The organism is Xenorhabdus sp. PR6a (genome assembly GCF_028599065.1).
GTDB lineage: Bacteria > Pseudomonadota > Gammaproteobacteria > Enterobacterales > Enterobacteriaceae > Xenorhabdus > Xenorhabdus doucetiae.
Map to the genome: position 1 here is coordinate 1 of NZ_JAQRFJ010000017.1, position 57,541 is coordinate 57,541.

The following is a 57,541-nucleotide window of genomic DNA, read 5'->3' on the forward strand; positions in this document are numbered from 1 at the left end:
AGCTATCGCGCTGACCACATAAAAAATGGCAACAACAAATAAACCTGAATTACCATAGCCCAATGTGAGGAATACTCCCCCTAATGCCGCACCAACAGTTTGTGAAATCTGGATATTTGATGCAGAGATTTGCAATATCTTACTACCATCTTCTGGGGTGAAATTATCCCGAACAATTCGACTGACTGATGTTTTATTGAACATTTTCACTAGGGACAAAATACATTGCACGGTCACAACTATCAACATCAACAGCGATGGTTTCATGGCTGAGAATAAAAAAAATAGAGACAGGCTGAACGCTGAAAGTGTGAGAATGCCATTACTGACAGTAAGTTGCCAGGCAGGATTTCTGGCATCGGCAAAAGAGAGAAGAAAAAATCCCATAATAGCGGAAGGAAGATAACCCGCTATGACAGTGAAGCTGACAGCCAACGGACTATGGGTTATTTGGAAAACCAGCCAAAGAATAATCACACTTTGCGTCCCTTCAGCTAAGGAAGAAAAAGCAGTATAGATTTGAAATCCTATGAAGTTCTTCTGCAACAACAGATTATTTTTCATGATTTATCTTTTGTGGCCTAGGTTAAAGGATAATTAGATAATTGTTTAATGAGTTCATGAAACTCAGCTAGACTCTGACATGAGGCAAACACTAGATAACGAAAGTCAGTGACACCAGGACGAGAAGTTTTTTGCGTAACTTGCTTAAGTTCAGATACAGCAACGACATTTGGCAAGTGTAATAAATCAGATGTCTTATACCCTCTAGGGTAAACCTTGATAATCCCTGAATAGCCGTTATATACCCGTGATGGTGTGTTATCTATCGGACGTGATAATTGACTGTTAACAAAGGCTTGCCATAAATTCATTCCTGTAAGACGCAGCAGTGATTCAGCATTGCCTGCACCAGGTGGCCGAAGACCAATTTCACCAAAAATTACTTGATCACCTTGCCTGTAAACTTCCATATGAAAAACGCCTTGTTGCAATTCAAGTTTCCTAATAGCCCGCTGTGCTAAAGAATGCGCAACTGAAAACATAGCATGTGATGAAGGTAAATGAATACTTGCACCAGTCTGGCCTCTAGCCCTAAGTAGAGGTTGATCATAGCAAGAGAGTTGAGCATTAATGATCTCAGATTGATCGACAATACCGTCAAAATGGAATTCTTCGTCTATCTTTATTGCTTCTTCAACCAACATCAACGTATCTAAGCACTCAAGTTTTCTGTGTAGTTGATCGATCGTTAAACATTCAACTCCCTGACTTGAAGAACCAGAAAGAGGCTTAATAATAAAATGTGTGGCTTCCCCTTGAGTGAGTTGAGCAAAGTTGTCACGAAAATGACCTGATAACCAACATTTCGGCATCGGTAAATCATTTGCGAGGCACTGCCGCATACGCCATTTATTAGTCGCACATAATGCCTGCTCGTAACCCAGTCCAGCTAGACCATACCGACTGCGAAGAAATCCGGCAAATTCCATATTACTTTCTGAACTGGCGACCACATACTGGAAAGGCGTTCTATCCATGATGTTATCTATTGCTGCCAACGTCTCTTCTTGTGGCATACAGCGTATTTCTGATGTTGAAATGCGAATATAATCAATATGTTGGTATTGCATTAGTGCTTGATCTAATTGTGTTTTATTTGTATCTAGAATAAGGGCTCGTTCACGCATTTTTATGCTCCGTAAATGCAATAAGCTTGTTGACGTTCTCCATTAGTGTCTGATGGTGCTCATGTTTTATGATGGCGTAACCGGCACGACCATAAATCCCCTTAGATTCAGCTTGTTCACCCTCTGTCCAATCGAGTTCAACCAAATCAAAGTTCTGATAAAAATCTTGCCTTGTCAGCGAAACTCCCCGAATAGCACGCAGTAAAACTATCGCAAAAAGCTGCGAAGGATAATGAGGTAAAGGTTGTTTATCAGGTTGTTCCAGGGAAAGCAGGGTGTGAGCAGCATAGAGATCGACACCATAACTTAGAGTTATTATTTCGGGCACCCATGCACCAGCTGGTCTTAATGCACATTCATTAAAGAATATACCTTCATCATTTTTAAAAAGTTCGAGGTGAAAGACCCCGTCAGGAGCCTGTAATTGTGTTAAGGCACATAAACAAAAGGCATTAATTTGTTCGTAAAACTCAGCAAAATCTTTGCGTGACATTATTTGTAAAGCCAGCGTTTTTCCTTCATTACATTGCATCGGAGGCGTGGTGTACTGGCAGATAGAAAGCCAACGTAATTTACCATCTGACCAAATCCCGTCAGCAATGAACTCAGATGCAGTAATTTTATTTTCAACAACATAAGCTACGCAGCTTAGATTCTCTTTATATTGTCGAAAATAAGTTTCGTAATCAAATTCTGAGCTAATAGCTGTTGTTGCGAAAGACCCCATACCATTAGCGGGTTTTATAATGAAAGGAGAACCCACGTCAACAACCAATTGTGAGTAATCAACGTCACGGGTTACATAACGGCAATGAGCATGGGGAACAACTTGTGCCAATCTCTGTTTCTGTAAACATTTATCACGAAAATATAAAGTACTGCGATAATCTTTAAAACCGGGTAATTGCAGCATATCGCGCAATACTGCTGCCGTAAATACGCCATCTTCGTTGCCAGTAACGATCCCTTTAATTGTCTGTATGGGCAGATTCAATAAGCACCGGAGAACTTCCTGTGCATCTTCTAAATCTTTAACCATATAGTATTCTGTACCACTGAGGGCAGGTTTAAATTTGGAAACGATATGAATAACTTGATATCCCTGACGAATTAACGCATTCGCAATACCTTCACGATACCCTAATACAATAACCGTGTTATTCATTGATTTTCTCCTGAACGTAAAATATAGAGATCGTGTTTGCTGGTATTAAAAGAACCTAAATATTCAAATCCTCTTTCGGTAAAAAAATGGATATTTGTTATTAATGAACGACGTAATGCGATAATGATAGGTAATTGCGCCTGTTTGCTTGCCTCTTTACAAATTATATTAAGTAATTCACTGGCAATACCTTGACATCTGAATTTCGGTAATACAGACAAATAACTGAACGTTAGATTTTCCTTTTCTTGTTCAAACAGCACAGCCGCAATAACCTGACTATCATATTTAGCAATTCTCCAACGTGTTAACTTTCCCATAATACTGGCAGAAGTTTCATACAGTGCTGAGGGTATAAAATCAGAGATAAATGGTGTATAGACTTCACGCAATACCATTAATATTCCATTAACATCTTCCGCAGTGGGTATGAAGAAATTAATCGCTGTTTTTGGCATTATTCTTTCTCTGCCCCATGCTTATTTTGTTTGACAACCATAAACAGTTGGCTTTCATATAAAATTGTCAATTTATCATCAGATTGATATTTTTCTACCAGATTTTTTAATCTTTCGATAAACTGTTCACCGTGGGCAGTTAAAGCACGTTGTACTTGAGTCGATGAACGACTCATACCGATAAATGCTTCTCCGGGAATCATCATATTCCAGTGAATATTGAGTGTAATGTGGAGAGCATATTCATGCTGGAATGCAACATTTAATTCTTGTACATAATCAAAATCCCGATAGTGGCGGCTATAATTGGGACTTAGCTCTTCCAATAAATTTTCATATTCATTAATAAATTCATTGTGTCGATAATCTCGGTTATTTTGCAAGATAGCCATAACCCCCTTATCCGTTAGGCTATTTCGCGCCAGATTTAATACTGTTGCCCTATCCATCCATTGAAAAGATTGTGCTGCTATGATCAGATCGGGGCTACCCACGCTGGAGAGATGCTGCTCTGCACTACCATGCAACCAATTGACCCACGGTAGCTTTTGTTTACCTACCTCGATCATATCTTGTGAAATATCAATGGCAGTGTAATGATGCTGCTGACCCAATAGATTTGTCAGCCCTTCAATGGCGATCCCCGTTCCTGCCCCAATATCAATAATGGACAACAATCTGTCTTTAGGTAGCCAGTGATAAATTTCACGAAAAAGTGCTTCTGGATATCTGGGACGGTAGAGATCATATCCTTTAGCTAAACCATCAAATTTTTCTTTCTGCTGTGTCATAAGATCCTCTGCTTCTTCTGCTCAGACAATTGGTTAAGGATGTAGTTGAGTCGTCCACCTGCGTGAATAACAGCCAACATTTGTTCCGATGGTGGATAGAAATTAGTTAATGGTATTTCAGAAACAAAATGACCTTCGTTGATTAAACATTCAACGGATAAACCTTCACGAAAACCTTCAATATCGGCTTCAATCGCTAGCAAACCAAGATTCCAGGCGTTACGGAAAAAAATCCGTCCAAAAGCGGGAGCAATAACCATAGATATACCTGCGGCTAATAATGTACTTACTGCTTGTTCCCTTGAACTACCAATACCAAAAATACCTTTACAAACAATAATATCTCTAGGTTGTAACGTGGAAAAAAACTCAGGAAACCGATTTTCAAACAGATGTGGCGCCAATCGGGCTGGGTCGGTGTACATGTGTTTATAACGTGCAGGAATAATGTCATCGGTAGAAATACCACCAGTAATCATCCTGACGTGATAATTTTGTTGTTCAATCATGCCATTCAAGCTCCGTAATCAACGGTACTCTGCCGTGCAATGCTACATTTGCTGCAACTAAAGGTGATGAGAGGTAAATATCCGCATCAGCATTACCCATGCGCCCTTGGAAATTTCGGTTCATCGTTGACAAAACCCGCTCTCCTTTGGCTGGGATTGTGCCTTGCGTTCCAACACACGCGCCGCATCCGGGCGGTGTCACCAAAGCACCCGCAGAAACAATTTTTTCGATATAGCCGCGTCGCATAGCTTCCAGATACACGTGTTTTGAACCCGGTGTCACAATACAATGAACATCTTGATGAACCCGCTGATTACCAAGAATTGCAGCTACCTCGGCAATATCTTCCAAACGGCTGTTGGTACAACTGCCAATAAAAACATAATCTATCTTTTGCCCTGAAAGGGTTTCTAATGGTACTGCCTGAGCAGGTGAATGTGGCAGGGAAATATGCGGTGTCAAATCAGATATCGAAAATATCAGTTGATAATCAGCTAACTCTGGATAGATGGGCCTCATATTGGCGGGCCTTTCTGGCCCATCCGGCATAAATACACACTTTGCACCCAGTTCAACGCCCATACTGGCGAAACTGGCTGCAGAATCTAAAGAAAGGCTATGACCCCATTCCCCGCTGAGTTCTACTGAACGATATAAAAATGGTGATTGCCCAAAGCGACGCAGTAAAGCGAGCATAATATCTTTCGTTCGGGTCGCTGGGTGTGGTTGACCCGAAATACTTAAACTAACCGTTTCTGGCACTTTCAACCAAGTCTGTCCTGTAAGCATCGTAGCCAATACATCAGAGGCTCCCATTCCTAAAGCTAATGATTGAACTGCTCCCCCCGTACAAGTATGAGAATCAGCACCAATAACAATATTACCCGGTTGAAACCACTGTTCTTCCAGTGCGATTAAATGGCTAATACCTTCTCCTCTGGCGAAAATATTAACGCCAATCGACTTAGCAAAATCCATTGCTTCATTAACACGTTCAGCCATGCGTTTATCGGGAACTATTACTGAATGATCGAAGAAAAAACCAATTCTTTCGGGGTGCAAAACCTGTTTTAAATTATGTTGGCGGAAAAGATTAGCGATAGTTGGTGAATTACCATCCTGAACATAAATTCTATCGACCTCTACTGTGATCAATTCCTTAGCCTCAACTTTAGTATCTTGGCTATGTTCAGCAATAATTTGATTAACAATTGGCTGATCATAAGTCGTCATACGATTGCTCCCTCTGCCTGACGATAGAGTTCACATAATGTATGAGCAGGTATTCCTCCTGGATGTTTTTCAGCCGCTTTTCGTACCAGAGATAGACAGTGTTCCAATGTTTGAGGCACTGTTTCTATACCTCTTTCTTCTAAAATATTTTGCAAGACCGCCCGACCGGAATGTTTACCGATCACCATGCGACGCTGACCACCAACCATGGTCGGTTCGAAGGGCTCAAAAGTTTTGCTATCTTTTAACATTCCATTAACATGGATGCCGGACTCGTGTGCAAAAACATTACTGCCAACAATAGGTTGCCAAGGGGAAATAGAATATCCGCTAGCCTGAGCCACTTTGTGAGAGAGACTGGTAAGCTGCTGGGTATCAACACCGGCATCTATTTGATAAAAATGTTGCAAAGCCATAACCATCTGAGACAGATCCGGCATTCCGGCTCGCTCCCCCATTGCGTTAATACAAACGTGAAAATAACGCGCTCCAGCTTCAAGACCCGCCAGCGTATTTGCCACAGCCAGCCCAAAATCATTATGGCAATGGCATTGTAGATTAATAGATGATACCTCACGAACGGCGTAGACTCGTTGTGCATATTGTTGACTGTTAAGAATACCGATGGTATCTGAAAGACGCAGACGGTCAGCGCCAGCTTCTGCAACATTGCCCGCATATTCTTGCAGGAAACTGATTTCCGTTCGGCCGACATCTTCCGCACTGATTGAAACGAAGATACCTTTATCTTTAGCAAATTTGATCATATCGCTGGACGTAGTTAACAACCAATTTCTGTCTTTGCTTACGCTGTGTTTAAGATGAATATTTGAAGTTGGCAAACCAATGTGTATCGCCTTAAATCCCAGAGAGAGTGAATATTTAATATCTTCAAATACACCACGGTTCCAACCGATGATATTCACTTCATCCTTGCGTTCCAGAATTTCTTGTAATGCAAGCACCTCATCGCCTTTCATCGCTGGAATACCGGCTTCTATCCATTTAACACCAGCTTCTACTAATGAATTAAAAATATTCACTTTAGTTTCTTTTGAAAATGCAACCCCCGGAGCTTGCTCACCATCACGTAAAGTCGTATCTTCCAGAATAATATTCTCTTTAATGGTCATAGCATTGTCACCTTATTTCTATTGATGAGAAATTAGTTAAATGTGAAATATGCTGGTAGGTTTAGGAATGTTTAATTTTTCTCTCAATGTTCCATCTTTATATTTAGTCTTAAATATATTAAGCCTTTGCAATTCAGGAACAACATAATTAATAAATTCATCTAAACATCCAGACATACTGGGAGGCATAATATTAAATCCATCACAGGCATTTTCATGAAACCATTGAGCTATTTGAGTGGCAACTTGCTGGTAAGAACCAACAAATACTAAATGCCCTCTGGAAATAATGATTTTCTCATACAATTGCTTAATCGTTAAAGATTCCGATTTAGACATTTTTTCAATAAGTTCTCGACGGCTCTGATTACCATTAGAAGCAGGAATGTCAGGCAGAGGTTGGTTGATATCATATGCTGACAAATCAATACCACCAAGCAAATCGGATAACATACTAAGACCAAATTTTGGATGAATAAGCTTGCGAAAATTATTGAATTTCTCTTTGGCGCTAGCCTCATCTGGCCCAATAAAAAAGCACAAACCCGGCATGATTAAAATATTGTTATAGTCTCTATCATATTTATTAAGCCGAGATTTCAAATCCCTATAAAATGCTTTTGCTGAGTCAATGTTTGGCTGTGCAGTAAAAACTAATTCAGCTGTTCTGGCGGCAAGTTCTTTACCGGATTCAGAGGAACCTGCTTGTACAATAATTGGGTGTCCTTGGGGAGGCCGAGAAATATTCAGGGGGCCTTTTACAGAAAAATATTTTCCTTGGAAATTTAGTTCATGGCATTTTGACGGCACATAAAAAATACCACTTTGTTTATCGCGAGGTAAGGCATCATCATCCCAACTATCCCATAACCCAGTAACAATTTCCCAGGATTCGGCGGCTTGACGATATCGTTCATCATGTTCAGGATGTTTAGCAAAACCAAAGTTTTTCGCTGCATGAGATTTAGAGGAAGTCACCAGATTCCAGCCAGCACGCCCATGGCTAATGTGATCCAACGAAGCGAATTCACGGGCAATATTAAATGGATGTTTGTAGGTGGTCGAAGCTGTGGCAACCAAGCCGATATGTTGAGTAAACATTGCTAATGCTGATAATAACGTCATAGGTTCAAATACCACGACCCTGCTCCCATAACCTAGATGGTCATCCTGAAAAACAGAGGGAGTATCAGAAAGAAAAATTAAATCTAGCAAGCCCTTTTCTGCTATACAGGCCATATCCAGATAATGATCTATATCTAGTGCAGCCTGGGCATTGACATCAGGATGACGCCATGCAGCTGGATGATGCCCTGTACCATAAGCAAGGTAAGCCCCAAGCACTAATTGTCGCTTATTACTTTCCATGATATTTTCCTTTATTTTTTCAAAAATAAAAATTTAGGATACATTAGGAATAAGATTTATCACTTTTTTTACACTAATGCAGTCTTTCTCAATTTCTGCTGTTCGTCCATGTTTCAATATCTCGTGGGATACATACTCCATTGCTTTGTAAGCAGCTCTGAGCATATGGTTAGCATAAATAATAATATTAAATCCGGCATCACTCAGTTCTTTATGATAAATCATTGAATAAGTAGTTGGCACACATATAAGTGGTAATTTTGGGTATTTCTTTCTAAAAACTTTACTGAACTCAATGATCTCATTAGGTGTGTCCATACAACTATGGATCATGATGCCATTAGCACCAGATTTAATATAGGAATTAGCTCTTTCAAATGCATCTTCAACTCCATAACCAGCAATTAAACTCTCCAGTCTTGCAAAAATCATTAATCTAGTATTTTTCTGTGCCGCTTTACCTCTAGCTATTTTATTACTAAATTCTTTAATGTCTGATAATTCTTGCTTGACGCTTGTACCAAATAGAGAATTTCTTTTATCTCCTGTTTTATCTTCAATAATGACCGCATCTAACCCTATTTGCTCCATTTTTCTGACATAATGCACAAAGTGTTCAACACGTCCTCCAGTATCTGCATCCATAATGACTGGCATCCCAGTCATTAATTTTATTTCATTAATATTTTGTAAACGGCTATTAATATCCAATATCTCATTATCAGGAATACCTTTCACAGCTGAATCAGTTAAAGAACTTGACCAGAGGCCATCGAATTTATGGATATAGCCATTATTATCTGTGTAATTTGCATTTTTGATAATAAGTGCTGATTTTTGATAATAAGTGCTGAAAGTGGATTATGTGCTTCAATAAAAGTCAGTGATTTTTTCTCTTTGAGTAACTTCTTTAGCATAAAAAATATCCTTTTAAAAATTAAATAGTTATATGACAAATTAGAACTCAAAAATATCATTGTTAATTATCTATTAAATTAATCTGTATCAGCAATGTATCACTACCTGAATTCAATGTTAATATATTGTTGCTTAAAAGTTAAACGGTAGCTAAACCAATTATGCTTATATTTGTGATTGATATCTCAAAAAAATGAATTAGCACTATAACTGTAATTACTCTGTGAACAAAAGACATTCCAGTCAACGAAAGTAGCATTGTTGCGCACGATACTGATATCGTCATTACCAGCAAATATGGGAGAAGTGATCCGTGTAATACAGTTTACACAATCACTTCTCCCATATTGATATTTCAAATAGTAATAATTATTACTTTTCTCTATATACTCGTCTTGCTTCCAGAAAGAATAATTATTTAAAATTCAATGTCATAAAGATATGTTCCGCGCCCTCTTCCAAACGGGCGACTACAAGATAATTTATTGAGGCCATGTAAAAATAAGGGTAATCATTGACAGATTACCCTCACGATATTAATCCACTTTATGCTGGCTGGATATCCGATAAATTAATTTTTCTCTTTTTTATCCTTATCATCGTTAAGATGATGACCTTTAAAACTGCTGATTAACTCATCCGTCTTTTTATCCGCCTCAGATTTTACGTCTTCCGTCTTCGATTTCATTGCCTCTGAAAGCTGGTCAATCTTGTCACTGGCTTGATGCTGAAGATCTCCCGTTTTCGCTTTCACATTTTCCATCACATCATTTGCGGCTTTCGTCGCTTGATCCTGCATATCAGCCAGCCTGGACTTCACTTGCTCAGTGACGTCATTGGCTGAATGCGTGATCTGATTTTGCACTTCCTTCGATTTATCAATCAGACTGTGGCCTTCACGCGCCACGTTTTCCTTTATTTCCTGTGAGTTCTCTTTTGTATGATCCTTTACATCCGTGATCGTTTTTTCTGCATCAGTTTTCATGTGTGTCGTGCTTTCTTCTGTTTGCTGTACGGTATCTTCCGCTTTTTTAGACGCATCATCACAGCCAGCAAGCAGTGCCACGATACCTGCCACGATCAGAGAACCAAGAATCGTTTTCTTCATTGATTAACCCCTTGTATTTAAGGATAGATAAAAATCTTATAATCCAATGGGATAAGTCTTATCACCTTATGGTATGCTTCATAAACCAATCGGTAAATAAAATTAATTCTCATTTTTATTTACCTCTTTTTACTTCCTCAGGTGACTTATTACATTGAAATATTTTACTTGGTTACATTTCGGGAAATTTATGGCAAATAATAGTCAAAAATTAGAAAAACGCCCAATCGCGGCCACAATTCAGAAAATTTTAACCGGCACACTTTCCGGGACATTCGTATTGAGCGCGGCACTCTCCAGCCCGGTTTATGCAACCGAAACGCCCGCAGAACAACAGCGTGAAAAGAAAAATGAGGTGATGAAATTACCCACACTTTCGGTTGTTGAAAGTTTAGACAATAGCAACAGTGCGGGAAGTTCCGTGCTCAAAAAAGCCGATATTGACCGGACTCAGGCAGATAACATTGCTCAATTACTCGACCAGCTTCCCGGTGTTTCAATGTCAGGTTCGCCGCGCCCCGGCGGGCAAACGCTGAATATCTGGGGGATGGGAGATCAAGAAGATACCAAAATTACGCTGGATGATGCGCCAAAAGGATTCGAGAAATATCGTCAGGGTTCTGTCTTTATTGAACCTGAATTAATCAAACGGGTAGAGGTCAATAAAGGGCCACACAATTTGCTCGATGGTAATGGTGGGTTTGGTGGATCTGTCAAGCTGGTGACAAAAGACGCAAGCGATTTGCTGCGCCCTGATGAGGATTGGGGCGGGTTTATCAAGCAAAGCTACCACACCAATGACAGGCAGTGGATCAGTAGTGGTGCAGTCTACGGCAGAGATCCCAACGGCTTTGCTGATGGATTACTCTATGTGAGTAAGCGGGATGGGCACAATATTAAACGCCCCGACGGGACACGTTTTGTGTTTTCACAAAACAATCAAATGTCCTATTTATTAAAAACCAACTTTTATCCCAGTGATACCCATACGGTAAGCCTGTCTGCCATGCGTTCTGAATCGGATGGCTGGCAGCCGTGGGCGGTGAAACGGGATAAAATGGATTTCCCTTCTGACTGGGATATTAAAAAATACGGTTTGGATGGCGCGTGGAAAAGAAAATTGATCTTTCGTGATCAGATTGACCAGAACTACTCTGCCAAATGGAATATTGCGCCAGAGGATAATCCATGGCTAAACCTGACAATGCTCTATGCGTATTCCAAAACGAAACAAGACGATAGTCGCCCGGACAATGCTTCTTCTTATTTTAGTGGATCAATGGGTAATAAAAGCTGGGTTGATTACACCGATAATCTGATTGATATCAACAATAAAAGTGTATTTTCAACCCGCGTTATTGAACACGAATTACTGCTAGGTGCCCGTTGGCATAAACTTCAGCGTAACGTTTTAATGTTCGATAAGAACAAGAAAAAAGAAGCTGATTATAATTACGGCTATTATCAGCCGGGTTATATGCCTGCCGGGGAGCAACAAACCTATAGTTTCTATCTGCAAGATTCCCTGAAAATAGGCAGTGTGACGGTAACCCCCGGCGTTCGCTACGATCACGTTGAAAATACCGGCAGAAAAAACAACGCGCGTATTTATAACGATATGTCTCCAGCAGTCAACCACGACTATCGTAGCGTTACTTATGCTGGCTGGTCTCCTCATTTGGGGATTATATGGCAGACAAATAAAAACCTTTCACTGTTTGCGGATATCAGCCATACATGGCGCGCCCCGGTGGTTGATGAACAATATGAAGTTCAGTCAGGAGAAACCAGCCTGCCGGGTTCCAGTCGTGATCTGAATGCTGAAAAAATGCTGGGCATACGCCTCGGGGCCATTCTCGATTTCGATAATCTGATGCTTGAGAATGACAGCCTGCAAATTCGTACTACCTTGTTCCGTAATCGTGGTAAAGACGAGATCTTTAAAAGACGTGGCGTTTATTGTAAAGCCCAAGCCGACGGTTTAGTGGACTACAAAGGGTGTGCAAAACCGCTGGGAAACAATCGTAATTTGCCGGGATATACCATCGAAGGATTGGAAATAGAAACTTTCTACGACAGCAACACGCTGTTCGGCAAATTCTCTTTTTCCACCATGCGCGGCCAACGTGATGCTTCGCCACGTGATCCGTGGATAGGACATAAAACTTGGCTCGCGGAAATACCGCCAACATCAGCACAGGCCTTGTTAGGTTTCAAAATACCCCAGTGGCAAATGACAATGGGCTGGAAAGGCGACTTTATCCGTAAACAAGATCGTTCACCTGTAGATGGTGATCCAGAAGCAGGTAATTGGGCATTCCCGGCAAGCAAAGGTTATGCCTTGCATGGTCTGTTTGCTAGCTGGCGTCCTTCTTATATCAAAGGATTTGAAGCACGCGTCACCATCGATAACCTATTTAACCGAGATTATGTGCCTTACTTAGGAGACGTCGGAGACGCCGTCTCAGGCGTTGGCCGCAATTATAAGTTCACTATTTCACAACAATTCTAACTGACAGTTAGCTGCTCCATCCCTAACCCTCTTAATTTTTAAGGGGGTTAGATCCAAAACACGGCGTTGACTTCGCCCCACCAAATACAAATAATAATTATTATCAGATTTATCTTCTCCCATCAGGCAGTCTCATTATGGCGGTGCAAAAAAGCACACTTGGGCACAATCAAATCACCCAGCAACTCTATTCCGATTACCATCACTGGTTATGCAACTGGATCAGACAAAACAGTGCCTGTCCAAATCATGCCGAAGATCTCGCCCATGAGATTTTTATCAAGCTGATGCAATCTTCGGATCTGGAAAATATTCGCCAGCCAAGGGCTTTTTTAATCACGCTAGCCCGCAGAACGCTTGCCAATTACTGGCGCCGGAAAAAACTGGAAGACCATTATCTGGAATCTCTCCGTGAACTCCCGATGATCTCATCACACTCTTCTGAGCAGCAACTTGTGCTGTTAGATCAGTTAGAAAAGATAGATAAGACTCTGGATAAATTGCCGGTAAAAGTCCGGCAGGCGTTTCTGCTTACCCAACTCCAAGGCCGGCGTTATAAAGAGGTCGCGGCAGATTTAGGGATTTCAATCAGCTCAGTGAAGAATTACTTACATCAAGCCTACCGGAAATGTCACCCTTTCAATCCCCTTTGAGACGCGTTAAACAGGCAATAAAAACCCGCTGTTTATCCGGCAGCGGGTCATTTTTTCACGATAAATTTGCCCATCAAAGAATACGGTGCTTCTCCCGTTGTGCCTGACGAACGGCTTCCCTTGCCATGCGTTTTTTGCGGGCATCGCAAGGTTCAGGGCAATCGCAAACTTTTTCTACACCAATGCTTCCCAACCCCCCACAGCTTCCCTGAATGCTTTTGCGTTTGACAATATAGCCCAACGCCATTCCCGCGAAAGCCAGCAGGAAAAAGATAAAAGTGATAACAAAGAGTTCCATCACCTTTCCCCCTTTCTTATTTCTTCTGTAAATAGGCTTTAAAGGCCGTATTATAGCGCTCTTCAAAACCGGTTTTGGTTTTGACAATCATAAAGACCGGAATATTCAGCTTCTCTGCCACTTCCATGCCTTTGTCTGGCCCCAATACATCCAATCCGGTGGAAAAGCCATCTGCACTCATGCAAGTCGGCGCTATCACGGTAATAGAAGCTAAATGATGGGTTATCGGTCTGCCGGTTTTAGGATCAATGGTATGCGAGTAGTGCACGCCGTTTTGTTCAAAATAGTTGCGGTAATCACCTGATGTGGCGACCGACATATTGCCCGGCGCAATGATCTCCTGAGCGCTCTGTTCCATGCCACTGTCCGAAGGTTTTTCAATCGCTATCCGCCACGGAGTTCCTTTGCCATTGTTACCCAAGGTACGAACTTCACCGCCAATATCCACCATGTAATTTTGGATATTCTGGGATGCCAGATACTCTGCAACCACATCAACGCCATAGCCTTTGGCGATGGAAGAGAGATCGACATACAGTTCAGGGATGGATTTAACCAAGTTATTGCCTTCAACCGACAAGTTACCGATCCCCGTCCAGGTACGGCGAACCGCTAATGCTTCATCCGTCGGTGCCTTGGTAATACGTCCCTCCGGCCCAAACCCCCACAGATTCACCAGTGGGCCAACCGTCACATCCAGTGCGCCGTCGGTCAGCTTATTGATGCGAATCGCTTCTTTAACCACTTTCGCGGTAGCAGCAGAGACCGGGAACGGTTTATTCACTTCACGACTTTGATTAAAACGACTTAATTCAGAATTCGGCCGATAAGTGGACATCTGATCGATCACTTCTTCCAGCAAGCGATCAATCTCTTTTTGCAGATTTTCCGGGGCAGGTGCAGACGAATCAGCCACATATTTGACGGAGTAATACGTCCCCATCGTCTTCCCATCCAGGTTTTGCTGTTCAGGGCCACCGCAGGCCGCCAGCGTTATTATCGCAAACAGCAATGCCCCCCAGTTGATCATTTTTTTATTCAGCATAACTTACTCTTTCTGACTTATTTGGGCTGTTTCTAAATCGCAGCGCCCACAAAATGTGGGCGCGTGTCGTTAAATCAAAGCATGATAGACCCTTTATCGAAATTGATTGGGCATACTATCAGCCGCCGAAATCATCCAGCATGATGTTTTCGTCTTCTACGCCAAGGTCTTTCAGCATCTTAATCACCGCAGCGTTCATGACCGGAGGCCCACACATATAGAATTCACAGTCTTCCGGTGCCGGATGATCTTTCAGGTAATTCTCATACAGGACATTATGGATAAATCCTGTATAACCGTCCCAGTTATCTTCCGGCAAGGCATCTGACAAGGCCACATGCCATGTGAAGTTCTCATTTTCTGCGGCCAGTTGGTCAAAATCTTCGGTATAGAACATTTCACGCTTAGAACGCGCACCATACCAGAAGGTGATCTTACGCTTGGAGCTTAAACGCTTGAGCTGATCAAAAATGTGAGAACGCATGGGTGCCATACCTGCCCCCCCACCGATGAAGATCATTTCTGCATCCGTGTCTTTCGCGAAAAATTCACCAAATGGGCCGGAGATCGTCACCTTATCACCCGCTTTCAGTGACCAGATATAAGAAGACATAATACCTGGCGCAACATCTGGGTTTCTTGGTGGTGGCGTGGCAATACGCACGTTCAGCATGATAATGCCATGCTCTTCCGGATAGTTCGCCATGGAATAAGCACGCACCGTCGGCTCTTTAACTTCAGAGACATAGCGGAACAGATTGAATTTATCCCAATCCTCGCGGTATTCCTGAGGTACATCATAATCCGCATAACGGGCAACGTGGGGAGGACACTCAATCTGAATGTAGCCGCCCGCGCGGAATGGAACCACTTCCCCGTCAGGAATTTTCAGTTTCAATTCTTTAATGAACGTGGCTTTGTTATCGTTGGAGATAACTTCACATTCCCATTTCTTAACGCCGAAAATTTCCTCCGGCAGTTCGATTTTCAGGTCTTGCTTAACATTGACCTGACAGGCCAAACGGCAACCTTCTTTGGCTTCACGCTTGTTGATGTGGGAAAGTTCCGTTGGCAGGATATCACCACCGCCTTCCTTGATTTTCACCCGGCACTGACCACAAGAACCACCGCCGCCACACGCAGAGGAGACGAAAATCCCCTGACCGGAAAGCATATTCAACAATTTGTCGCCAGCGGGGGCTGAGAAACTCTTATCCTCATCGCCATTGACTTCAACTTTAATATCCCCGGTGTTAACCAACTTAGATTTTGCGAACAAAATCATTGCCGTCAGTACCAACACAATCAGGGTAAACATGACTACGCCTAGAATGATTATATCCATGAATTCTTCTCGCCTTTAGAGCTGCACACCGGAGAAGGACATAAAGCCCAATGCCATCAAGCCAGTGGTGACAAAGGTGATCCCCAATCCTTTCAGACCTGCCGGAACATCCGCATATTTCAATTTTTCACGGATAGCCGCCATCAGAACAATGGCCAGCATCCAGCCCATGCCTGAACCGAAACCGTATACGATGGACTCGCTGAAGTTATAGTCACGCTGTGCCATAAATGAAACGCCACCGAAAATGGCACAGTTCACCGTAATCAACGGCAGGAAAATGCCCAGCGCGTTGTAAAGTGCCGGAACATAACGGTCTAAGATCATTTCCAGGATCTGTACCAGTGCCGCAATAACCCCGATAAAGGTAATGAAGTTCAGGAAGCTCAAATCCACCCCATCCACCAAGGCGCCGTCACGCAGCACCAGATTGTAGACGAGGTTATTGGCCGGAACGGAAATGCCCAATACCACGGTGACCGCGACACCCAGGCCAAAAGCCGTCTTAACGTTCTTTGATACCGCCAAAAACGTACACATACCGAGGAAGAAAGATAACGCCATATTCTCGATAAAAACGGCGCGGACAAACAAACTAATATAATGCTCCATTTTGTTTGTTACTCCTTCTCAACCTGCGCAGGTTTCAGAGTCCGCAAACCCCAAATCAGCATACCAATAATGAAGAAGGCACTCGGTGCCAGCAGGAATAGGCCATTAGGTTGATACCAACCGCCATTTTTGACTGATTCCAGCACCGTCATACCGAACAATTTCCCTGAGCCAAACAGTTCACGCAAGAAACCCACCAGCAACAGGATGACACCATAGCCCAAGCCATTGCCGATACCATCCATAAAACTTTCAATCGGTGGCGCTTTCATGGCATAAGCTTCAGCACGCCCCATGACAATACAGTTCGTGATGATAAGCCCCACAAACACCGAGAGCTGTTTGGAGATTTCATAGGCATAAGCGCGCAGGATCTGGTCTACGACGATCACCAGCGAGGCAATGATCGCCATCTGGACAATGATCCGCACACTGCCGGGAATGTAGTTACGGATCAGTGAAATGAAAAAGCTGGAGAACGCGGTGACCAGTGTCACCGCAAGGGTCATGACCAGCGCAGTTTCCAGTTTAGTGGTCACCGCCAGCGCGGAACAAACCCCCAAGACCTGCAATGCAATTGGGTTATTATCAAACAGCGGCCCCAGCAGGACGCGTTTTATCTCTTTACTATCAGCCATCTTTCAAGGCTCCCTCACGTACTTTTTTCAGGAACGGACCAAAACCGTTATCCCCCAGCCAGAAATCAAACATATGTTGAATACCGTTAGAAGTCAGGGTCGCTCCGGACAGGCCATCGACGCCATAAGGGTTATCCCCGGCACCACCACGGATGATCTTAAGGGCTGGGACACCCTGCGGGTTATAGAGTTTTTTGCCTACCCACTGCTTGCGCCATTGGGGGTTATCCACCTCCCCCCCCAAACCTGGGGTTTCACCATGCGAGTAGTAAGAGATGCCGTGGGATGTGACACCATCTATGTCAATGGAAATAAAGGCATACATCACTGACCACAGGCCAGAACCGTATATGGGCAGAACCAGTTCGGTCGTTTTGCCGCTTTCATCCTTAACCCGATAGATTTCTGCCATATTGGCACGGCGGCGGATTTTTGCCAGATCCTGCTCTGGTGGCAAAGCCATACTGGTTTCATCACTGCGCAAGGCATTATTCAGGTCAAAATGGCCAGCGCTTTTTTTCAGCGTGGCGGTTGCCAAATCCAGCAATTCAGGTTGAATACGGCTGCGATAGGTTTCGTTGATTTCGGCGGCGGTCATGTCAGGTTTGAGCAAACCAGCCACATCCAGAATATTACGCTGCTTATCCAGCAATTTTTGTTCCTGCTGCTGCGCTTTCAAACCGACGGCAGATCCTGCAACCACAATGGAACAGACAAGGCACAGCACAAAAACCACGAGGAATGTTCTGCCGACGCTATCATTATTTTTGGGTTTATTATCATTAGCCACGGGCTTTTCTCCGCTTAATGTTGGCCTGTACGACCAGATAATCAAACAGTGGCGCGAACAGGTTAGCGAACAAGATCGCCAACATCATTCCTTCCGGGTACGCTGGGTTGACAACCCTAATCAAGGTGCACATCACACCGATCAGGATACCGTATGCCCATTTCCCTTTATCCGTAAACGCCGCAGATACCGGGTCAGTCGCCATAAAGATCATACCGAAAGCGAAGCCACCCAGAACCATATGCCAGTACCACGGCATGGCGAACATCGGGTTAGTGTTAGAGCCAATTGCATTAAACAGGTAAGACATGGCAATCATCCCGATCATCACACCGGCAACGATGCGCCATGACGCGATACGAGCAAACAGAATGATGGCCCCCCCGATGAAAATCATCAACGTGGAGACTTCCCCCACGGAGCCGGGAATGTTACCAAGAAAAGCGTCCATCCAAGTGATTGGCTGCCCGGTAAGGGTATTCATCAGGCCATGGCTGCCTGCGGATGCCCATTGGGACAAAGGCGTTGCGCCAGAGAAACCATCCGCCGCAGTCCAGACCAAATCACCTGAGATCTGAGCCGGATAAGCAAAAAACAGGAAAGCACGACCAGCCAGGGCGGGGTTAAGGAAGTTACGCCCTGTTCCGCCAAAGATTTCTTTCGCAATCACCACACCGAAAGTAATCCCCAGAGCCGCCTGCCATAATGGCAGTGTGGGGGGAACAATCAGGGCAAACAGAATGGAGCTAACAAAGAAGCCTTCGTTAATTTCATGTTTGCGGATAATGGCAAATAAGACTTCCCAAAATCCCCCCACGATAAAAACAACTGCATAAATTGGCAGGAAGTAGGTTGCTCCCAGCAACATCTTGCTGCCCCACCCCGCATCGGGTGTTAACGATGCCCCCAGATACTGGGCAAAGACGTAATGCCAATCAGAAGCCAAAATCTGCTGTAAGGCATCGCCATTATATAAATGAGTCAGGGCAGGTAGCGCCTGATTGCCGACGTTATACATTCCCCAGAACATGGCAGGGAAAACCGATAACCACACCAAGATCATCATGCGCTTGAGATCAATGGCATCACGGACGTGGGCACTGCCTTTTGTCACGGTGCCCGGCGTATAGAAAACGGTGCTCACTGCCTCATAGAGAGGATAATACTTTTCCAGCTTGCCACCGGCCTCAAAGTGGTGCTCTACTTTTTCAAATAAATTTTTCAGGCCCATGAATTACCCTTCCTGCTCAATCTTAGTCAGCACGTCACGCAGTACCGGACCGTACTCATATTTGCCGGGGCAAACATAGGTACATAATGCCAAATCTTCTTCATCCAGCTCCAGACAACCCAGCGCCTGAGCACTGTCACTATCACCTGCCAGCAAATCACGCAGCAGGTGGGTTGCCATAATATCCAGTGGCATTACCCGCTCATAGTTGCCAATCGGCACCATAGAACGTTCCCCGCCATAGGTCGTGGTGGAGAAAGCAAAGCGTTTCTTTTTCAGGAAGTGACCGATGGTGGTGCGGGTAATGGAGAACTTATTAACGCCCGGCGCGATCCAACCGAACAGCTCTTTTTCCCGACCTTCTGCCAGCACAGAAACTAACGTATGGAAACGGCCAAGATAATGGCGTGCGTCATCGGATCTCATGCCATACAGTACGGAACCCGAAACAATCCGGTTTTCACCCTCTTTTAGCTGATTCTGGGTCAATTCCAGCAAATCAGCGCCCAATCGGGTACGTACTAAGCGTGGAGATTTCACCTGCGGGCCGGCCAGAGAGACCACACGATCAGTGTAAAGCTCGCCGGTGGTAAACAGTTTACCGATGGCAATAACATCCTGATAACCCAGATGCCATACCCTTTTTTGAGCACTGACAGGTTCAATGAAATGAATGTGAGTACCGACTAAACCCGCGGGGTGGGGGCCAACAAACTGGTTATAGGTGATTTGGGCGTTATTTCCTGCTGTCGGGATAGTTCCGGCACCGTGGCAGACGTGGATTTTCCCCTCTGTCAATTTCGACAGGACATTCAGGCCATCAACAAAAGCCTCTTCTTGGGTTGCAATAACAACAAGTGGATCAGCCGCCAGTGGCTGCGTATCCATTGCCGTAACAAAGATTGCCTTTGGTGTGGAACCGGGAGCAGGGGAACGACTGAAAGGACGGGTACGCAATGCTGTCCACAGCCCTGACGCCAACAGATTTTTTTCTACCTGTTCACGACTCAGGCCAGCAAGTTCAGCATGCTCATAGCGATCAAACGTGACTTTCTCATCACCACTGACTTCAATGACGACAGATTGCAAGACACGACGTTCACCACGACCAATGGTTATCACTTTCCCGCTGGCGGGACTGGTAAAAACAACCCCTGGATTTTTCTTATCTTCAAAAAGCATTTGCCCTTTTTTGACATGCTCACCTTCCTTAACCAGCATAGAAGGACGCATTCCAACATATTCTTCACCCAGTAAAGCAACGTGGCGAATTGTCGGACCATCTTCTATAACTTGGGCAGGCGCTCCTGCGATCGGGAGGTCGAGTCCTTTTTTAATTTTAATCATAAGATTTGCACAAGTTTATCAGTTAAATCATAGACTACAGATTACCTTGCGGTATTCCCTTGGGTAATGCATCATTTTCGCGGAGGTCATTCTAGCATCTCCCCCCCTGACTGTCTGATTAATCAAGTGACTTAGCTCAAGCAAATAAAAATAATTTCTTTACTGAACTGTTAACTGCTCGGGAAAGGCGAATACTTTCATCGCTTTTCTCTACAATAGCTCAATTCGTGACCAAAAAGGCTTCACAATGACAGGACATCACTGCTATCTTTGACTCACTATTTTTTGCCGCAAAATTTTCGTCCCAAAAATGACAACCCTGTCGCCGATATTTCATCAAACTGTCTGGTTATGCTATGAAAAGAATGCTTTTTGGTTTTGCATTAAGCCTATTGCCTGTGCCCCTTTCTGCGGGTTCTGCCGGGGCACTGGAACGGATTGGCGCCAGGATTTTCATTCAAATATTCAAAGAAGAAAAACGCCTTGAGATTTATACACAAGACAGAACTGGCCATTATCAATTGACCCAAAGCTACCCGATTTGTCGTTACTCTGGCGGGCTTGGCCCAAAAACGCTGAAAGGTGATTTCAAAAGTCCGGAAGGGTTTTACGCTATTAGCCTCAAGCAATTAAAACCGGATAGTCGCTATTATCGCGCCATAAATCTGGGGTTTCCTAATGAGTTTGATAAATCCAGAGGATATTCCGGCAGTCATTTAATGATTCATGGTGCATGTAAATCCATTGGCTGTTATGCCATGACCAATCGCTACATGGATGAAATATACCAGTATGTGGAAAGTGCCCTGCATCATGGACAACATGAAATTAAAATCAATATTTATCCTTTCAGGATGACCCGGAAAAATATGAGGCGGCACCAGAATAACGATAATTATTCATTTTGGAAGCAATTGCAGCCCGCCTATCAGTATTTTGCCCAAAATAGCATTCCAGCGACTGTCAGCGTAATAGGCGGGCAATATGCGATTAATATGAAACCCAAAAACCCTTCATCCTTTTGGAACAATGAATCAGGCTATTCTCTCTCCAAGATGAAATAGGGCATAGTCACCGGATTCAATACGCTGCCAAACTTCATTTCCGGTTAAAGGTTGGGTGGCAATCACTGACACAACATCCCCTCGCTGAGTGTGCTGCTGGAAATCAATTTCCACATCCTGATCAAGTAATTTAGCCCTGCCGAAAGGCGCACGGCGGGTAATCCAATGCAATTGAGTCGAGCAATACGCCATGACAAACTGCCCATCTGACAACAGCATATTGAAAACCCCTTTCTCCCTTAGCTGCTCCGCCAGCGAGGCGATAAATTTAAATACCGCAGGCCAATGGGTCGGCCGCTTGGGATATTTCAATGATAATTGGTGCAGTATCCAGCAAAATGCCCATTCGCTGTCCGTCTCACCAACCGGTCGATAACTTCCTGTTCTCAGCTTATTGAATCCCTTAAGTTGGCCATTGTGGGCATAGGTCCAATATCTTCCCCACAGCTCACGGGTAAATGGATGGGTATTAACCAGAGAAACATTACCGCTGTTTGCCTGACGAATATGAGCCACAATCACTTCTGATTTGATCGGATAGCCTTGGACAAATTGAGCCACAGGGGAATGACAACTGGATTGGTGATCTTTAAACGTTCGGTATCCCAATCCCTCATAAAAAGTCACTCCCCAGCCGTCCTTATGCGGACCGGTATGTCCGCCACGCTGAATTAATCCACTCAGACTAAAAACGATATCTGTTGGCACGTTGGCGCTCATGCCAAGTAATTCACACATTGCCTACCCCTACCTACCTCTACCTACTTCTGACAACGATGCCTGATAAACAATAATCAGGCTGTTACCATTTCTTTTTCAACCAATTGAATCAAGATATGAATGACTTTGATGTGGATTTCCTGAATACGATCTGCATAACCAAAATGAGGTACCCGAATTTCAACATCTGCCGTTCCTGCCATTTTTCCACCATCCTTGCCCGTCAGCGTAATGACTTTCATTCCTTTGGCACGAGCGGCTTCAACCGCTTTAATAATATTACCAGAGTTTCCTGAAGTCGAAATTCCCAGCAATACATCACCTTGCTGGCCGAGGGCTTCAACATAGCGGGAAAAAACATAATCATAGCCAAAGTCATTGCTCACGCAAGATAAGTGGCTGGGATCAGAAATCGCAATGGCCGGATAGCCCGGACGATTTTCACGGTAGCGGCCGGTCAACTCTTCCGCAAAATGCATGGCGTCACAATGCGATCCCCCATTACCACAGGAAAGCACTTTTCCCCCAGCCTTGAATGAATCCGCCAGTAAAACCGCGGCTTTTTGAATAGCATCAATATTTGCGTCATTTTTGAGGAAGTTAGCCAACGTATCTGCGGCTTCGGATAATTCACTGCGGATCAGTTCTTGATACATGGAACGCATACTCCTGAAAAGTCTTCGGGGGGATTAATAATGTCAGCCATCCAGTGTAACGGATTCCCCACCCTGAAAGAAGATGTCATCACAGCTTGAGAGAATTATCGTTGGCAAAACTGAAATGACTTTGTGAGCTAGATTGTAATTAAGATGTAATCATATTGATAAATACGTTTTACTCATCTAAAAAGAAGGACACCGACAACAGGTCAGACCTCTGACAACTCAACCTGAGATTTACAGGAGTTTTACTATGACCGCTTTCAGCATTATTTTATTTTTAGTCTTGATTGGCGGGCTTTGTTACCACAAAGTCAGCCTGACTCTGAGTAGCTTACTGCTTGTTGCCTATACTTTCGTGATGGGCATCACTGGCCTCTGGAGTTACTGGTTGCTGTTACCCCTCGTTATTGTCCTATTCCCGCTGGTCTTTACCCCGGTACGTATTTCTCTGTTCTCTGCGCCCGGCCTCAAAGCCTTCCGTAAGGTGATGCCAAGCATGTCCACCACCGAGAAAGAAGCCATTGATGCAGGCACCACATGGTGGGAAGGTGATTTATTCCGCGGTAACCCTGACTGGCAAAAACTGCATAACTATCCCAAGCCGCAGTTAACGGCCGAAGAACAAGCCTTTATTGATGGTCCGGTCGAAGAAGCCTGCCGCATGGCGAATGATTTCCAAATCACCCATGAATTAGCGGACTTACCCCCCGAACTTTGGGCCTACCTGAAAGAACACCGCTTCTTTGCTATGATCATCAAGAAAGAATATGGTGGTCTGGAATTCTCCGCTTACGCGCAATCTCAGGTGTTGCAAAAACTGGCTGGCGTATCGGGAATTCTGGCTATTACGGTTGGCGTACCTAACTCTTTAGGGCCGGGTGAATTGCTGCAACATTACGGCACGGATGAACAGAAAAAACATTATTTGCCGGGCCTTGCCCGTGGTGAAGAGATCCCTTGCTTTGCCCTGACCAGCCCCGAAGCCGGTTCGGATGCCGGGGCGATCCCCGATACAGGCGTGGTCTGCATGGGTGAATGGCAAGGCGAACAAGTGCTGGGTATGCGCCTGAACTGGAATAAGCGTTACATTACCCTCGCGCCTATCGCTACCGTTTTGGGATTGGCCTTTAAACTGTATGATCCGGAGCATCTGCTTGGTGATACTGAATCACTGGGCATTACCTGTGCGTTGATCCCTACCAATACGCCGGGCGTTGAAATTGGTCACCGCCATTTCCCCCTGAATATCCCATTCCAGAACGGTCCAACCCGTGGTAAAGATATTTTCGTCCCTATCGATTACATCATTGGCGGGCCGAAAATGGCGGGCCAAGGCTGGCGGATGCTGGTTGAGTGTCTGTCTGTCGGCCGTGGCATTACCCTGCCATCTAATGCAACCGGGGGATTAAAAAGTGCGGCGATGGCAATCGGTGCGTATTCCTACATTCGCCGTCAGTTCAAGCTACCTATCGGGAACATGGAAGGCATCGAGGAGCCGTTGGCGCGTATCGCGGGTAACGCTTATCTGATGGATGCAGCCGCAACGATAATTACCAGCGGTATCATGTTAGGCGAAAAACCAGCGGTTCTGTCTGCCATCGTGAAATACCACTGCACGCACAGAGGTCAACGTTCCATCATTGATGCGATGGATATTGCCGGCGGTAAAGGTATCTGCCTTGGCCCATCCAACTTCCTGGCCCGTGGCTATCAGGGGGCACCCATTGCTATCACCGTTGAAGGTGCAAATATTCTGACGCGGAGCATGATCATCTTTGGTCAGGGTGCTATCCGCTGCCATCCTTATGTGCTGGCTGAAATCGCCGCAGCAGAAAGCAACAATGTGAAAGGCTTTGACAAGGCGCTGTTTGGTCATTTGGGCCATGTTGCCAGCAACACCCTGCGCAGCTTGTGGCTTGGTATAACCAAAGGCAGAACCAGCCGTTCACCAGTCAAGGATGCGACTCGCCGTTACTACCAACAGATCAATCGCTTAAGTGCCAACCTTGCCCTGCTCTCTGATGTTTCCATGGGCGTATTGGGCGGTAGCCTGAAACGCCGTGAACGTATTTCAGCGCGTCTGGGGGATATGCTGAGCCAAATCTTCCTAGCCTCTGCCGCCTTGAAACGCTATGAAGATGAAGGACGCCAGAAAGAAGATTTGCCGTTGGTGCAATGGGCAGTCGAAGACAGCCTGAATCAGGCTGAACAGGCCATGAATGATTTGCTGCGCAATTTCCCTAACCGTTTGGTTGCCGGTTTAATGCGGGTGATTGTCTTCCCATTGGGTCGTGGGCATACCGCACCATCTGATAAATTGGATCACAAGCTGGCGCAGTTATTACAAACCCCTTGCGCCACCCGTAGCCGGATTGGGCGTGGGCAATACCTGACACCCAGCGAACACAATCCTCACGGGTTACTGGAAGAGGCCTTGCACGATATCATCGCCGCAGAGCCAATCCATGCCCGCTTGAGCCGTGAAGCCGGTAAAAAACTGAGTTTCACACGCTTAGATGAATTAGCTGAACACGCCTTGGCAGAGCATAAAATCTCGCAGGAAGAAGCGGATATCCTGCAACGGGCGGAAAGCAGCCGGCTGCGTTCAATCAATGTCGATGAATTTGAACCTGACGCATTTGCTGTGCCCAATTCAGCAAAAAAGCCTGACAGTCAGCGTCAAAATAAAGCCGCCTGATGCTGACCGGAAAACCTGATTAATCCCAAACAGAGAGGCTAAGATACGGGGACCTAAAACGCCCCGTATTTTATTACCTGTATTTAATTAAATGGATTCCAGCGCTAACAACTCTGCGATTGTCTGGCGACGACGAATCAAACGGGCTTCTCCCCCGGTAAACAAAATCTCAGGGATCAAAGGACGGCTATTATAATTCGAAGACATCGAAGCGCCGTAAGCTCCCGTATCGTGAAAAATCAGATAATCCCCGACCTCAACGCGGGGCAACATGCGGGGTACGACCTCCCCGCCTTCTAACTGGGTAAACACATCACCCGATTCACATAGCGGCCCCGCAACAATGGTTTCTAATAAAGCCGTTGGAGGTGCAGTTGAAGACAGCGCATTGGCCGACAATACCGAAATATGGTGATAACTGCCATACATTGCCGGGCGCATTAACTCATTGAAACCGGCATCCACCAGCACATAGTGCCGATTGCCCATCGATTTCACCGCCCGGACTTCCGCCATCAGGATACCTGACTCAGCCACCAGAAAACGGCCGGGTTCAATTTCCAGCTCAACGTGATGCCCCAAATGCTGCTCAATACGCTGGCGGGCTTCATGCCACAAGCTATAATAATGTTCGGTATCTACTGATTCCTCACCGATTTTATAGGGAATTGATAGACCACCACCCGCTGAAATAGCCTGAATATCTTCTCCGCACAGAATGACTTGCTCCACCATGGCATTACACACGTTGGAGAGGTGCTGATAATCCACCCCTGAACCAATGTGCATATGCAGCCCCACCAGCTTCAAGCCATATTGATGAATTTTTTCCATTGCCAGAGGGAGATCCTGAAACCAGATCCCGTGCTTGCTATTTTCCCCCCCGGTATTCACCTTTTGGCTATGCCCGTGGCCAAATCCGGGATTGATGCGTAACCAAACCGGATGCCCCGGCTGACGCCCGCCAATTTGTGCCAGCATATCAATAGAGCCGGCATTGACCGGAATATCCAGCTCAATGACACGCGCCAAGGTTGCCTCATCAATCACATCCGCCGTGAACACAATGTCTGCTTTATCACGCCCGCCCTTAAAACCTGCATACAACGCCCGTTCGATTTCACCCAACGATACCGCATCAACTTTCACGCCCTGTTCTCTCATCAAGCGTAAAATATGGGTATTGGAACACGCTTTTTGTGCAAACCGAATCACATCAAACTGGCTTAATTTTTTGATTTGCCTGATGATGCTGTCACCATCATAAAGCCATAATGGCGTTCCATACTGGCTCGCTAAACGGAGCAGATTTTCAGGAGTAAAAGGTTCCCCCAAACCGTGAGTAGAAGTCGCATGAGTAAAAGTCGGCATAGTCATTGAAGCACCTCACAAAATCAGCAGATCCTTCATTATTGGCAATAATAAGGCAGGAAGAAAAATATCCATTTAGCCATAATCTATTCATTTGTGATATCGTTATGCCTGTTTTTTACTCAAAGAGACAAATCTATGCACTCCTGCTCATGGCGGCACATTGAAATTTTCCATGCGGTAATGACCACCAAAAATTTAACGGATGCCGCGTTATTACTGAAAACTTCCCAACCAACCGTCAGCCGTGAACTGGCACGCCTTGAACAATTATTGAAATTTAAATTATTTGACCGGATTAAAGGGCGCCTGTTTCCCACCGCCCAAGGCTTACGCCTGTTTGACGAGGTACAGCGCTCTTACTATGGTCTGGAAAGGATCATCAATGCGGCTGACAGCATCCGGCAATTTGAACAGGCACAATTGTCCATCGCCTGCCTGCCCATGTTCTCCCAATCTCTGCTGCCAAAAGCCTGTTGCAGCTTTATCGAACACTATCCCGAAGCCAAGCTGACCATTATTCCGCAAGAGTCTCCCCTGTTGGAAGAGTGGCTTTCAGCACAGCGCTATGATATTGGCTTAACTGAACATTTACAGACACCGGCAGGTACTGAGCGGGAGACGTTGATAACCTTAAATGAAGTTTGTGTCTTACCCCTTAATCACCCACTCGGTCAAAAATCACAACTGACGCTGGCAGATTTTCACCAGCAAAAATTTATCAGCCTGTCAGTCACAGACAGTTATCGGCAACTCATTGATGCCCTCTTTACTGAGCATCAGGTCAAGCGCAAGATGGTGATGGAAACCCACAGCGCCGCCTCCATTTGTGCCATGATTAATGAAGGCATTGGCATATCCATCGTCAACCCGCTGACTGCCCTGGATTATTTGGCTAGCAACGCAAAAATTTGCCTGCGTCCATTCAGTATCGACATTCCATTCACCGTCAGTTTAATCAAGCCCATCCATCGCCCCTCCTCAGAACCCGTTGAGGCTTTTATTACGCATTTAAAACAACAGGCGGCGCTATTTGCCGAAAAATTAGCATCCGCGTTTCAACATTAATTGTTGCCAGTGAGGTGATGTGGCAAACCAATCCACCAGAAAATCCAGCAACGCCCGCAACGTCGCCGGCATATTCTGGCGGCTGGCATAAATACCATAGATCCCCATTGCCTGAGGTTGATAATCAGGTAGCAGTTCCACTAACTGCCCTGACACCAGATAAGAAGCCACAGAATAGTAAGGCTGCATGGCAATTCCTGCCCCCTGCAAAGCGGCCTCCATTAATACGGTAGATTCATTGGCACTTAACGTACCACTGACCGGTACTGAATAGTGCTCATGCTGCTTTTCAAATCCCCATAAACTCTTACCGAAAAAGTTATAGGTCAGGCAGTTATGCAGGGTTAAATCCGCAGGGTTTTTGGGAAGCGATTTTCCCGCTAAATAAGATGGCGCGGCACAAACAACGGAATGGCAAGTCGATAATGGACGGGCAATCAGGTTTGGCTCCAGATTATTGGTAATCCGGATCGCCAAATCAACACGTTCTTCGACCAAATTGACAACCCTATTATCCATTTGCAGATTGACGGCAATATGTGGATATATCCGCATAAATTCAGGAATGGCAACCGCCAGTGCACTCATGCCCAACGACTGGGAACAGCTGACGCGCAACAATCCACTCAGGGTTTGCGCTTCCAAAGATTGCTGCACAGGCATATCTTCTGCCAATTCCATTAATTTAAGGCTGCGTTGATAAACACTCTCTCCCGCTGACGTCAGGCCAATTTTACGTGTCGTACGATGCAATAAGCGAACGCCCGACCATTTTTCCATCTCAGCTAAATATCGCGATACCATGGCTCTCGACATATCCAACCGCTCCGCTGCCGCAATGAGGCTGCCTTGCTCAACAATCGTCACAAACACTTGTGCTGCTGTGATCCTATCCATTTCAGCCAACCTATTTTCGCCTTAATTAGCTCGATTTATGCAACAAATAGTTGCTGATTATGCGGTTTTTAAATCGAAATATGCAACTTATTATACCTGTCATTCAAGCACACACGCATTTTGATACAGGAATTCGATGATGACCCGCAAAACAACATTAAATACCGCTCTGGCAGTGATCCTTTCTTTGGGAATGGCATCACTGGCTCAAGCCGCTGATCTCAAGTTGGATATCTACAATCCAGGTGAAAAAGGCATCTTCCCCGTCTCTTCTGAAATTATCAGTGGTGATCATGAAGTTGTTCTGATCGATGCCCAATTTAAGAAAAATGATGCCCAAGCGTTGGTCAACATGATCCAGCAAACAGGCAAAAAACTGACAACGATCTATATCAGCCAGTCTGATCCCGATTTTTACTTTGGCCTTGATGTGATCACCGACGCTTTCCCTGACGCCAAAGTCATTGCCTCACCGGAAACCATCAAAGCGATCAATGCAACCAAAGACGGTAAGCTGGCTTATTGGGGCGGCATTCTTGCTGATCAGGCCCCCAAAAAGATCGTCGTACCAGAACCCTTGCAAGGAAACGCCTTCACTGTTGATGGTGAAAAACTGATTGTTGAAGGTTTAAATGGCCCTGCCGCCGATCGTACTTTTGTCTGGGTGCCTAAATTGAAAGCGGTTGTGGGTGGTGTGACGGTTTCTGACAATATTCATGTCTGGATTGCCGATACCCAGACCAAAGCGTCACGCCAACATTGGCTACAAACCTTGGATCGCATCAAGAGCCTGAAACCTGATACGGTTGTCCCCGGCCACTATCTGGGGAATTCCTCAATGACATTGGATTCCGTGACGTTTACCCAGAATTATCTGACCACACTGGAAAAAGCGTTACCGCAAGCAAAAGATTCCAATGCGCTGATTGCCGCCATGAAAAAGCATTACCCTGATCTTGCTGACGAATCCAGTCTTGAACTGAGTGCCAAAGTCTTAAAAGGTGAAATGAAGTGGCCTCAGTAAATTAAAAATTATCACGGGCGTTGCAGGGAGTCACGCCCGTATAAACCACACCAATTCCAACAAATAAAACCAGTATTATAATAACATATTAAATACCACCTTAATTAACGTAGAAAAAACACTTGTGCTAATCTATGATAATATTTTTATCAAAATCCATTTTGCTATTTTATAAATATTTATGCCTTACCAAATACTATCTCTGCCAACACCACCCCCTAATAATACAATCGCAGATAAACATAAATAAGGCCCAAATGCGATAAATTCAGGAAAGGATTTTCTTTTCACGCTAATCATGAAAAATCCAAACAGCCCGGATAATGAAGCCATCAGCATCAATAGGGGTATCATTTCCACCCCCAACCATGCACCGATTGCCGCAGTTAATTTAAGATCACCATAACCTATTGCCTCCTTATTTAAGGTATATCGACATAACCAATACAAAAACCACAAAAAAAGATACCCTGATATGGCGCCATATATTGCACTTTTTATCGAAACCCATTGACCATCAATATTAAATAAAAGCCCCACCCATAATAAAGGAAGCGTGATAATGTCCGGCAAGCAATAGGTTTTAATGTCGATAACAGCCAATAACAATAAGGTGCTACAGAAAAACATAATTATTATATAATCGACGTTATTTAAAATAGAATCCCTTCCTTTTTCATCTGTGATGAAATTAAAATCCATGTATAAAAACATCCCTGTTACTGTTTTCTTTCCTTATTTCCTGACCTCAATCAGAACAAGGTGGATATTAATTTTTTATTCCGTTCATTGGCAATCGATTTTTAGCGAAAAAGGCAATGACAAAATAAATATGCGAGCCAGCTCGCAAGGCGATAACCTGTATTGCTTAAGCCAAGAGATAACTTGATCACGCAAACAGCGCTCATTTATCATGGCGATCAATCAACGTTGTCATGTGGCTGTTTGCGCCATACCGGAAGCCTCCGGAAAAAAGAAGGAAAGAAGAAATATGCGAATTCCCCGCATCTATCACCCTGAACGGCTCTCAACAGGAACTGAAATCTATTTGAGCGATGATGCGGCCAATCACGTTGGTCGCGTGCTGAGAATGGGCAACGGGCAAGCATTGCAACTCTTTGATGGCAGTAATCAGGTTTTTGATGCAACTATCACTGAAACCAGTAAAAAAACCGTCAAAGTCGCTATTCTTGATGGCACATTATCCGATCATGAATCCCCACTCAACCTGCATCTGGGGCAAGTCATGTCCCGTGGTGAAAAAATGGAATTTACCATCCAAAAATCCGTTGAACTGGGTGTCAACACGATTACGCCACTCCTGTCTGAACGTTGTGGGGTAAAACTGGATGCAGAAAGGTTAGAGAAGAAATTACAACAATGGAAAAAAATAGCCATTGCTGCCTGTGAACAGTGCGGGCGTAATCAACTCCCTGAAATTCGCCCCGTGATGTCACTTGAAACCTGGTGCGCGGAAAACGATGGCAGTCTAAAATTGAATCTGCATCCCCGTGCCAAACATAGCATCAATACCCTCCCACTTCCGGTGGAAAAAGTACGCCTGCTGATTGGGCCTGAAGGGGGGTTGTCTGCCGAAGAAATAGAAATGACAGCAAAATATCAATTTACTGATATCCTGTTAGGGCCTCGCATCCTGAGGACAGAAACTACGGCACTCACTGCAATTACTGCATTACAGGTGCGTTTCGGTGATCTGGGTTAAGGAGAAAAAATGATCAAGCTCGGTATCGTGATGGACCCAATTTCATCCATCAACATCAAGAAAGACACTAGTTTTGCCATGCTGCTGGAAGCACAAAAACGCGGGTGGGAAATCCATTATATGGAAATGAATGATCTCTACCTGCATCAGGGAGAAGCTCGCGCCCGCACACGTTTACTTACGGTAGAAGAAAATCCACAACAGTGGTATCAGTTTGGTGGTGAGCAAGAGATCGCGCTCGATACTTTGCACGTGATTTTGATGCGCAAAGATCCCCCTTTTGATACTGAGTACATTTATGCGACCTATATTCTGGAGCGCGCTGAGGTCAAAGGCAGCCTGATCGTCAATAAGCCGCAAAGCCTGCGCGACTGTAACGAAAAGCTGTTTACGGCTTGGTTCCCGGAATGGACACCCGATACACTCGTCACCCGCAATGCCAAAAACTTACGCGAATTCCATAAAAAACATGGCGATGTTATTTTTAAGCCCCTGGATGGCATGGGAGGCGCGTCTATCTTCCGCTTGAAACAAGACGACGCGAATGTGGGCGTGATTATTGAAACGCTGACTGAACATGGCCAGCGTTATTGCATGGCGCAAAATTTTCTGCCCGCCATTAAAGATGGCGATAAGCGCGTACTGGTTGTTGATGGCGAACCTGTGCCTTACTGCCTTGCCCGTATCCCCGCCCAAGGGGAAACCCGGGGTAATTTAGCCGCCGGCGGCCGCGGGGAAGCACGCCCGTTATCAGAAAGCGACTGGGCAATTGCCCGCGCCGTTGCCCCTGTACTCAAAGAGAAAGGGTTAATTTTTGTCGGGCTGGATATCATTGGCGACCGGTTAACTGAGATCAACGTGACCAGCCCAACCTGCGTACGTGAAATAGAAGCAGCTTTCCCAGACATTTCCATTACCGCCATGCTGATGGATGCTATCGAAAAGCGATTGGAAAAACAGGCAGCATAATCGGCCAAATCACGGTCGTTTCCGGGCAACATTTGCCATTTATAATAAGAGCCCACATACTGTGGGCCACGTTATTCTTACATTGCCAAAATAATTATCAGAAAACACATGAATCTACAGCACCATTTTCTTATTGCCATGCCTTCGCTCTCTGATCCTTATTTCAATCGTTCTGTAGTTTATATCTGCGAACATGATCAAAATGGGGCAATGGGGTTAGTTATCAATAAACCGATAGCCCGAGTTTCTATCCAAAGTATCTTACAAAAGTTAGAGATCACCCCTAAAGATAGAGACGATACTATCAATCTCAATCGGCCAGTGATGGCTGGCGGCCCCTTGTCCGAGGAGCACGGTTTCATTTTACATACGCCACAATCAGGTTTTAGTTCCAGTATTCAAATTTCTGAGCACACCATGCTCACCACATCCAAAGATATGCTGGAAGCACTGGGCACACCACGCCAACCGGAAAATGTGTTAATGACCCTTGGCTATTCAAGTTGGGAAACGGGTCAGTTGGAAAAGGAGATTATGGAAAACAGTTGGCTGACGGTCAGCGCAGAACCTGCCATTATTTTCAATACCCCTATCGCTGCTCGCTGGCGTGAAGCGGCTTCTTTACTGGGAATTAATATTGCCAATCTCGCATCACAAGCAGGACATGCCTGATGAAAAACCGCACAATTATTGCCTTTGATTTCGGAACCCGCAGTATTGGCGCTGCCATCGGGCAAGAAATCACCGGTACAGCCAGGGCATTATCCTCTTTCAAAGCCAACGAAGGCTCCCCCAATTGGGAACTCATTGGCAAACTGCTTAAAGAGTGGCAGCCCGAGCTGGTCATCGTGGGTCTGCCACTCAATATGGATGGCACAGAGCAACCTGTCACCGCACAAGCCCGTAAGTTCGCCAATCGCATACACGGGCGTTTCGGCGTACAGGTTGAACTGCACGATGAGCGATTGACCACCGTAGAAGCGCGCGCCCATCTGTTTGATAACGGTGGCTACAAGGCACTGGATAAGGGTAAGGTTGATTCCGCTTCTGCGGTGATTATTCTGGAAAGCTGGTTTGAACAGCACTATACCCAGCGACAGAATTTGTCATAGCCACAGTTATAGTAATCCCGACAACTGGCGTTGTTGTCGGCTTTGCTCGTAAGTTTGCATGCCACCCGCAGTGCCAGTCTGCATAAGTGAGGCTATTTGATGATTTTTGCCTTCTCTTATCAAATGGCTAACCGCTTGATTGATGACCAAGACTTCATGAACAGCCACTCTGCCGCCGTCTTTGGCCGGGAGCAGTTGCTGGGAAATCACCGCCTTTAAACTCCCGGCCAACTGGCTACAAATCCAACCTTTCTCTTCTGCGGAAAAAACATCAACCAAGCGATCGACCGCCTGAATGGCTCCACGGGTATGCAGCGTTGACAAGACCAAGTGCCCCGTTTCAGCCGCCGTCAGCGCCAGCCGGATTGTCTCTTTATCCCGTAATTCGCCCAACAGGATCACATCAGGATCTTGCCGTAATACCCCTTTAAGTGCCGTTTGATAATCCGCAACATCCTTGCCAATCTGCCTTTGCTGTATCAAACAGTTGCGGCTTTGGTGAACAAATTCGATGGGGTCTTCCAGCGTGATGATGTGTTTACACGTCTGGCTATTCAAGGCATGAATCATGGCTGCCAGCGTCGTGGATTTACCGCTTCCCGTTGCGCCTGTCACTAATATCAACCCGCTCATCTCCTGCAAAATAAGCTGCTGAATAATGTCAGGCGCATAGAGTTGCTCCAATGTCGGGCACTTATCGGCAATCAAGCGCAATACCAATGATAAGTGCGATTGCTGATAGAACAGATTTCCCCTGAGTCGCTGTTTATCCGGCATGGTGACCACAAAGTCGACATGGCCGTGCTGCTGTAACTGCTGTTTCTGTCCCTCCGATAATATTCCCTCACTCCACGCCATCAGGGAATGGGATTGAATTTCTGCCAGTTGTCTCTGGGGGTATAACACCCCGTTGATACGCAAAACCGGAACTTGCCCGACACAAAGATGCAGATCGGAAGCATTATGCTTTACACTAAGGGACACTAATTTTTCCATATTCATTTTTTATCTCCTGAGTCAATTATGCACAATATCGAACAAAATCTTCACGATGTCAGGAACCGCATTACCCTTGCAGCACAAAAATGCGGGCGCTCTTCAGAAGAAATTACCTTGCTTGCAGTCAGTAAAACCAAACCTGTGGACGCCATCGCAGAAGCCATAGCCCATGGTCAGCGGGAATTTGGCGAGAATTACGTTCAGGAGGGCGTGGAAAAGATCCAACACTTTAACAACCGTGACGATTTAGTCTGGCACTTTATTGGCCCGTTACAATCCAACAAGTGCCGTCTGGTTGCCGAAAATTTTGCTTGGTGCCATACCATTGACAGGGTAAAAATCGCCCAACGGTTAAGTGAACTACGTCCTGAAAACCGGCCGCCGCTCAATATCCTGATCCAAATTAATATCAGTGGGGAAGAGAGCAAATCCGGCATTTTGCTGGAGGCGTTACCCGACTTGGCCGCAACAATTAATGCGTTGCCTAATCTGGCATTGCGTGGATTGATGGCAATCCCTGCACCGGAAAGCAACATTGAACGCCAGATAGCTGTTTTTCGCCAGATGGAACACGCCTTTATGGCACTCAAAGCGCAATATCCCCACGTTGACACGCTGTCAATGGGCATGACGGATGATATGGACGCCGCGATTACTTGTGGTTCTACTCTGGTTCGGATTGGAACGGCCATCTTCGGGGCTCGTCAGTACAGGCCATAACGCGCTTAAATTAGTCAACGAGGTTATCTCATGAAAAATCGTAAAATCACCTTTATTGGCGCAGGAAATATGGCGCATGCCATCATTGCCGGATTAGTCAGAAAAGGTTACCCAGCCGAACTCATCACGGTCTGTGCGCCAAGCACAACCCGCCGTGATGTACTGGCAAAAGAGTATGGCATTAATAGCCAAAGCGATAATATTCGTTACGCGCAACAAGCTGATGTCATTGTTCTGGCGGTTAAACCGCAAATGATGGCGGAAGTGTGTACATCACTGCACCCGCACGTCAATTTCAGTAACAAACTGGTGCTTTCTATCGCGGCGGGTATTCCCGTCTCCCGTTTTTACGCGCTTTTGCAGGATAATCTCAATATTATCCGCATCATGCCCAATACCCCTTCGCTTATCGGGCAAGGCGTCAGCGGTCTGTTTGCGCCGGAACAGGTTGAGCAACCGGATCGCGAGTTCGCTGAGTTATTAATGGGCAGCGTCGGCAAAGTTTGCTGGGTCAATGATGAAAACGGGATTAACGATATTATCGCCATAGCAGGCAGCGCCCCGGCCTATTTCTTCCTGTTTATGGAATCAATGCAACAAGAAGCAGAGCGTCTGGGTTTCGACAGTGAAATGGCCAGAGAACTTGTCCTGCAAGCTGCCATAGGTTCAGCTAAACTTGCTGAAACGCAAAAAGATCTTCCTTTTGCTATCCTGCGTGAGCAGGTAACATCTAAAGGCGGTACAACGGCTGAAGCACTGCGCATTTTTTATGAAGGCAAGCTGCCTGAGATTGTGTCCAGTGCCATGCAGGGAGCAATCCGCCGGGCGCAGGAAATGGAAAAATTATTTTAATTCAATGGGTTTAATTCAATCAGGGCTGCTACATGCAATTCTTAAACTTTCTCTTTTTTACCGTTCTGGATCTCTATACTGCGGTTTTACTGCTGCGTGTCTGGATGCAGTGGGCACGTTGTGATTTCTATAATCCCTTTGCCCAGTTTATCGTCAAAATCACCCAGCCTGTGGTGCGCCCATTACGCCGGTTCATTCCTGCCGTGGGTCCTATCGATACGGCGTCTGTGCTGCTTGCCTACCTGCTCGTTATTCTCAAGATTTTGTTGCCTATCTGGTTAACGACCGGGCAGTTTCTCATTCCTTCTGCTGCCATATTCTTGTTTGGCGTGATTGAATTTCTGACGGCGGCCGGAAAGCTGGTATTCTGGTTGGTGATCGCCCGCGCGTTATTGAGTTGGATCAGCCAGGGACGCAACCCTGTGGATTATGTTCTGATCCAATTGACCGAGCCGCTAATGGCGCCCATCCGCCGCATTATTCCTTCTATGGGCGGCCTTGATTTCTCTGCCATGATTGTCATTCTCATTCTCTACGCACTCAATGCCCTGCGTTACGATGTGATGAACTGGCTAGCCTCCATCTTCGCCGGTTAATGAGATAAATCGATCAATGAGATACATAGGTTTTAGATACATAGGTTTTAGATACATAGGTTTTAGATACATAGGTTTTAGATACATAGGTTAATAAAATAAATGGCAATGCAAAAAGTTGTTCTCGCCACGGGAAATGCCGGTAAAGTACGTGAACTGGCGGATTTATTGGCTGACTTTGGTCTGGAGGTTGTCGCCCAAACCGAATTGGGCGTTGATTCAGCCGATGAAACGGGTCTTACCTTCATTGAAAACGCCATCATCAAAGCCCGCCATGCTGCCGCAGTGACCGGCTTACCGGCAATTGCAGACGATTCAGGATTATCGGTGGATGTATTGGGCGGTGCGCCGGGCATTTATTCCGCACGTTATGCCGGTCATGAGGCTTCCGATCAGGAGAATCTGCAAAAATTACTGGCCGCCCTGCGCGATGTGCCTGATGAGCAGCGTCAGGCTCAGTTCAATTGTGTGCTGGTTTTCTTGCGCCATGCCGAAGATCCGACTCCGTTGGTATTTCACGGTCGCTGGTCGGGCAGGATCACCCGTGAACCAGCGGGAGCAGGCGGTTTTGGTTACGATCCGATTTTTTACGCGCCAGAATTTAACTGTACCGCTGCTGAACTCACGCGTGAGCAGAAAAATACCGTTTCACACCGTGGAAAGGCATTAGCCATGTTGTTGGAAGCCCTGCGTAATGCTTAAGTTGCCACCGTTGAGTCTTTATATTCATATTCCGTGGTGCGTGCAAAAATGCCCTTATTGTGATTTCAATTCACATGCTTTAAAAGGCGATGTGCCGCATCAGGAATATGTTGATCATCTATTGGCGGATTTGCGGGCTGATCTGCCGATGATTGATGATCGTGAGGTAGCCACAATTTTTATCGGTGGAGGAACGCCGAGCCTGTTAAGTGCCGAGGGTATGCAGCGATTGTTGGATGGCGTCAGGGGTTCGTTGTCACTCTCGCCACAGGCAGAGATTACCATGGAAGCCAATCCGGGCACCGTTGAAGCCGATCGTTTCCATGCTTATCAGCAAGCGGGTATTAACCGAATTTCCATCGGGGTACAAAGTTTCGGTTCCGATAAACTGATCCGTTTAGGCCGTATCCACGGCCCGGAAGAGGCCAAACGGGCGGCAAAATTGGCTGATGGGCTTGGATTGCGCAGTTTCAATCTGGATTTGATGCACGGTTTGCCCAACCAGACACTTAATGAAGCACTGAATGATTTGCGTCAGGCAATTGAATTATCGCCGCCACACCTGTCTTGGTATCAACTGACGATTGAACCCAATACAAGTTTTGGCTCTCGCCCGCCGGTGTTACCGGATGATGATGCGCTGTGGGATATTTTTTCCCAAGGCCATCAATTATTAACGGCGGCGGGTTACCAACAATATGAGACGTCGGCTTATGCCAAACCAAGTTATCAATGTCAGCATAATCTCAATTATTGGCGTTTCGGTGATTACTTAGGCATTGGTTGTGGTGCCCACGGCAAAATTTCGTTTGCCGATGGCCGCATTCTCCGTACCGTGAAAACCAAGCATCCACGCGGTTATATGCAGGGGCGTTATTGGGATCAGCAAAATCCGGTCGATAATGCCGATCGCCCGTTTGAATTTTTCATGAATCGTTTTCGTTTGCTGGAATCCATGCCACGTCAGGATTTCAGCGATTTTACCGGATTGCCAGAAAGTGCCATTCGCCGACAAATGGATGAAGCCTTGGATAAAGGTTATGTCACTGAAAGCGAGACACACTGGCAAATTACCCAGCACGGAAAATTATTCCTGAATTCCTTATTGGAACTGTTTCTTTAAAAAGAAACGAATACAACAAACGGCACCTGAAAATTTCGGGTGCCGTTTGTTCACATTATTTAATCCTGCCTGTCGCCCGTGCGTAAGCAAACAGCCCGCCGGCAGAGACAATATTGGCCAGTTCACCAATCGGATCAGTTTGATATTTCTCGCCATTTTTCAGCAGAATCACGGTCTGGTTTTCGATATCAATCTCAATACTGTCCCCCGTCACTAATTTGTCACACAAACGCGCTTGTCCTGCCACGGGCAATAACTGCCCGGTTGATACGCAATTGCGGAAGAATATACGGGCATAAGATTGAGCCAGAACCGCTTTCACACCGGAAGCCCCTAATGCTGCAACGGCGTGCTCACGCGACGATCCACAACCAAAATTCTGTCCTGCCACGATGATCGGATATTTCGCTTTTCCTTTACTTTCATCAATAAAAGGCAGTGAGCCTTCCGGCAATCCACACATCGCCAACGAAGCCAGTTGGGCATAGCCTTCCGGCGTGGAAGGATTCACCTTAAGATATTCGGCTGAGAGGATCTGGTCAGTATCAATATTGTCGGTTAATACATACACCTCACCCCGAATGATATTTTCCTTTAACCCACTCATAAAAACTCCTCAGGATTGGTTATTTGACCGGTAATCGCGGCGGCAGCAACCGAATAAGGGGAAGCGAGGTAAATATTGGCGCGTTTATGCCCCATTCTGCCGACAAAATTGCGATTGGTGGTGGATATCACGGATATCGGATCGTTGACCCGCCCAAAGGTATCCGGCGGCCCCCCGCAACAGGCGGCACATCCAGATTCAGAGGACAGTTTCACGCCCGCATCACTTAAAATCTGGTAGACAGAAACGCCATCAATTTGCGTCGTAATCGTGTTATGGAAAACTTCTTTGGTGGCCGGCACGGCATAAGTCGGAATAGCCACTTTATGCCCTTTGATAATCCGGGCGGCTGCAACAAAATCTTCCAGCTTGCCCCCGGTACAAGAGCCAATATAGGCTTGGGATATGGCAACATTAGCCACCTGCTCAATAGAAACGACGTTGTCCGGTGAATGAGGTTTGGCAATCTTCGGTTGCATCGCGGAAACATCAATATTTAATACCCGGCTATATTGGGCATCTTCGTCCGGGTAAACGATGTCAAACGGGAGAGCGTTTCGTTCTGCCAGATAATCCAGCGTTGCCTGATTGGGAACCATAATGCCGTTTTTGGCACCACATTCAACGACCATATTGCAAATCGTCATGCGCTCTTCTACCGATAACTCATCAATGACATTACCGCCGAATTCGATAGCCTGATAAGTGGCACCATCAACGGTTAATTCTGACAATACAGATAAAATCATGTCCTTAGCCAAAACATGGGCGGGCTTGGTGCCGGTAAAATTGACCCGGATGGTCGTTGGCACCTTAAGCGGAATTTCTCCCGTCCCTAACGCATAAGCGGCATCCGTAATCCCCAGCCCGATGGCGAATGCACCAAACGCTCCCGCAGTCACGGTATGAGAATCGGTGCCCAATAACACTTCGCCGGGGCGGGTATGCCCCCCTTCTGCCAGCCCGATATGGCACACCCCTTTATAATCGGGGGTCCCGACATCATAGAAATATTTGATGTTCTGTTCGGCGGCAAATTCACGCATGACCCGAATGTTTTGATTTGCTTGTGAGTCGGCCGAATAGACAAAATGGTCCGGGATTAAAATAAAGCGTTCAGGGTCCCATATCTTCGCATCCTGCCCGAACTCCTTTTTAAATACGCTGGCGACACCCGGTGTGCAGGGATCGTGGGACATGAGAATATCCACTTTCGCCCAAACCACTTCCCCCGGAGTAACGTGTTGACGCCCACTTGCCCGTGCAAGAATTTTTTGTGTCATCGTTTGGTTCATCTTACATGGCCTCCAAAAAGTAAAAACAGACTCAACAGATGGTCATCCTAACAAGATTACGGTTCCTTAACGTAGGGAAATACCCTGCTTGTATTCACTGTTTCCAGTATGGGACAGTTGTCCACAAAATGGGAATATGTGATATGTTATAGGGCAGTTCCCACGCGTAAATCATCAGGTTATTGCATGAATAATATTGAGAATCTTACCTCGATGGTGGTCTTTGCCCGTGTCGTCGAGACATTGAGTTTTACCGAAGCGGCAAAATCGTTAAGGCTGTCTAAATCTTCCGTCAGCCGCGAGATTGCACAGTTGGAAGTCAGATTAGGCACTCAATTGCTCAACCGTACTACACGCAAGATTCAAGTGACAGAAGTCGGGATGAGTTATTACCAATACTGCCACCGCATCCTGACCGAAGCCCAACATGCTGAACATTTTATCCGTCATTTCCATGAAGCGCCGATGGGCAGTTTGCGCTTGATTGCCCCGGTCTCCTTTGGCAGCCAGTGTATTGTCCCCGCCCTGAATAGCTTTATTGCCGGCAATATTCATATCAGCGTTGATCTGGAGTTGACCGACAGAACCCTCAATATGGAAGAAGATCAATGCGATATTGCGATCATTATCGGGCGCGAAACACCCCAATATCCGCTTGTCATGCCTTTAATTGATATCACTTGGGGGCTTTACGCCACCCCTGACTATATAAGTCAATTTGCGCCCATAGAGAAACCCGAAGATCTCCCCCGTTACGATTACCTGCTATTCCGTGGCCCCGCTCATACCATTTCCCTGCCGTTCCGCAAGGAGAGAAATAAGCTGGATATCGAAGTTCGCAGCCGGTTTCGCATCAATAACAGCGTGGCGTTAATGAGTTCCGCTCTGGCCGGGGCAGGGATTGCCTATCTGCCCGACTATGTTACCCATGAAGCGGTAGCAGAGGGAAAACTAGTACGACTTCTGCCAGAGTGGAGCATGGATCTCTATCAGGCTTGGATACTGTTTAAATCAGAAAGTACACTGTCTTCGCGTGTGCAGCAGTTTGCAAGCTCGTTGCAGCGCAAGCTAAGGCAGAATCTGGAGAGCGGGAAAGAAGCGTAGCGACGGCATCAATGCGGGTACAACCGTACCCGCTAACGATCTTATCGGTAAGATGTGACATCAATGCTCATTAATAGTAGTTGCCGTGACGATAATCCCAAGTCGTGAAAATATCAGACATCAGCGCCATAATTTTATTGACATCCAACCCCTTGCGAATCAATACCGGACACGGGCTAATATCGCGCTGACCCTGTTGCAGGGGAACCAATTTACCCTTTTCATCGACCATTGACACCATCACACCTTGTTCGTAACGGGTTTGCTCCGTTTCATTGGGCTGGATAGATTTAACATAGTCATTGGCACAAATAATCAGATCAGCCCGCTCTTCTATTCTCTCACCGATGCATTCAACCAATCCGCGATTTCCCTTACCTGATGGGTTCGCTGAACTGGCAAAAGAGAACTTGCCGTATTTTTCCCACAGTTCCTTGGCCAAGATTTCACCGGGTTTGCCAAATTTAATCACAAAACAACTTGTACCACGCTGATCCATCATCAGTTCTTTAGAGCCATCATCAGGGATACGGGCGACGGCTTCTTCTTTCCACGGCAAAATACAACCTAATAAGATGTCTTCATCCCAATGTTTTTGATAAAGTTCTTCAATTTCCGCATTAAGCTGAGCCAGCTCTTTCAACTGTTCCAACGATCCACATAAAACAACACCCGGCTTGTTGCGATTGCGCTGTTTAGCTTCAAATTTGCGCTCCAGACCTTGCGCATCCGATGTCATGATAATGTAGCCAACTTTGGTTGGGCAAACGATCATGCCGCCGTCATTTGAGAGGATCTCTACCGCTTCCTGCTGCACCCCATAGTTCCATTGAATTTTTTTGCTGCTCATCTTGATACTCCTTACTGGAAACGGAAGAATTATTAATCAGTTAACGCTGGTAGTAACCGGTAATAGACGCTGTTGCCAAGGTATTGGCTTGGATCATAAAACGTGCAATCGCATTGGTTGTTTCAGCATCGATGCCCAGTTTTTCTACCGACAAGGCATGTACAGTGAAAATATAGCGATGGGCTTTATCGCCCACGGGTGGGCAAACGCCACAGAAGCCAAACTGGCCGTAATCATTTCTGCTTTGGATCGTACCGGCCGGCAATTTGCTGCCATCGCTTTGCCCTGCGTTTGCAGGTAAGGCGTGTGTTTCAACGGGGATATCAAACGCGACCCAGTGCCAGAAACCGCTGCCGGTTGGTGCATCCGGATCATAGACCGTTATCGCAAAACTTTGCGTTCCGGCCGGCGCTTCTGCCCAAGCAAGTTCGGGGGAACGGTTATCACCATTGCCACCAAATTGATTAAACTCATGCTCTTTTTGCAAGAAATCATGATGGTTAAATTCAATTGAACGGATAATCATGCTTGTGTCCCCATTAGATGCCTTTTGCAACATCCTAACGCAGATTTTCTGTGCCGCAAGATCAAGCCATGATTTTGCCTGATTGTTTCAATTTAGGAACAATATCAGTTTAGGAATAATAAGTGATTATGAATAGAAAGCAGCTTATTATCGCCCCGCGACGCGGGGCGATAATAAATATATCTTGAAGTACGACGGGCATATAACTATTTAGATTTAAGGGTAAATTCAGAGAAAAAGAATTTTACTTTACCCAATTACAAAGCATCAGCAACCGCATTAACTTGTCGCGTCATGCTGTCCAAACCACCACCTGACAAGTACCAGAGATCAGATTGCAGATAAACTATTTTGCCGTTTTTATAGGCATTGGTTGATTTGACTTGATCATTTTCAAACTGATCTTTTTCCAACTTACCCGCACCAATCGCTTCGCTACGATCGATAATAAAAATCACATCAGGATTGGTTTGTGCAATCATCTCTGCCGTCACCGCCCGACTTTTGTTTTCATCCGGTTTAGCCGGCAATACCGCGCGAGGCGCTTTAATCACGTTGTAAACAATCGCCTGATTATTGGGATAGAGCTCCCCTGCGTTGTGCAGTAATACCAATACCTTGCTGTTCGCTGCTTGCGCTTTTTCCTGAGCAGATGCAATCGTTTTTTCCAAATCAGCAAATTGGGCTTTCACCATATCCTGCTTATTGAACACCTCGCCCAACAATTTAAGATTATTATCAACGGATGACAGGTAATTTTTATTGTCCGTACTTAAATTAATGGTGGAAGCTATTTGCGACAGATGATCATAAGAAGCGCCTTGGCGCCCGGTAATAACAATTAAATCTGGCTTGATTTCCGCTAATTTTGCCAAATTCGGCTCTTTCATTCCCCCGGCATTGTGCATCGTTGCAGGCATGTCATTACGCACATATTCAGGTAAGTTATTAATAGGTAGTGCAATCACGCGATCAGATAACCCCAGTTTGACCATCGAATCGTAAGTGCCGAAATCGAACAACACAACCCGTTTTGGGTTCTTTTTCACCTGAGTTTCACCGGAAAGATGTTTTACCGTGACATAATCACCAGACTGAGCGGTGACTGAATTTGGCGTAAATAATTCGGATGATTGACTAAATGCAGAGTAACTGGTGGCAGAAAGCAATGATGCAATAACCATTGGCAGGATTTTTTTCATTGTTACACCTAAATTGAGCCTATGAGTAAAAGGTGACCTGCATTCTAGGTGGCAATATGAATATGTCAACAAAATAAGAATCAATTTCATATTGATTCTTATTTGCTTTTTTGGCGAATATCCTCGTCGTGCTTTAAGACGCATTTATAGGATATATCGCGTGATTTACTTAATCGAATTCATAAGACTAATGCGCTGTTGTTCTAATTTACTGGCTTTACTGCACACATCCGTTTTTAAGCGCTTTAACTCTTGTTCCTGTTTTTTCCATTCAGCATCAAAACCATTCTGCATACCGCCCAGCCCGCCGAGGAGAGACATTAACATCTGTTTACCGTCACCATTTTGATCACTGTTTTTACGGCTCATTTCGTTAATGCTATCTTGCAAAATCCCACCCAGACTTTGTTCAATGAGTTTTCGGCCTTCTGGCTCTACCTGTTTGACTGCCTGAGAATTGAATGCAAAACCATTGGCACGGGTTTCAATCACTTTATCTATTTGTTTGTTGAGGCCTGTTTCCAATTGAGAGAGACGGTTACGGATATGACTTTCCTTGCCCATCGTTTCGACAACCACTTTATCCAGCGCTTGGCGAGCACTCGCCAAATGGCTCAGCGCCTCTTTCTTCACCCAGGGCAAATCCTGGCGGACTGTCTGTTGATATTGCAGGGCCTTGTTACGTTGTTCTGTACTCAGCGATAACGCCTTGCCATCCCGTGTTATGGAACCATCAGGCAATATTTTCAGATTGCCATCTGCCCCGGTGATCTGGACAGCGTTTGGCGTAACAATAATGTCATCATTCAGCGTCACATGACATTCAGATTTCGCCTGTGCCTGAGTCATAATGACTTGAGATGCAAATAACAATGATGCAGCAATCGTGATCCTGCGTAACATACGTTCTCCTGATTTCGTTTGCGTATTTTTTACGTATTCATTTACGTAACAATGCTTCATCAGCACAGATAAGGTTAAAAAATAGAGCGCCCAATACGCCCGGCTAACTTTTCCAGTGCGGCACAACCTGCCAGTGAGTTGCCGGATTTATCCAGTTCAGGTGACCATACCGCCACCGTGAATTCTCCCGGAACGACACAAATAATGCCACCGCCCACCCCTGATTTTCCCGGCATACCGATCCTGAAAGCAAACTCGCCGGAACCATCATACATACCACACGTCAACATCAGCGCATTAATCTGGCGGGTTTGTCGCAGGCTGAGAATTTGTTGGCCGGACCCTATCATACGTCCTTGGTTGGCTAAATAAATAAAACATTGGGCCAATTCAATACAACTCATTTCCAAGGCACAGTATTGGAAATAGGTTTGCAGAACGGTAATCACATCATTGTCAAAATTACCGAATGATTTCATCAGGTAAGCTATCGCAGCATTGCGGCTGGAATGCTCCATTTCTGAACGGGCAACGATATCATCATAGTAGATATTTTTTTGCCCAGTCAGGCTGCGAACAAATTCCAGCATTCTGTGTTTCGGCGCACTCAGCCGAGATTGCAGCATATCGCAAATAATCAATGCCCCAGCATTAATAAAGGGGTTACGGGGAATTCCCTTTTCCAACTCCAACTGTACCAATGAGTTAAACGGCTGCCCCGAAGGTTCTGTACTCACTCGCTGCCAGATATCCTCTTCCTTATAACGTGTCATCGCTAAGGTTAAGCTCAACACTTTAGAAATCGATTGGATAGAGAAACGTTTTTCTGCATCTCCCGCTTTAAAAACCTGCCCATCTACCGTACAAATGGCCATCGCCAAATTATTTGCCGGAACTTCCGCCAGAGCAGGAATGTAATCTGCTACTTTTCCTTGGCCAATCAAAGGGCGTACTTCTTCTAAGATATCTGCCAATAACGAATTAGAGAACCTTACCTTCACCACTTTTTCTCCAGACAAACAGGGACTCCCAAGGAGCCCCTGCACACTGCGCTATTTTTACCTAATACGCTTCTTTTTATGCAACAGCGAATCAATCCCACCACACATCAAATAGTTTTGATGTGATAACGTCTTCCATACCGCGATCTTTCAGCCAATGCTCAACCAATTGGCGGTGCTCTTCAGTACATTTGCCAATTTTTTGCAAACAGACAATGCCTTCCCATTGCAAATAACCGCTGGCATCCAGCGCAAGGCCATTTGGCTCGATCAGCTCTTCAATCAGGGCATCAACCGTGCTATCAACAACTTCAACGGCGGTATCAGCCGGAAAATTCCACTTTACTGAAAAACCCAATTCCTGAAACTCATCAATACGCAATTTTTTACGCAGACGACGACTACGGTTTTTAGCCATTATTTTACCCTCTCAAACATTAGATCCCATACGCCATGACCTAACCGCTGGCCACGCTTCTCAAATTTTGTGACCGGACGCGAATCAGGACGTGGCACATAATCACCGTTTTCTGACAAGTTGCGATATCCTTCCGCTGCGCTCATCACTTCCAGCATATGCTCTGCATATGGCTGCCAGTCGGTTGCCATATGGAAGATACCACCGATTTTCAGCTTACTTTTAACCAATTGAACAAATTCAGGCTGCACAATTCTGCGTTTGTTATGACGGGCTTTATGCCACGGATCGGGGAAGAAAAGCTGAACCATTGCCAGGCTCTGATCGGGGATCATATTGTTCAATACTTCGATGGCATCATGGCACATCACTCGCAGATTAGTGAGATTTTCATCTTCTGCAGATGCCAAACACGCCCCGACTCCCGGTGCATGAACTTCAATGCCAAAAAAGTTTTTCTCTGGATTTGCGCTGGCCATTGTGACTAATGAGGCGCCCATACCAAAACCGATTTCCAACACAACAGGCGCTTCACGGCCAAACAGCGCTGCCATACTGGACATTTCGGCCTGATAGTCCACTCCCATCTTCGGCCACACATTATCAAGCGCTTGCTGCTGGCGACTGGTTAACCGTCCCTGCCGACGTACAAAACTGCGGACACGGCGCAACGCCCTGCCATTTTCATCATATTCCGGTGAAATTACGTTATTTATCATGGTACTTTCTGTCAGTTTTAAAGACATTTGCTCAGGCGACCGGGACTTTATATACCACAGGATTGCCCAAAGAGAGCGCAATTATGCAAAGATGGCTGAGTTTATCAAGTTCAGTGCCCATAAGCACAACTTTAATGCTATGTTTGCGTAACGCTTCGAAATAAAGTTCGGGTTTACACTGAGGTTACACTATGCTGCAATCCCGTCCACGTAACAATGACCCGATATAAAGACAATTATTCTAATGATGGAAGCTGAGCAATTTTCACACGCGGTACTTGAGTGGTATCACCGCTATGGCCGCAAAACCCTGCCGTGGCAGTTGGAAAAAACATCCTATCACGTCTGGCTTTCAGAGGTGATGCTGCAACAAACCCAAGTTGCAACGGTCATTCCCTATTTCCAAAAATTTATTTCCCGTTTTCCCGACGTTGCTTCTTTAGCTGCTGCACCATTGGACGAAGTTCTCCATTTATGGACGGGGTTGGGATATTACGCCCGCGCCCGCAATTTGCATAAAGCCGCCCAACAGGTTGTGACGTCACACAACGGCAACTTTCCGACCACATTTGATGATGTTGTTGCTCTGCCCGGTGTGGGACGTTCAACCGCCGGAGCCATTCTTTCACTCTCTCAGGGCAAGCATTTCCCTATTCTTGACGGTAACGTGAAACGTGTTTTAGCACGCTGCTACGCTGTTGATGGCTGGCCGGGGAAAAAAGAGGTGGAAAACCAGTTATGGGACATCAGCACACGCGTAACGCCCAAACAAGGTGTCAAATATTTTAATCAGGCGATGATGGACTTGGGTGCCATGGTCTGCACCCGCAGCAAACCCAAATGTGAGATTTGCCCGCTTAATGCGGGGTGTATCGCTTATGCCAACCACAGTTGGGCAAGCTATCCGGGTAAAAAACCGAAACAGAGCATTCCGGAGAAAACTGCCTACTTTTTATTAATGCAATACGGTGATAAGGTTTGGCTAGAGCAACGCCCGCTTTCTGGGATTTGGGGCGGTTTATTTGCTTTCCCACAATTTGCTGATCAGGCATCACTGGAGCAATGGCTGAAAAGTTCAGGCATCTCTCACAGCAAACTTGAACAATTGACCGCATTTCGCCATACATTCAGTCATTTTCATTTAGATATCGTTCCTATTAGAACCGATATCTTATCTTTTGATTCCTGCATGGATGAAAATAAAGGACTTTGGTATAACTTACGCCAGCCAGCAACCATTGGATTGGCAGCTCCCGTTGAATACCTTTTGCAACAATTGGCTTAATTTGCCGACTATTTTGAGGATTAATTATGAGCAGAACTATTTTTTGTACTTTTTTACAACGAGAAGCCGAAGGTCAAGATTTTCAACTCTATCCGGGGGAATTGGGCAAGCGAATTTTCAATGAAATTTCGAAAGAAGCATGGCAACAATGGATGAGTAAACAAACCATGCTGATTAATGAAAAAAAACTCAATACCATGAATCCAGAAGATCGCAAGCTGCTTGAGCAAGAAATGGTAAAATTCCTGTTTGAAGGGCATGACATTCAAATCGACGGTTATACACCACCGGAACAATAATATTTACGACTCGATTGGCATAATAAGAGCCATTTTGTATGGCTCTACACATTCTAAGCATTGATGAAACCCCAATATCTAACAGCATTAATATCCAACGGCATTGTAAAATGAAAAGACTGCTGGCTCTGATCCTCCTCGCTCCACTTTTAATTTCTTGTTCTGGCAAAAAAGACGTTGAATACAACGAAGAATATATAAAAGACACCAATGGTTTCGATATTTTGATGGGGCAATTTGCCCACAACATTGAAAATATCTGGGGGTTGCAGGAAGTTTTAATCGCAGGCCCAAAAGATTACGTTAAATACACGGATCAATATAAAACTCGCAGCCATATCAATTTTGAGACGGGAAATATCACGATTGAAACCCTTTCTCCGATTGAACCCACGGAACATTTACGCAAAGCGATTGTAACGACTTTACTGATGGGAGATGATCCCGGAACTATCGATCTTTATTCTGACACCAACGATATCCAGATCAGCAAAGAACCCTTTCTCTATGGGCAGGTTTTAGATAATAGTGGTGAACCCATTCGCTGGGAGTGGCGCGCACGTCATTTTGCCAATTATCTGATCCAGAATAAATTGCAAAAACGCCAATCAGGGTTACATGTTATTTGGTCAGTCACCATGCAGTTAGTGCCTAACCATTTGGATAAACGCGCCCATAAATACCTTCCTATTGTTCGCAAAGCCGCTATCAAATATGGCGTTGATGAATCCCTGATCCTTGCTATCATGCAGACTGAATCCAGTTTTAACCCTTATGCCGTCAGTCGCTCTGATGCCTTGGGACTGATGCAGGTCATGCAGCACACAGCCGGACGAGATGTTTTCAAAATGCAAGGAAAATCAGGCCAGCCTGGTCGCAGCTATCTCTTTGATCCTGAAAACAATGTGGATGCTGGTACAGCCTATCTAGCGATATTGCAAAATACCTATTTAGGCGAAATTAAAAATGCTACCTCACGTCGATATGCCATTATTACGGCTTACAATGGCGGTGCTGGTAGTGTATTGCGCGTATTCTCCGGTGACAGAAAGAAAGCGGTTCAGATCATCAATTCAATGGCACCGGGTGATGTTTATGAAACTCTGACCAATAAACATCCTTCTGCTGAATCACGTCGCTATTTGATAAAAGTGAACAATGCACAAAAAAGCTATCGCAGGTAGTTGATAACAAATCAGTGGATAGAAAGAAAGTAATCGATGGAGCGGTGATTGCCTCTCCATTTTGTTTAGATTTATAGCTCATTGTGTGATTTAAGAGCATATAAATAAATTTATGCAGAAAGTGTTTGACGGATTGGGCTGAATACGGTTTAATGCGCCCCGTTAGCCCGGATAGCTCAGTCGGTAGAGCAGGGGATTGAAAATCCCCGTGTCGGTGGTTCGATTCCGCCTCCGGGCACCACCTTAAAGTTTCTTGAAGTCCAATCCAGTCAATCACCTCAAATAAAATCACGTCAAATTAACCAGATAGATTATTTTTACGTCTATTTTGGTCTATTGCAATCAATATGCAGCAAGGGGCATAATCGGTGGCACCTACACTTCGATTATAAGTATGCCCCATAAAATGAAACTCAACGCGCGACAAATCGAGACGGCAAAACCCAAAGAGAAAACCTATAAACTGACTGACGGTGGCGGCCTGTATCTGGAGGTCACTTCACGCGGTGCTAAATATTGGCGCATGAAGTACTATCGCCCCACCGATAAGAAAGAAGACCGTCTGGCTTTTGGTGTCTATCCGGTTGTATCCCTGGCTGATGCACGGGCCAAACGAGACGAAGCCAAGAAGTTGATTGTACAAGGGATTAATCCCAAAGCAGAGAAAAAAAGGGCAGGTTCTGAATCGAAAGGGGCATACCCCTTTGAGAAAGTCGCCCTTGAGTGGCACGCCAGTAACAAACGCTGGAGTGACAGTCACCGCCACAAAGTACTGCGCAGCCTTGAACAATATATCTTCCCGCATATCGGCAGGCTCGATATTACCACGTTAAGGACAAGTCAGCTTTTAGCCCCGGTCAAAACGGTTGATGCCGAGGGTAAGCATGATATCGCCCAACGGCTACGCCAGCGTATCACTGCCATCATGCGCTATGCCGTCCAGAATGATATTCTGGAGTCCAATCCGGCTAACGATATGACCGGAGCACTCACCACAACAAAATCTCGCCATCACCCCGCCCTGCCCCATGAAAGTTTACCCGATTTTCTGACCCGATTATCCTCTTATCGTGGACGCTTACTGACCCGGATCGCCGTCGAGTTGACTTTATTAACCTTTGTCCGTTCCAGTGAGCTGAGGTTTGCCCGTTGGGAAGAAATCGACTTTGAAAACGCGGTGTGGAAAATTCCCGCCACAAGGCAACCCATTAAAGGCGTTCGGTTTTCTGAGCGTGGCATGAAGATGAAAACCGAACATATCGTGCCACTGAGTCATCAGGCAGTTTCACTGTTCAAAGCCTTGCATAAACTCAGTGGCAACTGTGACGTGATATTTCCCAGTGATCATAATTCCGCGAAAGTCATGAGCGAAAATACCGTTAACAGTGCCTTACGTAACATGGGCTACGATACCCAAACCGAAGTCTGCGGGCATGGGTTCCGCACAATGGCACGTGGCGCGATGGGGGAATCCGGCCTGTGGAGTGATGACGCGATCGAGCGCCAGTTAAGCCATATCGAAAGAAACAATGTCCGGGCGGCCTATATTCACACATCCAAGTATCTGGACGAGCGGCGGCTGATGGTGCAGTGGTGGGCGGATTATCTGGATGCGAACCGGGAAAAGCCCATCACACCCTATGATTTTGCCAAGCCGCTGCGCGACAGCAAAAACCGATAGCGCGGCACGAAAACAATTTCACGCATGGGATAAACAATTAACGCTGTTCATTTAATAACGATTTTTAAATAATTTGCCTGTCATCAAACAACGTCCACGATGAGCACTCACGGACTCGGTAACAGGAAAAAATATGACAGTGACAGCACCGAAGGAAAATCTTATCCGTTTGCCGGAAGTTCAGCGCAGAACGGGTTACAGCAAGGCGTGGATCTACAAATTGATTGGTGACGGGGAATTTCCGAAACAGGTCAAAATCGGCCCCCGCTCTATCGCGTTTATTGAATCAGAAATTGATAACTGGATTACTCAGCGTATCACAGAATCACGGGTGGCATAACGCACACAAAAGAATATGACATAAGAAACGTAACATAAAACACAACGCCCCGAAGTGCGGCACACACTGCGAGGCGTTTCACCAATAACCGTTTAAGGTAAAAAACGATGGCTGATATACAGCATACCCAAACTCGCCCTAAATTTACAGTCCAAAAATCCGCTAATCAAAAACCGCTCGACCTGATCCAGACCGTGAAAACATCGGCTATGTATTATTGGGAAAACCTGCTGCCTGCCTGTGGTATTGATATTCCGGCAAGGGGTAAACATGGCCCTTGCCCTATTTGCGGCGGCACTGACCGTTTCCACTTTATTGACGATCATCATCATGGTAACTGGCATTGTCGGCAGTGTGACGAGCCAAAGTATGGTGATGGGCTGGATTTAGTGGCAAGAACCCAAGGGATCTCGATTACTGAGGCGGCAAAAGTCGTTGCAGATACACTGGCATTACCTTTGCCTGAACCCAAGCCAGCCAGAGAAACCACTTACACAACACGGCCAATTGCCGAAAAAGTGGCAGCACTGGTGGCGAAATCCATTACCGGACATTCGCCATACCTGAGCGCAAAGGGGCTGCAATGTCCCCATCAGCGATTGCTTGAAGACGGCTCTTTGTTGTTGCCACTGACAACACTGGACAAGAAAGTCACGGGTGCGCTGCTTATCAGGCCGGATGGAAAGCGAAAACACCTGTTTGGCAGCAAAAAGAAAGGTTCGTTTATCGCGCTGTCTGTACTGGAAGAACAACCGGACACGGTCTTGATTGCAGAGGGCTACGCCACCGCGCTGACGGTCAGTCAGTTATATAGCGGTCTGGTTCTGGCGGCACTGGATGAGGGAAATCTATTTCCTGTCACAAAAGCCGTTCGGGAACGTTGGCCGGACGCAAAAATCATTATTGCCGCAGATAATGACTGGCACGAACCGGGCGAGCTGGATAAAGACGGCAAACCCAAAAAGAATGTTGGCAAGATCTCGGCAGAAAAAACCGCCCATGCAGTGAAGGGCTGGCTTACATTGCCACCGGGTAATATCAAAGCTGACTGGGACGATTATCGCCAACAACACGGCATTGAGGCAACAAAACAGGCATTCAGTAAAGGGTTGCATCAGGTAGGAGAATATATGAACAGTAAAGCAACAGGGAATCGCAGCAATATAGAAACCCTCTACCCAAATCGCAAGACAAAACTACCGCTTTCAGTCGGTTCTCAAGGCTTTGATGCTCAGTTGGACTACGTCGTTAAGGGCATCATTCCAGCGCATTCCCTGTGCAGCATTTACGGGGCGAGCGGGTCATACAAGAGCTTTCTGGCCGGAGCATGGGGCTGTCATATTGCCACGGGCAAGGCATGGGCTGGGAAATCAGTCGCTCAGGGTTCAGTGATGTACGTCGTCGGTGAAGGCGGGATTGGTGTGCCACGGCGCATCAGGGCATGGGAAATTGTCAACGGTCAGACCGTTGAAAATATGTATCTGATCAATACCCCGGTATTTCCGGCTTCGCCTGCCGAAGTGCATGAGCTGGTGATTGCAGCCCAACAGGTTGAAGCCGAAACGGGCCAACCGGTACGCCTGATTATTCTGGACACCCTCGCCCGTTGTTTTGGGGGCGCTGATGAGAATGATTCAAAAGATATGGGGGCGTTTGTTCGTGGCTGTGACGAGCTGAAAGCCCGGACAGGGGCAAGCATTCTCGTGGTTCACCATTCCGGCAAAGACGAAAGCAAGGGTGCACGGGGTTCCAGTGCCTTTCGTGCTGCGCTGGATGTTGAATATAAGATCAGCCGGGAAGGGAAAAAAGGCGGGGCGCTGGTTATCGCCTGCACCAAGATGAAAGATGCCGAAGAGCCGGAAACCCAAGCCTATGACCTGCGCGTGGTTGAACTCTTTACCGATAAAGACGGTGACAATATTACGTCATTAGCCTTGATTGACAGGCCGCGCGATCCGGTTGAAGAGGAAGAAATCAGTCTTGTCGCCAATAAAACCGATAACCATGCGGCGTTGTGGCAGTGCATACGGTCGCGCACTGCCCTGAAAGAACCTTGCTCCATTGCTCTTGTACGTGATAACTTAAAGGCGATGGGGGTGAATGTGAAGAATTTCAGCCGCTGGTTAACCAAGTTAGAGCATGACGGACTCATTACCCGGAACGGGCAGGAACTCACCATGGTTAACCAGAACAACGGGGATTAAAAAGTGAGTAGAAAAGTGAGGCGTAGTGAGGAGAGGCATTTTACGACTCACCCTATTCCTCACTTTTTTCGCATATATACAGAAAAAGTGAGGAGCAATAAAGGCATTGATTTTTAAGGATAAATAAATCCCAATTCCTCACCTGTTTTTGCAGTGAGGAAAGTAAAAAGTGAGGAGAAAAATGAGGAAGCGTGAGGAGTCATTCCCTTTCTGGCAGGTGTTTTTTTAGGCTCTCCGTGTTACCGGGGTAATTTATTAGCCCGGTAACACGGAGAAGACAAGCGCAGCGCGTCAGTGATACCCTAAAAATTAGCGTCTAACTATCAAGCGAAAAACTCAATGTGACTGCTTTACCACTCTCCGTAAGGGTATTTTTTCCCTTTGATAAAATTTTTGATACGTTCGGAATATTCACCATAACCATCAGGATGGTTTGTTTTATCCCGACAAATCGTCATGTTATCACCAAAAACCGATTCACCTGTGGACACTAAGATATTATCGCCGTTGTTTTTATCGATACCCCGCAACCAAGCGCGTGCAGTTCCAGCAGGAGCCAGACCAATAAAAATTCGCTCTCGATAGTCTGGTGGCTGTTTCTCATAGCCGGGATAGAAAGCAGGCTCGCGCATCAATTGCCTTACCTCTGATGTGAACTCAAACACTGTTTGGTAGGTTTTTTTATCAATGACCGAATCCCAACAAACCATTATCCGCTTAGGTAGCGCTTCACCATGGTTATTAATCCCACTAGCCCCCCCTCCTAACTTCTTACTCCATGAATTCATACTTCTATAGTCTGGATCAGTTCCATCATTCATAAATTTTTGGACAATATAATTATCCTCGTCCTGAAACTGAACAAAACTAATACTGGCTGGGAAATATTCTGGGGTAATAATTTGAAATCTCCACTTCTTATAAGGTAGCGGTTCGCTATTGCGCACAATGGGTTTATAAGTCACTACCCGCTTTCCTGATGAATAGGACACTGACGGATACGACTGACAGGCAGTTAACCCAAATATCATGCCTGAGCAAAGTAACAAAACTAATGTATTGTTGTTTCTCACTATGAAATATCCTTGCCATTATTATCAAAAATAGTTCTACGCCAATCACTATTAGGACGATTCGCATACGCAATTTCTGCTGGAAGAACATCACCTTGGATGCTATTACCTTTTGTTTTCGTATTGTTCCAATTTGCTGAAAAGTGACTATATTTAGACCATATCAATGTCAGTTCTTCCTGAGTAAAAGGCTCAGGTTTCTGCCCCTGCCTGATAGCTCTCCCCTGAGCAATCGCTTTTTCTGTTATAGCCTGAAGCTCCGCCGGAAGTTGATAATTACTATCTTTATCGCTTGGCTTATTAAAAACCAATCCCGCTTCTTGGGCAGCATCTTGCATGACCAGCATACCTGTTTTGGACCAATCATTTTTGATGGTACGAGTAAGAACGGCCGCCGCCGTTACATTGGTTGAACCCGATCGCCTGGAATATTCTGAACTGTCATCGCGCCATGTGATGAGCCTGGTATTTTCATCTGTGATTAATGAACCAATGGTCGGGGATTTTTTTAACTGAGCCAACTCCTTTTGAGCATTTTTATAAACATGAAGATGACTATCTGGAGGTACTCCAACCCCTGATACTTGCATCATTTTCGGTCGGGTGATACATAAATTTTCATCACTCACAGGCTCATATCCGCCGCCAACATCCGCATGTGCACCGGGCAGCTCAAGTTCAGGCCAGTGAGGTTTTACACTGTTTAAGGAGAAATTATAACGGCATTCATTCTGCGCTGTAATATGGAAAACACTTTTTGCAATATCAGGAGATAAAAATATATTAGCAGGTCCCGTCACAGAAGAATTATGAGGGTTGAGCAGATTGTTCATTTCAGCAATTGCAGTAACAGTGTCATAAATACCTAAAAAACGAGTCTTGCCTGTAGGGTTGGTTGATTTTTCCAGATAACGATGATCAGCAAAACACTCATTAAGTACCTTTAATAAATCATCATCTTGTTTCAACACACGGTTAGCAAAATGGCGGGATGATGCAGCCCCTCGACTAAAGCCAATAATATCGAACTGTAGTGATCGGATATTATCCTTTGTTTCTTTCAAAAATTCCGTAAGTTCACTTTTTATTTTTTGTATTCCAATATCCGTTTTAGTGACAACACCCGTATCGCCTCTTCCTGTTCCATATCCAACGACACTATCAGATTCACCTGCCTGAGTGCCAACCCCATCAACATATACTTTAATTTGATGATTTCCTTCACTAATTTCATTTGCCCTATAAATTTTGTATAAGAAAACCACATTAGTGTAATAATTATCGTAACTTAGCCGCCAGACATCACCGGGTGCTCCATATTTGCTGAATGAGCAGTTAGGATCATTAAGCTGTTCTGAAGGAAACCCATCCTCTGTTATGGCACAGAGACGTTCGTTGGTATTATCCACATTGTTCCCCGTTCCATCAAAAAAGACGCCAATCGTCAAATTAATGCCACTTTCAATCACCTGCATTTCCAACACATGCCTTCGTTTAAGCTGAGATGTGCTGAAACCTTTTAATGTCGAATTTTTAAAGTGTTCAGATAATTTCAATTCATCTTCTTGCCAGCCTTTAATCTTAGGGTATGCATCACTGAGCATACCCAACGTAATATATTGGTATTCATGCCCGTCCAATATAGCCGTTGGCTTAACAGGGGAATTGGCTTCGCCAGTTTGCTGACGAGGAATTCGTTTAACT

General features: G+C 45.5%; 59 protein-coding genes, 1 tRNA gene and 1 pseudogene (1 of these 61 cut by a window edge). 24 read left to right on the forward strand and 37 right to left on the reverse strand.

Annotated features, from left to right (window positions below; all coding sequences use genetic code 11):
* The 12 genes from PSI15_RS06780 to PSI15_RS06835 all read right to left on the reverse strand — a co-directional run.
* Positions 1-564, reverse strand: a 564-nt coding sequence (locus tag PSI15_RS06780; protein ID WP_273582863.1) for an MFS transporter, incomplete at its 3' end; no start/stop codon positions are given.
* 17 nt (positions 565-581) lie between these two features.
* Entirely contained in the window at positions 582-1,691 is a 1,110-nt protein-coding gene (locus PSI15_RS06785; RefSeq protein WP_273582864.1) for an ATP-grasp domain-containing protein, read from the reverse strand.
* Entirely contained in the window at positions 1,684-2,856 is a 1,173-nt protein-coding gene (locus PSI15_RS06790; protein ID WP_273582865.1) for an ATP-grasp domain-containing protein, read from the reverse strand. Before PSI15_RS06790 ends, PSI15_RS06785 begins: the two co-directional genes overlap by 8 nt.
* Complete coding sequence (locus PSI15_RS06795) at positions 2,853-3,314, reverse strand: GNAT family N-acetyltransferase (protein WP_273582866.1); 462 nt, start codon at positions 3,312-3,314, stop codon at positions 2,853-2,855. Before PSI15_RS06795 ends, PSI15_RS06790 begins: the two co-directional genes overlap by 4 nt.
* Positions 3,314-4,105 carry a class I SAM-dependent methyltransferase gene (locus PSI15_RS06800; protein ID WP_273582867.1) on the reverse strand — a complete coding sequence of 264 codons (792 nt, stop codon included), beginning with the start codon at positions 4,103-4,105 and terminating at the stop codon, positions 3,314-3,316. The genes PSI15_RS06795 and PSI15_RS06800 overlap by 1 nt, the downstream gene beginning before the upstream one ends.
* Positions 4,102-4,614: a LeuD/DmdB family oxidoreductase small subunit gene (locus tag PSI15_RS06805; protein ID WP_273582868.1), complete on the reverse strand. Its 513-nt coding sequence runs from the start codon at positions 4,612-4,614 to the stop codon at positions 4,102-4,104. Before PSI15_RS06805 ends, PSI15_RS06800 begins: the two co-directional genes overlap by 4 nt.
* The gene (locus PSI15_RS06810; protein ID WP_273582869.1) at positions 4,607-5,848 is read right to left on the reverse strand and encodes an aconitase/3-isopropylmalate dehydratase large subunit family protein; all 1,242 of its coding nucleotides are present in this window, start codon (positions 5,846-5,848) and stop codon (positions 4,607-4,609) included. Before PSI15_RS06810 ends, PSI15_RS06805 begins: the two co-directional genes overlap by 8 nt.
* Positions 5,845-6,981 carry a homocitrate synthase/isopropylmalate synthase family protein gene (locus tag PSI15_RS06815; RefSeq protein ID WP_273582870.1) on the reverse strand — a complete coding sequence of 379 codons (1,137 nt, stop codon included), beginning with the start codon at positions 6,979-6,981 and terminating at the stop codon, positions 5,845-5,847. Before PSI15_RS06815 ends, PSI15_RS06810 begins: the two co-directional genes overlap by 4 nt.
* A 36-nt stretch (positions 6,982-7,017) precedes the next feature.
* Positions 7,018-8,349 carry an LLM class flavin-dependent oxidoreductase gene (locus tag PSI15_RS06820; RefSeq protein WP_273582871.1) on the reverse strand — a complete coding sequence of 444 codons (1,332 nt, stop codon included), beginning with the start codon at positions 8,347-8,349 and terminating at the stop codon, positions 7,018-7,020.
* A 33-nt stretch (positions 8,350-8,382) separates the two neighbouring features.
* Positions 8,383-9,174, reverse strand: a complete 792-nt coding sequence (gene aepX / locus PSI15_RS06825; RefSeq protein WP_337928492.1) for a phosphoenolpyruvate mutase — start codon at positions 9,172-9,174, stop codon at positions 8,383-8,385.
* Positions 9,099-9,266, reverse strand: a complete 168-nt coding sequence (locus PSI15_RS06830) for a hypothetical protein (RefSeq protein ID WP_273582872.1) — start codon at positions 9,264-9,266, stop codon at positions 9,099-9,101. Before PSI15_RS06830 ends, aepX begins: the two co-directional genes overlap by 76 nt.
* Positions 9,267-9,838: 572 nt before the next feature.
* Positions 9,839-10,375 carry a YtxH domain-containing protein gene (locus PSI15_RS06835; protein WP_273582873.1) on the reverse strand — a complete coding sequence of 179 codons (537 nt, stop codon included), beginning with the start codon at positions 10,373-10,375 and terminating at the stop codon, positions 9,839-9,841.
* Positions 10,376-10,565: 190 nt separating this feature from the next.
* Here PSI15_RS06835 and PSI15_RS06840 point away from each other — a divergent pair, with 190 nt between their 5' ends.
* Both PSI15_RS06840 and PSI15_RS06845 read left to right on the forward strand, forming a co-directional pair.
* Positions 10,566-12,887: a TonB-dependent hemoglobin/transferrin/lactoferrin family receptor gene (locus PSI15_RS06840; RefSeq protein ID WP_273582874.1), complete on the forward strand. Its 2,322-nt coding sequence runs from the start codon at positions 10,566-10,568 to the stop codon at positions 12,885-12,887.
* Positions 12,888-13,024: 137 nt separating this feature from the next.
* Positions 13,025-13,540, forward strand: coding sequence for a sigma-70 family RNA polymerase sigma factor (locus PSI15_RS06845; RefSeq protein WP_273582875.1), 516 nt, complete (start codon positions 13,025-13,027; stop codon positions 13,538-13,540).
* A gap of 73 nt (positions 13,541-13,613) precedes the next feature.
* Here the strand turns inward: PSI15_RS06845 and nqrM are convergent, their stop codons facing one another.
* The 8 genes from nqrM to PSI15_RS06885 all read right to left on the reverse strand — a co-directional run bounded on the left by nqrM (position 13,614) and on the right by PSI15_RS06885 (position 20,846).
* Positions 13,614-13,838, reverse strand: coding sequence for a (Na+)-NQR maturation NqrM (gene nqrM / locus PSI15_RS06850; protein ID WP_443256075.1), 225 nt, complete (start codon positions 13,836-13,838; stop codon positions 13,614-13,616).
* A gap of 16 nt (positions 13,839-13,854) precedes the next feature.
* On the reverse strand, positions 13,855-14,883 hold the full coding sequence (locus tag PSI15_RS06855; protein ID WP_273582877.1) for an FAD:protein FMN transferase: 1,029 nt from the start codon (positions 14,881-14,883) through the stop codon (positions 13,855-13,857).
* Between the two features lie 118 nt (positions 14,884-15,001).
* Positions 15,002-16,228: an NADH:ubiquinone reductase (Na(+)-transporting) subunit F gene (gene nqrF, locus PSI15_RS06860; RefSeq protein WP_273582878.1), complete on the reverse strand. Its 1,227-nt coding sequence runs from the start codon at positions 16,226-16,228 to the stop codon at positions 15,002-15,004.
* Positions 16,229-16,243: 15 nt separating this feature from the next.
* Positions 16,244-16,840, reverse strand: a complete 597-nt coding sequence (nqrE, locus tag PSI15_RS06865) for an NADH:ubiquinone reductase (Na(+)-transporting) subunit E (RefSeq protein ID WP_273582879.1) — start codon at positions 16,838-16,840, stop codon at positions 16,244-16,246.
* 8 nt (positions 16,841-16,848) lie between these two features.
* Positions 16,849-17,478: an NADH:ubiquinone reductase (Na(+)-transporting) subunit D gene (locus tag PSI15_RS06870; protein WP_045969387.1), complete on the reverse strand. Its 630-nt coding sequence runs from the start codon at positions 17,476-17,478 to the stop codon at positions 16,849-16,851.
* Positions 17,471-18,268 carry a Na(+)-translocating NADH-quinone reductase subunit C gene (locus tag PSI15_RS06875; RefSeq protein ID WP_273582880.1) on the reverse strand — a complete coding sequence of 266 codons (798 nt, stop codon included), beginning with the start codon at positions 18,266-18,268 and terminating at the stop codon, positions 17,471-17,473. Before PSI15_RS06875 ends, PSI15_RS06870 begins: the two co-directional genes overlap by 8 nt.
* Complete coding sequence (locus PSI15_RS06880; protein ID WP_273582881.1) at positions 18,261-19,499, reverse strand: NADH:ubiquinone reductase (Na(+)-transporting) subunit B; 1,239 nt, start codon at positions 19,497-19,499, stop codon at positions 18,261-18,263. Before PSI15_RS06880 ends, PSI15_RS06875 begins: the two co-directional genes overlap by 8 nt.
* 3 nt (positions 19,500-19,502) lie before the next feature.
* Positions 19,503-20,846 (reverse strand): Na(+)-translocating NADH-quinone reductase subunit A, encoded by a 1,344-nt coding sequence (locus PSI15_RS06885; protein ID WP_273582882.1) that lies wholly within the window; start codon positions 20,844-20,846, stop codon positions 19,503-19,505.
* Between the two features lie 356 nt (positions 20,847-21,202).
* Here PSI15_RS06885 and PSI15_RS06890 point away from each other — a divergent pair, with 356 nt between their 5' ends.
* On the forward strand, positions 21,203-21,910 hold the full coding sequence (locus PSI15_RS06890) for a L,D-transpeptidase family protein (RefSeq protein ID WP_273582883.1): 708 nt from the start codon (positions 21,203-21,205) through the stop codon (positions 21,908-21,910).
* Here PSI15_RS06890 and PSI15_RS06895 read toward each other — a convergent pair.
* Positions 21,881-22,648: a class II glutamine amidotransferase gene (locus PSI15_RS06895; protein WP_045969378.1), complete on the reverse strand. Its 768-nt coding sequence runs from the start codon at positions 22,646-22,648 to the stop codon at positions 21,881-21,883. The two genes, PSI15_RS06890 and PSI15_RS06895, sit on opposite strands and share 30 nt — an antisense overlap.
* A 56-nt stretch (positions 22,649-22,704) precedes the next feature.
* Positions 22,705-23,286, reverse strand: a complete 582-nt coding sequence (gene lpcA, locus PSI15_RS06900) for a D-sedoheptulose 7-phosphate isomerase (RefSeq protein WP_273582884.1) — start codon at positions 23,284-23,286, stop codon at positions 22,705-22,707.
* A 256-nt stretch (positions 23,287-23,542) separates the two neighbouring features.
* Here lpcA and fadE point away from each other — a divergent pair, with 256 nt between their 5' ends.
* Positions 23,543-25,990, forward strand: coding sequence for an acyl-CoA dehydrogenase FadE (fadE, locus tag PSI15_RS06905; RefSeq protein WP_273582885.1), 2,448 nt, complete (start codon positions 23,543-23,545; stop codon positions 25,988-25,990).
* A gap of 87 nt (positions 25,991-26,077) precedes the next feature.
* Here the strand turns inward: fadE and lysA are convergent, their stop codons facing one another.
* On the reverse strand, positions 26,078-27,361 hold the full coding sequence (gene lysA / locus PSI15_RS06910; protein ID WP_273582915.1) for a diaminopimelate decarboxylase: 1,284 nt from the start codon (positions 27,359-27,361) through the stop codon (positions 26,078-26,080).
* 138 nt (positions 27,362-27,499) lie between these two features.
* Between lysA and PSI15_RS06915 the strand changes: the two genes are divergently transcribed.
* Positions 27,500-28,429 (forward strand): LysR family transcriptional regulator, encoded by a 930-nt coding sequence (locus PSI15_RS06915; RefSeq protein WP_273582886.1) that lies wholly within the window; start codon positions 27,500-27,502, stop codon positions 28,427-28,429.
* Here PSI15_RS06915 and PSI15_RS06920 read toward each other — a convergent pair.
* Complete coding sequence (locus PSI15_RS06920) at positions 28,406-29,326, reverse strand: LysR family transcriptional regulator (RefSeq protein WP_273582887.1); 921 nt, start codon at positions 29,324-29,326, stop codon at positions 28,406-28,408. The genes PSI15_RS06915 and PSI15_RS06920 overlap by 24 nt on opposite strands.
* A gap of 139 nt (positions 29,327-29,465) precedes the next feature.
* Here PSI15_RS06920 and PSI15_RS06925 point away from each other — a divergent pair, with 139 nt between their 5' ends.
* Complete coding sequence (locus PSI15_RS06925) at positions 29,466-30,350, forward strand: MBL fold metallo-hydrolase (RefSeq protein ID WP_273582916.1); 885 nt, start codon at positions 29,466-29,468, stop codon at positions 30,348-30,350.
* Between the two features lie 186 nt (positions 30,351-30,536).
* On the opposite strand, the gene PSI15_RS06930 is transcribed toward PSI15_RS06925, so the two are convergent.
* A complete protein-coding gene (locus tag PSI15_RS06930) occupies positions 30,537-31,052 on the reverse strand; it encodes a prepilin peptidase (protein WP_273582888.1) in 516 nt (171 codons plus the stop codon).
* A 289-nt stretch (positions 31,053-31,341) separates the two neighbouring features.
* Between PSI15_RS06930 and rsmE the strand changes: the two genes are divergently transcribed.
* The 4 genes from rsmE to ruvX all read left to right on the forward strand — a co-directional run bounded on the left by rsmE (position 31,342) and on the right by ruvX (position 34,154).
* Positions 31,342-32,073, forward strand: coding sequence for a 16S rRNA (uracil(1498)-N(3))-methyltransferase (gene rsmE / locus PSI15_RS06935; RefSeq protein WP_273582917.1), 732 nt, complete (start codon positions 31,342-31,344; stop codon positions 32,071-32,073).
* A gap of 9 nt (positions 32,074-32,082) precedes the next feature.
* On the forward strand, positions 32,083-33,042 hold the full coding sequence (gene gshB / locus PSI15_RS06940; protein ID WP_273582889.1) for a glutathione synthase: 960 nt from the start codon (positions 32,083-32,085) through the stop codon (positions 33,040-33,042).
* Between the two features lie 108 nt (positions 33,043-33,150).
* Positions 33,151-33,714 carry a YqgE/AlgH family protein gene (locus PSI15_RS06945; RefSeq protein ID WP_273582890.1) on the forward strand — a complete coding sequence of 188 codons (564 nt, stop codon included), beginning with the start codon at positions 33,151-33,153 and terminating at the stop codon, positions 33,712-33,714.
* Positions 33,714-34,154, forward strand: coding sequence for a Holliday junction resolvase RuvX (gene ruvX / locus PSI15_RS06950; protein ID WP_273582891.1), 441 nt, complete (start codon positions 33,714-33,716; stop codon positions 34,152-34,154). Before PSI15_RS06945 ends, ruvX begins: the two co-directional genes overlap by 1 nt.
* 6 nt (positions 34,155-34,160) lie before the next feature.
* Here the strand turns inward: ruvX and PSI15_RS06955 are convergent, their stop codons facing one another.
* A complete protein-coding gene (locus PSI15_RS06955) occupies positions 34,161-35,156 on the reverse strand; it encodes a type IV pilus twitching motility protein PilT (protein WP_273582892.1) in 996 nt (331 codons plus the stop codon).
* A 21-nt stretch (positions 35,157-35,177) separates the two neighbouring features.
* Between PSI15_RS06955 and PSI15_RS06960 the strand changes: the two genes are divergently transcribed.
* From PSI15_RS06960 to hemW, 5 genes are all read left to right on the forward strand, one after another.
* Complete coding sequence (locus PSI15_RS06960) at positions 35,178-35,873, forward strand: YggS family pyridoxal phosphate-dependent enzyme (protein ID WP_273582893.1); 696 nt, start codon at positions 35,178-35,180, stop codon at positions 35,871-35,873.
* Between the two features lie 30 nt (positions 35,874-35,903).
* A complete protein-coding gene (proC, locus tag PSI15_RS06965; protein ID WP_273582894.1) occupies positions 35,904-36,725 on the forward strand; it encodes a pyrroline-5-carboxylate reductase in 822 nt (273 codons plus the stop codon).
* 32 nt (positions 36,726-36,757) lie between these two features.
* Positions 36,758-37,321: a YggT family protein gene (locus PSI15_RS06970; RefSeq protein WP_273582895.1), complete on the forward strand. Its 564-nt coding sequence runs from the start codon at positions 36,758-36,760 to the stop codon at positions 37,319-37,321.
* Positions 37,322-37,429: 108 nt separating this feature from the next.
* Positions 37,430-38,023 carry an XTP/dITP diphosphatase gene (locus PSI15_RS06975; RefSeq protein ID WP_273582918.1) on the forward strand — a complete coding sequence of 198 codons (594 nt, stop codon included), beginning with the start codon at positions 37,430-37,432 and terminating at the stop codon, positions 38,021-38,023.
* Positions 38,016-39,146 carry a radical SAM family heme chaperone HemW gene (hemW, locus tag PSI15_RS06980; protein ID WP_273582896.1) on the forward strand — a complete coding sequence of 377 codons (1,131 nt, stop codon included), beginning with the start codon at positions 38,016-38,018 and terminating at the stop codon, positions 39,144-39,146. Before PSI15_RS06975 ends, hemW begins: the two co-directional genes overlap by 8 nt.
* 55 nt (positions 39,147-39,201) lie before the next feature.
* Here the strand turns inward: hemW and PSI15_RS06985 are convergent, their stop codons facing one another.
* The gene (locus tag PSI15_RS06985) at positions 39,202-39,753 is read right to left on the reverse strand and encodes a LeuD/DmdB family oxidoreductase small subunit (RefSeq protein WP_273582897.1); all 552 of its coding nucleotides are present in this window, start codon (positions 39,751-39,753) and stop codon (positions 39,202-39,204) included.
* A complete protein-coding gene (locus PSI15_RS06990; RefSeq protein ID WP_273582898.1) occupies positions 39,750-41,048 on the reverse strand; it encodes a 3-isopropylmalate dehydratase large subunit in 1,299 nt (432 codons plus the stop codon). The genes PSI15_RS06985 and PSI15_RS06990 overlap by 4 nt, the downstream gene beginning before the upstream one ends.
* Before the next feature lie 186 nt (positions 41,049-41,234).
* Here PSI15_RS06990 and PSI15_RS06995 point away from each other — a divergent pair, with 186 nt between their 5' ends.
* Positions 41,235-42,152, forward strand: coding sequence for a LysR family transcriptional regulator (locus tag PSI15_RS06995; protein ID WP_273582899.1), 918 nt, complete (start codon positions 41,235-41,237; stop codon positions 42,150-42,152).
* A gap of 70 nt (positions 42,153-42,222) precedes the next feature.
* Here PSI15_RS06995 and PSI15_RS07000 read toward each other — a convergent pair whose 3' ends face one another.
* The 7 genes from PSI15_RS07000 to trmB all read right to left on the reverse strand — a co-directional run bounded on the left by PSI15_RS07000 (position 42,223) and on the right by trmB (position 47,771).
* Positions 42,223-43,002: an L-threonylcarbamoyladenylate synthase gene (locus tag PSI15_RS07000; RefSeq protein WP_273582900.1), complete on the reverse strand. Its 780-nt coding sequence runs from the start codon at positions 43,000-43,002 to the stop codon at positions 42,223-42,225.
* Positions 43,003-43,042: 40 nt separating this feature from the next.
* A complete protein-coding gene (locus tag PSI15_RS07005; RefSeq protein ID WP_045969351.1) occupies positions 43,043-43,528 on the reverse strand; it encodes a YbhB/YbcL family Raf kinase inhibitor-like protein in 486 nt (161 codons plus the stop codon).
* A 257-nt stretch (positions 43,529-43,785) separates the two neighbouring features.
* A complete protein-coding gene (locus PSI15_RS07010; protein WP_273582901.1) occupies positions 43,786-44,730 on the reverse strand; it encodes a siderophore ABC transporter substrate-binding protein in 945 nt (314 codons plus the stop codon).
* 165 nt (positions 44,731-44,895) lie between these two features.
* Positions 44,896-45,633: a DUF2884 family protein gene (locus PSI15_RS07015; RefSeq protein WP_273582902.1), complete on the reverse strand. Its 738-nt coding sequence runs from the start codon at positions 45,631-45,633 to the stop codon at positions 44,896-44,898.
* Positions 45,634-45,707: 74 nt separating this feature from the next.
* Entirely contained in the window at positions 45,708-46,634 is a 927-nt protein-coding gene (gene glsB, locus PSI15_RS07020) for a glutaminase B (protein ID WP_273582919.1), read from the reverse strand.
* Between the two features lie 91 nt (positions 46,635-46,725).
* Entirely contained in the window at positions 46,726-47,052 is a 327-nt protein-coding gene (locus PSI15_RS07025; RefSeq protein ID WP_045969344.1) for a YggL family protein, read from the reverse strand.
* Complete coding sequence (gene trmB, locus PSI15_RS07030) at positions 47,052-47,771, reverse strand: tRNA (guanosine(46)-N7)-methyltransferase TrmB (RefSeq protein WP_273582903.1); 720 nt, start codon at positions 47,769-47,771, stop codon at positions 47,052-47,054. Before trmB ends, PSI15_RS07025 begins: the two co-directional genes overlap by 1 nt.
* 247 nt (positions 47,772-48,018) lie before the next feature.
* Between trmB and mutY the strand changes: the two genes are divergently transcribed.
* The 8 genes and pseudogenes from mutY to PSI15_RS18585 all read left to right on the forward strand — a co-directional run bounded on the left by mutY (position 48,019) and on the right by PSI15_RS18585 (position 54,764).
* Complete coding sequence (gene mutY, locus PSI15_RS07035; RefSeq protein WP_273582920.1) at positions 48,019-49,056, forward strand: A/G-specific adenine glycosylase; 1,038 nt, start codon at positions 48,019-48,021, stop codon at positions 49,054-49,056.
* Positions 49,057-49,082: 26 nt separating this feature from the next.
* A complete protein-coding gene (locus tag PSI15_RS07040; RefSeq protein WP_099143128.1) occupies positions 49,083-49,355 on the forward strand; it encodes an oxidative damage protection protein in 273 nt (90 codons plus the stop codon).
* 110 nt (positions 49,356-49,465) lie between these two features.
* The gene (mltC, locus tag PSI15_RS07045; protein ID WP_273582921.1) at positions 49,466-50,539 is read left to right on the forward strand and encodes a membrane-bound lytic murein transglycosylase MltC; all 1,074 of its coding nucleotides are present in this window, start codon (positions 49,466-49,468) and stop codon (positions 50,537-50,539) included.
* Between the two features lie 165 nt (positions 50,540-50,704).
* A tRNA-Phe gene (locus PSI15_RS07050) sits at positions 50,705-50,780 on the forward strand.
* 165 nt (positions 50,781-50,945) lie between these two features.
* A complete protein-coding gene (locus PSI15_RS07055; protein ID WP_273582904.1) occupies positions 50,946-52,220 on the forward strand; it encodes a tyrosine-type recombinase/integrase in 1,275 nt (424 codons plus the stop codon).
* 133 nt (positions 52,221-52,353) lie between these two features.
* Entirely contained in the window at positions 52,354-52,560 is a 207-nt protein-coding gene (locus tag PSI15_RS07060) for a helix-turn-helix transcriptional regulator (protein ID WP_273582905.1), read from the forward strand.
* A 209-nt stretch (positions 52,561-52,769) separates the two neighbouring features.
* Positions 52,770-53,579, forward strand: a pseudogene (locus tag PSI15_RS18580) (primase-helicase zinc-binding domain-containing protein); the annotation flags it as partial.
* Between the two features lie 90 nt (positions 53,580-53,669).
* Positions 53,670-54,764, forward strand: coding sequence for a helicase RepA family protein (locus PSI15_RS18585; protein WP_443256076.1), 1,095 nt, complete (start codon positions 53,670-53,672; stop codon positions 54,762-54,764).
* 350 nt (positions 54,765-55,114) lie between these two features.
* Here PSI15_RS18585 and PSI15_RS07070 read toward each other — a convergent pair whose 3' ends face one another.
* On the reverse strand, positions 55,115-55,729 hold the full coding sequence (locus tag PSI15_RS07070) for a DUF2931 family protein (protein ID WP_273582907.1): 615 nt from the start codon (positions 55,727-55,729) through the stop codon (positions 55,115-55,117).
* A gap of 107 nt (positions 55,730-55,836) precedes the next feature.
* Positions 55,837-57,541, reverse strand: partial view of a phospholipase effector Tle1 domain-containing protein gene (locus PSI15_RS07075; protein WP_273582908.1) — the 3' portion only. The gene runs 245 nt beyond the window's last position; 1,705 of the gene's 1,950 nt are visible here — the last part of the coding sequence; its start codon lies off the right edge, out of view — the gene reads right to left on this strand; its stop codon occupies positions 55,837-55,839.

Bases quoted from the DNA above. Each gene is read 5' to 3' on its own strand.
- PSI15_RS07025 (WP_045969344.1), bottom strand. From the start codon at position 47,052: ATGGCTAAAAACCGTAGTCGTCGTCTGCGTAAAAAATTGCGTATTGAT.
- PSI15_RS06975 (WP_273582918.1), top strand. From the start codon at position 37,430: ATGCAAAAAGTTGTTCTCGCCACGGGAAATGCCGGTAAAGTACGTGAA.
- PSI15_RS06815 (WP_273582870.1), bottom strand. From the start codon at position 6,981: ATGACCATTAAAGAGAATATTATTCTGGAAGATACGACTTTACGTGAT.
- rsmE (WP_273582917.1), top strand. From the start codon at position 31,342: ATGCGAATTCCCCGCATCTATCACCCTGAACGGCTCTCAACAGGAACT.
- mltC (WP_273582921.1), top strand. From the start codon at position 49,466: ATGAAAAGACTGCTGGCTCTGATCCTCCTCGCTCCACTTTTAATTTCT.
- PSI15_RS06890 (WP_273582883.1), top strand. From the start codon at position 21,203: ATGAAAAGAATGCTTTTTGGTTTTGCATTAAGCCTATTGCCTGTGCCC.
- PSI15_RS06790 (WP_273582865.1), bottom strand. From the start codon at position 2,856: ATGAATAACACGGTTATTGTATTAGGGTATCGTGAAGGTATTGCGAAT.
- PSI15_RS06960 (WP_273582893.1), top strand. From the start codon at position 35,178: ATGCACAATATCGAACAAAATCTTCACGATGTCAGGAACCGCATTACC.
- PSI15_RS07005 (WP_045969351.1), bottom strand. From the start codon at position 43,528: ATGATTATCCGTTCAATTGAATTTAACCATCATGATTTCTTGCAAAAA.
- nqrF (WP_273582878.1), bottom strand. From the start codon at position 16,228: ATGGATATAATCATTCTAGGCGTAGTCATGTTTACCCTGATTGTGTTG.
- PSI15_RS06805 (WP_273582868.1), bottom strand. From the start codon at position 4,614: ATGATTGAACAACAAAATTATCACGTCAGGATGATTACTGGTGGTATT.
- PSI15_RS06915 (WP_273582886.1), top strand. From the start codon at position 27,500: ATGCACTCCTGCTCATGGCGGCACATTGAAATTTTCCATGCGGTAATG.
- trmB (WP_273582903.1), bottom strand. From the start codon at position 47,771: ATGATAAATAACGTAATTTCACCGGAATATGATGAAAATGGCAGGGCG.
- PSI15_RS06820 (WP_273582871.1), bottom strand. From the start codon at position 8,349: ATGGAAAGTAATAAGCGACAATTAGTGCTTGGGGCTTACCTTGCTTAT.
- PSI15_RS07055 (WP_273582904.1), top strand. From the start codon at position 50,946: ATGAAACTCAACGCGCGACAAATCGAGACGGCAAAACCCAAAGAGAAA.
- PSI15_RS06830 (WP_273582872.1), bottom strand. From the start codon at position 9,266: ATGCTAAAGAAGTTACTCAAAGAGAAAAAATCACTGACTTTTATTGAA.
- nqrM (WP_443256075.1), bottom strand. From the start codon at position 13,838: ATGGAACTCTTTGTTATCACTTTTATCTTTTTCCTGCTGGCTTTCGCG.
- proC (WP_273582894.1), top strand. From the start codon at position 35,904: ATGAAAAATCGTAAAATCACCTTTATTGGCGCAGGAAATATGGCGCAT.
- PSI15_RS06835 (WP_273582873.1), bottom strand. From the start codon at position 10,375: ATGAAGAAAACGATTCTTGGTTCTCTGATCGTGGCAGGTATCGTGGCA.
- PSI15_RS06945 (WP_273582890.1), top strand. From the start codon at position 33,151: ATGAATCTACAGCACCATTTTCTTATTGCCATGCCTTCGCTCTCTGAT.
- PSI15_RS07015 (WP_273582902.1), bottom strand. From the start codon at position 45,633: ATGTTACGCAGGATCACGATTGCTGCATCATTGTTATTTGCATCTCAA.
- PSI15_RS06800 (WP_273582867.1), bottom strand. From the start codon at position 4,105: ATGACACAGCAGAAAGAAAAATTTGATGGTTTAGCTAAAGGATATGAT.
- PSI15_RS06785 (WP_273582864.1), bottom strand. From the start codon at position 1,691: ATGCGTGAACGAGCCCTTATTCTAGATACAAATAAAACACAATTAGAT.
- mutY (WP_273582920.1), top strand. From the start codon at position 48,019: ATGGAAGCTGAGCAATTTTCACACGCGGTACTTGAGTGGTATCACCGC.
- nqrE (WP_273582879.1), bottom strand. From the start codon at position 16,840: ATGGAGCATTATATTAGTTTGTTTGTCCGCGCCGTTTTTATCGAGAAT.
- PSI15_RS06895 (WP_045969378.1), bottom strand. From the start codon at position 22,648: ATGTGTGAATTACTTGGCATGAGCGCCAACGTGCCAACAGATATCGTT.
- gshB (WP_273582889.1), top strand. From the start codon at position 32,083: ATGATCAAGCTCGGTATCGTGATGGACCCAATTTCATCCATCAACATC.
- PSI15_RS06925 (WP_273582916.1), top strand. From the start codon at position 29,466: ATGACCCGCAAAACAACATTAAATACCGCTCTGGCAGTGATCCTTTCT.
- PSI15_RS06810 (WP_273582869.1), bottom strand. From the start codon at position 5,848: ATGACGACTTATGATCAGCCAATTGTTAATCAAATTATTGCTGAACAT.
- PSI15_RS06870 (WP_045969387.1), bottom strand. From the start codon at position 17,478: ATGGCTGATAGTAAAGAGATAAAACGCGTCCTGCTGGGGCCGCTGTTT.
- PSI15_RS06845 (WP_273582875.1), top strand. From the start codon at position 13,025: ATGGCGGTGCAAAAAAGCACACTTGGGCACAATCAAATCACCCAGCAA.
- PSI15_RS06930 (WP_273582888.1), bottom strand. From the start codon at position 31,052: ATGGATTTTAATTTCATCACAGATGAAAAAGGAAGGGATTCTATTTTA.
- PSI15_RS06840 (WP_273582874.1), top strand. From the start codon at position 10,566: ATGGCAAATAATAGTCAAAAATTAGAAAAACGCCCAATCGCGGCCACA.
- PSI15_RS07060 (WP_273582905.1), top strand. From the start codon at position 52,354: ATGACAGTGACAGCACCGAAGGAAAATCTTATCCGTTTGCCGGAAGTT.
- hemW (WP_273582896.1), top strand. From the start codon at position 38,016: ATGCTTAAGTTGCCACCGTTGAGTCTTTATATTCATATTCCGTGGTGC.
- PSI15_RS07000 (WP_273582900.1), bottom strand. From the start codon at position 43,002: ATGAGCAGCAAAAAAATTCAATGGAACTATGGGGTGCAGCAGGAAGCG.
- PSI15_RS06855 (WP_273582877.1), bottom strand. From the start codon at position 14,883: ATGCTGAATAAAAAAATGATCAACTGGGGGGCATTGCTGTTTGCGATA.
- PSI15_RS06985 (WP_273582897.1), bottom strand. From the start codon at position 39,753: ATGAGTGGGTTAAAGGAAAATATCATTCGGGGTGAGGTGTATGTATTA.
- PSI15_RS06920 (WP_273582887.1), bottom strand. From the start codon at position 29,326: ATGGATAGGATCACAGCAGCACAAGTGTTTGTGACGATTGTTGAGCAA.
- PSI15_RS06885 (WP_273582882.1), bottom strand. From the start codon at position 20,846: ATGATTAAAATTAAAAAAGGACTCGACCTCCCGATCGCAGGAGCGCCT.
- PSI15_RS06880 (WP_273582881.1), bottom strand. From the start codon at position 19,499: ATGGGCCTGAAAAATTTATTTGAAAAAGTAGAGCACCACTTTGAGGCC.
- PSI15_RS06990 (WP_273582898.1), bottom strand. From the start codon at position 41,048: ATGAACCAAACGATGACACAAAAAATTCTTGCACGGGCAAGTGGGCGT.
- fadE (WP_273582885.1), top strand. From the start codon at position 23,543: ATGACCGCTTTCAGCATTATTTTATTTTTAGTCTTGATTGGCGGGCTT.
- PSI15_RS06970 (WP_273582895.1), top strand. From the start codon at position 36,758: ATGCAATTCTTAAACTTTCTCTTTTTTACCGTTCTGGATCTCTATACT.
- lpcA (WP_273582884.1), bottom strand. From the start codon at position 23,286: ATGTATCAAGAACTGATCCGCAGTGAATTATCCGAAGCCGCAGATACG.
- PSI15_RS07040 (WP_099143128.1), top strand. From the start codon at position 49,083: ATGAGCAGAACTATTTTTTGTACTTTTTTACAACGAGAAGCCGAAGGT.
- lysA (WP_273582915.1), bottom strand. From the start codon at position 27,361: ATGCCGACTTTTACTCATGCGACTTCTACTCACGGTTTGGGGGAACCT.
- PSI15_RS06995 (WP_273582899.1), top strand. From the start codon at position 41,235: ATGAATAATATTGAGAATCTTACCTCGATGGTGGTCTTTGCCCGTGTC.
- PSI15_RS06955 (WP_273582892.1), bottom strand. From the start codon at position 35,156: ATGAATATGGAAAAATTAGTGTCCCTTAGTGTAAAGCATAATGCTTCC.
- PSI15_RS06795 (WP_273582866.1), bottom strand. From the start codon at position 3,314: ATGCCAAAAACAGCGATTAATTTCTTCATACCCACTGCGGAAGATGTT.
- ruvX (WP_273582891.1), top strand. From the start codon at position 33,714: ATGAAAAACCGCACAATTATTGCCTTTGATTTCGGAACCCGCAGTATT.
- PSI15_RS07010 (WP_273582901.1), bottom strand. From the start codon at position 44,730: ATGAAAAAAATCCTGCCAATGGTTATTGCATCATTGCTTTCTGCCACC.